At 62.7% G+C, this 54896-nt stretch carries 58 protein-coding genes, 1 other RNA gene and 1 pseudogene (2 of these 60 only partly in view); 33 read left to right on the top strand and 27 right to left on the bottom strand.

Annotated features, from left to right (window positions below; genetic code table 11):
* On the bottom strand, nucleotides 1-206 hold the 5' end (the start) of the coding sequence (locus ACTJKM_RS04845; RefSeq protein ID WP_113514386.1) for a cation transporter. The gene continues 376 nt to the left of window position 1, outside the view; 206 of the gene's 582 nt are visible here — the first part of the coding sequence; its start codon is at nucleotides 204-206; its stop codon lies beyond the left edge, outside the window.
* A gap of 102 nt (nucleotides 207-308) precedes the next feature.
* Between ACTJKM_RS04845 and ACTJKM_RS04840 the strand changes: the two genes are divergently transcribed.
* Nucleotides 309-1121, top strand: coding sequence for a sulfite exporter TauE/SafE family protein (locus ACTJKM_RS04840; protein ID WP_113514384.1), 813 nt, complete (start codon nucleotides 309-311; stop codon nucleotides 1119-1121).
* A gap of 286 nt (nucleotides 1122-1407) precedes the next feature.
* Nucleotides 1408-2742 carry a pilus assembly protein TadG-related protein gene (locus ACTJKM_RS04835; RefSeq protein ID WP_113514382.1) on the top strand — a complete coding sequence of 445 codons (1335 nt, stop codon included), beginning with the start codon at nucleotides 1408-1410 and terminating at the stop codon, nucleotides 2740-2742.
* 114 nt (nucleotides 2743-2856) lie between these two features.
* Here ACTJKM_RS04835 and ACTJKM_RS04830 read toward each other — a convergent pair whose 3' ends face one another.
* The 5 genes from ACTJKM_RS04830 to ssrA form a co-directional block, all read right to left on the bottom strand.
* The gene (locus tag ACTJKM_RS04830) at nucleotides 2857-3645 is read right to left on the bottom strand and encodes a hypothetical protein (protein WP_057253556.1); all 789 of its coding nucleotides are present in this window, start codon (nucleotides 3643-3645) and stop codon (nucleotides 2857-2859) included.
* Between the two features lie 271 nt (nucleotides 3646-3916).
* Nucleotides 3917-4153, bottom strand: a complete 237-nt coding sequence (locus ACTJKM_RS04825) for a ribbon-helix-helix domain-containing protein (protein WP_057253558.1) — start codon at nucleotides 4151-4153, stop codon at nucleotides 3917-3919.
* A gap of 193 nt (nucleotides 4154-4346) precedes the next feature.
* A complete protein-coding gene (locus ACTJKM_RS04820; RefSeq protein ID WP_057253560.1) occupies nucleotides 4347-4559 on the bottom strand; it encodes a DUF4169 family protein in 213 nt (70 codons plus the stop codon).
* 124 nt (nucleotides 4560-4683) lie between these two features.
* The gene (locus ACTJKM_RS04815) at nucleotides 4684-5196 is read right to left on the bottom strand and encodes an SspB family protein (RefSeq protein ID WP_057253562.1); all 513 of its coding nucleotides are present in this window, start codon (nucleotides 5194-5196) and stop codon (nucleotides 4684-4686) included.
* 132 nt (nucleotides 5197-5328) lie between these two features.
* Nucleotides 5329-5688, bottom strand: a transfer-messenger RNA (tmRNA) gene (ssrA, locus tag ACTJKM_RS04810).
* A gap of 146 nt (nucleotides 5689-5834) precedes the next feature.
* Between ssrA and ACTJKM_RS04805 the strand changes: the two genes are divergently transcribed.
* From ACTJKM_RS04805 to ACTJKM_RS04750, 12 genes and pseudogenes are all read left to right on the top strand, one after another.
* The gene (locus ACTJKM_RS04805; protein ID WP_057253564.1) at nucleotides 5835-6143 is read left to right on the top strand and encodes a DUF2853 family protein; all 309 of its coding nucleotides are present in this window, start codon (nucleotides 5835-5837) and stop codon (nucleotides 6141-6143) included.
* 203 nt (nucleotides 6144-6346) lie between these two features.
* Nucleotides 6347-7141, top strand: coding sequence for a thymidylate synthase (locus ACTJKM_RS04800; RefSeq protein ID WP_113514380.1), 795 nt, complete (start codon nucleotides 6347-6349; stop codon nucleotides 7139-7141).
* Nucleotides 7142-7302: 161 nt separating this feature from the next.
* Nucleotides 7303-7908: a glutathione S-transferase gene (locus tag ACTJKM_RS04795; protein ID WP_057254388.1), complete on the top strand. Its 606-nt coding sequence runs from the start codon at nucleotides 7303-7305 to the stop codon at nucleotides 7906-7908.
* Complete coding sequence (locus ACTJKM_RS04790) at nucleotides 7901-8437, top strand: dihydrofolate reductase (RefSeq protein ID WP_113514378.1); 537 nt, start codon at nucleotides 7901-7903, stop codon at nucleotides 8435-8437. Before ACTJKM_RS04795 ends, ACTJKM_RS04790 begins: the two co-directional genes overlap by 8 nt.
* A gap of 41 nt (nucleotides 8438-8478) precedes the next feature.
* Nucleotides 8479-9014 (top strand): annotated as a pseudogene (locus ACTJKM_RS04785) (dihydrofolate reductase).
* A gap of 155 nt (nucleotides 9015-9169) precedes the next feature.
* Nucleotides 9170-10279 (top strand): FtsH protease activity modulator HflK, encoded by a 1110-nt coding sequence (gene hflK, locus ACTJKM_RS04780; protein ID WP_093233684.1) that lies wholly within the window; start codon nucleotides 9170-9172, stop codon nucleotides 10277-10279.
* The gene (hflC, locus tag ACTJKM_RS04775) at nucleotides 10276-11199 is read left to right on the top strand and encodes a protease modulator HflC (protein ID WP_057253572.1); all 924 of its coding nucleotides are present in this window, start codon (nucleotides 10276-10278) and stop codon (nucleotides 11197-11199) included. The genes hflK and hflC overlap by 4 nt, the downstream gene beginning before the upstream one ends.
* 7 nt (nucleotides 11200-11206) lie before the next feature.
* Nucleotides 11207-11392 (top strand): DUF2065 domain-containing protein, encoded by a 186-nt coding sequence (locus ACTJKM_RS04770; protein ID WP_057253574.1) that lies wholly within the window; start codon nucleotides 11207-11209, stop codon nucleotides 11390-11392.
* Nucleotides 11393-11398: 6 nt separating this feature from the next.
* Complete coding sequence (locus tag ACTJKM_RS04765) at nucleotides 11399-11785, top strand: ACT domain-containing protein (protein ID WP_057253576.1); 387 nt, start codon at nucleotides 11399-11401, stop codon at nucleotides 11783-11785.
* A gap of 305 nt (nucleotides 11786-12090) precedes the next feature.
* Nucleotides 12091-13617 carry a DegQ family serine endoprotease gene (locus ACTJKM_RS04760; protein ID WP_440659959.1) on the top strand — a complete coding sequence of 509 codons (1527 nt, stop codon included), beginning with the start codon at nucleotides 12091-12093 and terminating at the stop codon, nucleotides 13615-13617.
* Nucleotides 13618-13952: 335 nt separating this feature from the next.
* Complete coding sequence (locus ACTJKM_RS04755; protein ID WP_113514376.1) at nucleotides 13953-14732, top strand: RDD family protein; 780 nt, start codon at nucleotides 13953-13955, stop codon at nucleotides 14730-14732.
* A 214-nt stretch (nucleotides 14733-14946) separates the two neighbouring features.
* Nucleotides 14947-15849 (top strand): LysR substrate-binding domain-containing protein, encoded by a 903-nt coding sequence (locus tag ACTJKM_RS04750; RefSeq protein WP_440659957.1) that lies wholly within the window; start codon nucleotides 14947-14949, stop codon nucleotides 15847-15849.
* A gap of 79 nt (nucleotides 15850-15928) precedes the next feature.
* On the opposite strand, the gene ACTJKM_RS04745 is transcribed toward ACTJKM_RS04750, so the two are convergent.
* Both ACTJKM_RS04745 and serB read right to left on the bottom strand, forming a co-directional pair.
* Nucleotides 15929-16495, bottom strand: a complete 567-nt coding sequence (locus tag ACTJKM_RS04745; RefSeq protein WP_113514372.1) for a GNAT family N-acetyltransferase — start codon at nucleotides 16493-16495, stop codon at nucleotides 15929-15931.
* Entirely contained in the window at nucleotides 16492-17379 is an 888-nt protein-coding gene (serB, locus tag ACTJKM_RS04740; RefSeq protein ID WP_440659955.1) for a phosphoserine phosphatase SerB, read from the bottom strand. Before serB ends, ACTJKM_RS04745 begins: the two co-directional genes overlap by 4 nt.
* On the opposite strand from serB, the gene miaA reads away from it, so the two are divergent.
* Nucleotides 17378-18316 (top strand): tRNA (adenosine(37)-N6)-dimethylallyltransferase MiaA, encoded by a 939-nt coding sequence (gene miaA, locus ACTJKM_RS04735; protein ID WP_113514368.1) that lies wholly within the window; start codon nucleotides 17378-17380, stop codon nucleotides 18314-18316. The genes serB and miaA overlap by 2 nt on opposite strands.
* A 311-nt stretch (nucleotides 18317-18627) precedes the next feature.
* Here miaA and ACTJKM_RS04730 read toward each other — a convergent pair whose 3' ends face one another.
* Nucleotides 18628-19029, bottom strand: coding sequence for a VOC family protein (locus ACTJKM_RS04730; protein ID WP_113514366.1), 402 nt, complete (start codon nucleotides 19027-19029; stop codon nucleotides 18628-18630).
* Nucleotides 19030-19265: 236 nt separating this feature from the next.
* On the bottom strand, nucleotides 19266-21341 hold the full coding sequence (locus ACTJKM_RS04725; RefSeq protein WP_440659954.1) for an ATP-binding protein: 2076 nt from the start codon (nucleotides 21339-21341) through the stop codon (nucleotides 19266-19268).
* 282 nt (nucleotides 21342-21623) lie between these two features.
* Here ACTJKM_RS04725 and cax point away from each other — a divergent pair, with 282 nt between their 5' ends.
* Together cax and ACTJKM_RS04715 are read left to right on the top strand one after the other, a co-directional pair.
* Nucleotides 21624-22721, top strand: coding sequence for a calcium/proton exchanger (gene cax / locus ACTJKM_RS04720; protein ID WP_057253595.1), 1098 nt, complete (start codon nucleotides 21624-21626; stop codon nucleotides 22719-22721).
* Between the two features lie 378 nt (nucleotides 22722-23099).
* Nucleotides 23100-23468 carry a hypothetical protein gene (locus ACTJKM_RS04715; protein ID WP_440659952.1) on the top strand — a complete coding sequence of 123 codons (369 nt, stop codon included), beginning with the start codon at nucleotides 23100-23102 and terminating at the stop codon, nucleotides 23466-23468.
* 48 nt (nucleotides 23469-23516) lie between these two features.
* Here ACTJKM_RS04715 and ACTJKM_RS04710 read toward each other — a convergent pair whose 3' ends face one another.
* Together ACTJKM_RS04710 and ACTJKM_RS04705 are read right to left on the bottom strand one after the other, a co-directional pair.
* Nucleotides 23517-25250, bottom strand: coding sequence for an adenylate/guanylate cyclase domain-containing protein (locus ACTJKM_RS04710; RefSeq protein ID WP_113514360.1), 1734 nt, complete (start codon nucleotides 25248-25250; stop codon nucleotides 23517-23519).
* 168 nt (nucleotides 25251-25418) lie between these two features.
* Nucleotides 25419-26297: a LysR family transcriptional regulator gene (locus tag ACTJKM_RS04705; protein ID WP_113514358.1), complete on the bottom strand. Its 879-nt coding sequence runs from the start codon at nucleotides 26295-26297 to the stop codon at nucleotides 25419-25421.
* A 109-nt stretch (nucleotides 26298-26406) separates the two neighbouring features.
* On the opposite strand from ACTJKM_RS04705, the gene ACTJKM_RS04700 reads away from it, so the two are divergent.
* Nucleotides 26407-27474: an alkene reductase gene (locus ACTJKM_RS04700; protein WP_113514356.1), complete on the top strand. Its 1068-nt coding sequence runs from the start codon at nucleotides 26407-26409 to the stop codon at nucleotides 27472-27474.
* Nucleotides 27475-27552: 78 nt separating this feature from the next.
* Here the strand turns inward: ACTJKM_RS04700 and ACTJKM_RS04695 are convergent, their stop codons facing one another.
* The 3 genes from ACTJKM_RS04695 to ACTJKM_RS04685 form a co-directional block, all read right to left on the bottom strand.
* Nucleotides 27553-27693, bottom strand: a complete 141-nt coding sequence (locus ACTJKM_RS04695) for a hypothetical protein (protein WP_162764781.1) — start codon at nucleotides 27691-27693, stop codon at nucleotides 27553-27555.
* Between the two features lie 228 nt (nucleotides 27694-27921).
* Nucleotides 27922-28134 (bottom strand): hypothetical protein, encoded by a 213-nt coding sequence (locus tag ACTJKM_RS04690; protein ID WP_058321281.1) that lies wholly within the window; start codon nucleotides 28132-28134, stop codon nucleotides 27922-27924.
* A complete protein-coding gene (locus ACTJKM_RS04685) occupies nucleotides 28131-28940 on the bottom strand; it encodes a DUF2092 domain-containing protein (RefSeq protein ID WP_113514354.1) in 810 nt (269 codons plus the stop codon). Before ACTJKM_RS04685 ends, ACTJKM_RS04690 begins: the two co-directional genes overlap by 4 nt.
* Before the next feature lie 583 nt (nucleotides 28941-29523).
* Here ACTJKM_RS04685 and ACTJKM_RS04680 point away from each other — a divergent pair.
* The 3 genes from ACTJKM_RS04680 (at nucleotide 29524) to ACTJKM_RS04670 (ending at nucleotide 33359) form a co-directional block, all read left to right on the top strand.
* Entirely contained in the window at nucleotides 29524-31302 is a 1779-nt protein-coding gene (locus ACTJKM_RS04680) for an acetolactate synthase 3 large subunit (RefSeq protein WP_113514352.1), read from the top strand.
* A 23-nt stretch (nucleotides 31303-31325) separates the two neighbouring features.
* Nucleotides 31326-31898 carry an acetolactate synthase small subunit gene (gene ilvN, locus ACTJKM_RS04675; RefSeq protein WP_065374914.1) on the top strand — a complete coding sequence of 191 codons (573 nt, stop codon included), beginning with the start codon at nucleotides 31326-31328 and terminating at the stop codon, nucleotides 31896-31898.
* Nucleotides 31899-32330: 432 nt separating this feature from the next.
* Nucleotides 32331-33359 carry an NADP-dependent oxidoreductase gene (locus ACTJKM_RS04670; RefSeq protein WP_440659950.1) on the top strand — a complete coding sequence of 343 codons (1029 nt, stop codon included), beginning with the start codon at nucleotides 32331-32333 and terminating at the stop codon, nucleotides 33357-33359.
* 275 nt (nucleotides 33360-33634) lie between these two features.
* Here the strand turns inward: ACTJKM_RS04670 and ACTJKM_RS04665 are convergent, their stop codons facing one another.
* Complete coding sequence (locus tag ACTJKM_RS04665) at nucleotides 33635-33979, bottom strand: metalloregulator ArsR/SmtB family transcription factor (RefSeq protein WP_057253609.1); 345 nt, start codon at nucleotides 33977-33979, stop codon at nucleotides 33635-33637.
* A 179-nt stretch (nucleotides 33980-34158) separates the two neighbouring features.
* Here ACTJKM_RS04665 and ACTJKM_RS04660 point away from each other — a divergent pair, with 179 nt between their 5' ends.
* Entirely contained in the window at nucleotides 34159-35121 is a 963-nt protein-coding gene (locus tag ACTJKM_RS04660; protein ID WP_440659948.1) for an acyl-CoA desaturase, read from the top strand.
* Between the two features lie 20 nt (nucleotides 35122-35141).
* Here ACTJKM_RS04660 and ACTJKM_RS04655 read toward each other — a convergent pair whose 3' ends face one another.
* Nucleotides 35142-35987, bottom strand: coding sequence for an aldo/keto reductase (locus ACTJKM_RS04655; protein WP_113514348.1), 846 nt, complete (start codon nucleotides 35985-35987; stop codon nucleotides 35142-35144).
* A gap of 237 nt (nucleotides 35988-36224) precedes the next feature.
* Here ACTJKM_RS04655 and ACTJKM_RS04650 point away from each other — a divergent pair, with 237 nt between their 5' ends.
* Nucleotides 36225-36818, top strand: a complete 594-nt coding sequence (locus ACTJKM_RS04650; RefSeq protein ID WP_113514346.1) for a LysE family translocator — start codon at nucleotides 36225-36227, stop codon at nucleotides 36816-36818.
* On the opposite strand, the gene ACTJKM_RS04645 is transcribed toward ACTJKM_RS04650, so the two are convergent.
* Both ACTJKM_RS04645 and ACTJKM_RS04640 read right to left on the bottom strand, forming a co-directional pair.
* A complete protein-coding gene (locus tag ACTJKM_RS04645) occupies nucleotides 36810-37286 on the bottom strand; it encodes a DUF2269 family protein (RefSeq protein ID WP_058321317.1) in 477 nt (158 codons plus the stop codon). The two genes, ACTJKM_RS04650 and ACTJKM_RS04645, sit on opposite strands and share 9 nt — an antisense overlap.
* Before the next feature lie 2 nt (nucleotides 37287-37288).
* The gene (locus tag ACTJKM_RS04640) at nucleotides 37289-38584 is read right to left on the bottom strand and encodes an SDR family oxidoreductase (protein WP_113514344.1); all 1296 of its coding nucleotides are present in this window, start codon (nucleotides 38582-38584) and stop codon (nucleotides 37289-37291) included.
* A 209-nt stretch (nucleotides 38585-38793) separates the two neighbouring features.
* Here ACTJKM_RS04640 and nthA point away from each other — a divergent pair, with 209 nt between their 5' ends.
* From nthA to ACTJKM_RS04615, 5 genes are all read left to right on the top strand, one after another.
* Nucleotides 38794-39432 (top strand): nitrile hydratase subunit alpha, encoded by a 639-nt coding sequence (gene nthA / locus ACTJKM_RS04635; RefSeq protein WP_113514342.1) that lies wholly within the window; start codon nucleotides 38794-38796, stop codon nucleotides 39430-39432.
* Nucleotides 39429-40088, top strand: coding sequence for a nitrile hydratase subunit beta (gene nthB / locus ACTJKM_RS04630; protein WP_440659946.1), 660 nt, complete (start codon nucleotides 39429-39431; stop codon nucleotides 40086-40088). Before nthA ends, nthB begins: the two co-directional genes overlap by 4 nt.
* Nucleotides 40075-40449, top strand: coding sequence for a nitrile hydratase accessory protein (locus tag ACTJKM_RS04625; protein ID WP_440659945.1), 375 nt, complete (start codon nucleotides 40075-40077; stop codon nucleotides 40447-40449). Before nthB ends, ACTJKM_RS04625 begins: the two co-directional genes overlap by 14 nt.
* Before the next feature lie 233 nt (nucleotides 40450-40682).
* A complete protein-coding gene (locus tag ACTJKM_RS04620; protein WP_440659944.1) occupies nucleotides 40683-41585 on the top strand; it encodes a glycosyltransferase family 2 protein in 903 nt (300 codons plus the stop codon).
* 30 nt (nucleotides 41586-41615) lie between these two features.
* Nucleotides 41616-42461, top strand: a complete 846-nt coding sequence (locus ACTJKM_RS04615) for a glycosyltransferase family 2 protein (RefSeq protein WP_113514336.1) — start codon at nucleotides 41616-41618, stop codon at nucleotides 42459-42461.
* Between the two features lie 21 nt (nucleotides 42462-42482).
* Here ACTJKM_RS04615 and ACTJKM_RS04610 read toward each other — a convergent pair whose 3' ends face one another.
* The 4 genes from ACTJKM_RS04610 to ACTJKM_RS04595 form a co-directional block, all read right to left on the bottom strand.
* Nucleotides 42483-43316: an anti-sigma factor family protein gene (locus ACTJKM_RS04610; RefSeq protein ID WP_113514334.1), complete on the bottom strand. Its 834-nt coding sequence runs from the start codon at nucleotides 43314-43316 to the stop codon at nucleotides 42483-42485.
* Nucleotides 43313-43867, bottom strand: coding sequence for an RNA polymerase sigma factor (locus tag ACTJKM_RS04605; RefSeq protein WP_057253630.1), 555 nt, complete (start codon nucleotides 43865-43867; stop codon nucleotides 43313-43315). Before ACTJKM_RS04605 ends, ACTJKM_RS04610 begins: the two co-directional genes overlap by 4 nt.
* Nucleotides 43851-44225, bottom strand: coding sequence for a COG4315 family predicted lipoprotein (locus ACTJKM_RS04600; protein ID WP_058321292.1), 375 nt, complete (start codon nucleotides 44223-44225; stop codon nucleotides 43851-43853). The genes ACTJKM_RS04605 and ACTJKM_RS04600 overlap by 17 nt, the downstream gene beginning before the upstream one ends.
* 255 nt (nucleotides 44226-44480) lie before the next feature.
* A complete protein-coding gene (locus ACTJKM_RS04595) occupies nucleotides 44481-45464 on the bottom strand; it encodes a quinone oxidoreductase family protein (protein ID WP_113514332.1) in 984 nt (327 codons plus the stop codon).
* A gap of 94 nt (nucleotides 45465-45558) precedes the next feature.
* Between ACTJKM_RS04595 and ACTJKM_RS04590 the strand changes: the two genes are divergently transcribed.
* Complete coding sequence (locus ACTJKM_RS04590; protein WP_110878486.1) at nucleotides 45559-46443, top strand: LysR family transcriptional regulator; 885 nt, start codon at nucleotides 45559-45561, stop codon at nucleotides 46441-46443.
* A 12-nt stretch (nucleotides 46444-46455) separates the two neighbouring features.
* On the opposite strand, the gene ACTJKM_RS04585 is transcribed toward ACTJKM_RS04590, so the two are convergent.
* Nucleotides 46456-47544 carry an AbrB family transcriptional regulator gene (locus ACTJKM_RS04585; protein ID WP_440659941.1) on the bottom strand — a complete coding sequence of 363 codons (1089 nt, stop codon included), beginning with the start codon at nucleotides 47542-47544 and terminating at the stop codon, nucleotides 46456-46458.
* A gap of 437 nt (nucleotides 47545-47981) precedes the next feature.
* Here ACTJKM_RS04585 and ACTJKM_RS04580 point away from each other — a divergent pair, with 437 nt between their 5' ends.
* Together ACTJKM_RS04580 and ACTJKM_RS04575 are read left to right on the top strand one after the other, a co-directional pair.
* The gene (locus ACTJKM_RS04580; RefSeq protein WP_057253637.1) at nucleotides 47982-49109 is read left to right on the top strand and encodes an ATP-dependent DNA helicase; all 1128 of its coding nucleotides are present in this window, start codon (nucleotides 47982-47984) and stop codon (nucleotides 49107-49109) included.
* A 25-nt stretch (nucleotides 49110-49134) separates the two neighbouring features.
* Nucleotides 49135-49641, top strand: a complete 507-nt coding sequence (locus ACTJKM_RS04575; protein ID WP_162764780.1) for a hypothetical protein — start codon at nucleotides 49135-49137, stop codon at nucleotides 49639-49641.
* 189 nt (nucleotides 49642-49830) lie between these two features.
* Here the strand turns inward: ACTJKM_RS04575 and ACTJKM_RS04570 are convergent, their stop codons facing one another.
* From ACTJKM_RS04570 to ACTJKM_RS04560, 3 genes are all read right to left on the bottom strand, one after another.
* Nucleotides 49831-50505, bottom strand: a complete 675-nt coding sequence (locus ACTJKM_RS04570; protein WP_057253641.1) for an MnmC family methyltransferase — start codon at nucleotides 50503-50505, stop codon at nucleotides 49831-49833.
* A 197-nt stretch (nucleotides 50506-50702) separates the two neighbouring features.
* Nucleotides 50703-51380: a MerR family transcriptional regulator gene (locus tag ACTJKM_RS04565; protein WP_057253643.1), complete on the bottom strand. Its 678-nt coding sequence runs from the start codon at nucleotides 51378-51380 to the stop codon at nucleotides 50703-50705.
* 582 nt (nucleotides 51381-51962) lie between these two features.
* The gene (locus ACTJKM_RS04560; RefSeq protein WP_440659940.1) at nucleotides 51963-53075 is read right to left on the bottom strand and encodes a hypothetical protein; all 1113 of its coding nucleotides are present in this window, start codon (nucleotides 53073-53075) and stop codon (nucleotides 51963-51965) included.
* Nucleotides 53076-53524: 449 nt separating this feature from the next.
* Here ACTJKM_RS04560 and ACTJKM_RS04555 point away from each other — a divergent pair, with 449 nt between their 5' ends.
* Together ACTJKM_RS04555 and ACTJKM_RS04550 are read left to right on the top strand one after the other, a co-directional pair.
* A complete protein-coding gene (locus tag ACTJKM_RS04555) occupies nucleotides 53525-54277 on the top strand; it encodes a pyridoxine 5'-phosphate synthase (RefSeq protein ID WP_113514324.1) in 753 nt (250 codons plus the stop codon).
* A gap of 61 nt (nucleotides 54278-54338) precedes the next feature.
* On the top strand, nucleotides 54339-54896 hold the 5' portion of the coding sequence (locus tag ACTJKM_RS04550) for a histidine phosphatase family protein (RefSeq protein ID WP_113514322.1). Its footprint extends 66 nt past the window's final position; 558 of the gene's 624 nt are visible here — the first part of the coding sequence; its start codon is at nucleotides 54339-54341; its stop codon lies off the right edge, out of view.

Raw genomic sequence — 54896 nt, 5'->3', positions numbered from 1 at the left:
GCCATGCCGACCCGAGCGCGGCTCCGCGCCGTCCATGCCAGCGCAAAGAAAATCAGAAGGTTCACGGACGCATCTTCGAGAAAGTCAACGCTGTCGGCCAGGAGGGACACCGAGCCGATGGCCAACGCAACGACGAATTCAACCGCAAAGTAGCCCAGGTTCAACAAGGCGACGAAGAACACGACGCGACGGAGATTGTTATCCACTGAAGGGTTCCTTCGCTGACGAGATAGACCATCGGCAATTTGACACACTTGCTGGCATCAGATTGCTATCCATAGCGTTGCGTTTCGACATATCTATCGTTCATGGAAAATTCTGCACATACGTCCCCGGCTGCCCGCAATACGCCGGCTGCATTTTTTGGAGGCGCAACTATCGGCGCACTCGGTGGCTTGATCGGCCTTGGGGGCGCCGAGTTCCGATTGCCGCTGCTCATTGGGATGTTCAACTATGCCGCTCTGGAAGCCGTCATCCTCAACAAGGCGATGAGCCTGGTCGTCGTTGCGACGGCGCTTCCGTTTCGAACGGCAACTGTCCCGTTTGGCGCGATCACGGAAAATTGGGGCATTGTGGCCAACCTGCTCGCTGGCAGCCTAATGGGCGCATGGTACGGGGCGGGATGGGCCACACGTCTCAAATCCGAAACCCTCTACAAGGTCATCGCCGCTTTGCTCGTTGCGATCGCGGTCGTTCTGGTCATGGGGCATGACGCGACGACGACGGGGCAGCCAGCCTTGGCTGGATCCGCACAGCTCATCGCAGGTGTGGTGGCCGGCTTCGCCATTGGAATTGTCGCGTCGCTCCTTGGTGTGGCGGGTGGCGAGTTGCTTATTCCTACGCTGGTGCTCCTATTTGGTGCGGACATTAAACTTGCCGGAAGTCTCTCACTCGTCGTGAGCCTGCCGACGATGCTTGTCGGGTTTACCCGCTACAGTCGCGATCAAAGCTTCGCCGTTCTTGGAAAGAACAAGCGCTTTCTGCTGGTCATGGCGTCGGGCTCAGTTCTGGGTACATTCATTGGCGGATTGCTCTTAGGCGTCGTGCCCAATGCGGTCCTGCTGCCTGCGCTCGCCGTGATTTTGGTGATCTCTGCCGTGAAGGTCTGGCGACATACCTAGTCAGACTTGCCACGTTTCCGCAGATGCGCTCGCCGCCGGATAGTGGCAATGCTTCCGTTTTCCGCTGGGGATTACCTCCGCGCAGTACCGATTTCGACAAAGTTTAACAATTTCTGAAGTCATTTCTCCACGATTGATAACTAAATTAGCAATCTGTTTTGGAGCGCAGGGAGGGGCGCGGCCAGCTGGCCGCATCTAGCTCCAACTCATTGAATCGATGACGTCCTTTGCTTTGGGGCCACCTGGCTCCGAAGTCGTCGTGATCTGCCGAGGGGGCAACAAACAGATGCCAAGCGATCTGAAGAACAAGCTCGTCCGCTTCCTTAAGGACGAAAACGGCAACTTTGCCGTCATGACTGCTCTGGTGATGCTACCGTTGTTCACGGGTGCTTCCATCGCCATCAATCTCGCCCGCATCAATCTCGAATCCGCCAAGATGCAGGCCGCGCTCGATGCGGCCGCCTTTTCCGCGGTCAAGTCCTATGGCGAAGGGGAGGATGAAGCCAAAGCGAAAGATCTGGCGAACACCACCTTCTTCGCCAATTTCGGTCTGCCGGAGATCGTCGACGAAATCGGATCGGGGAGTTCGACGCCGGTGGCGACCCAGGCGATCAAGGTTGTTTTCGGCGCTCTTGGCGTCGAAAGCACGGCGACGACCACCTATGCGCTCAAATACGCTCCGCTGTTCTGGGGCCTTCAACCCTATACGATCACTCGCGAAAGTGTCGCCGCGCGCATGCCGGGTAGGGAAGCGTGCATTCTGGCACTGCACCCGACCGCATCCCGGGCGTTCGAAGTGAGCGGCAGTGCCACTGTCGATACGTCGGGCTGTACAATCACGTCGGATTCGAGCGATGCGCAGTCGATCTATCTCAGCGGTTCGGCCACGCTGAAGGCCGAATGTCTTTATGCAACGGGCAAGGTCTCGGCGACGCTTGCCCATCTCGAACTCGCCTGCGGCAAGGCAGTGGAAGATGTTCCGCCAATCCCGGACCCCTTCTGGTCCAAGAAAATGCCGACGACGGGAAGCTGGGTGAACCTATCCGGATGTGGACAGAACTTCGTGGCCGGCGGTGGCGGCAATGGCGACTGCAACGGCACGAGCAAGACACCGAACAACGCGCCTGCCGGCTATACCGTCGAACTGAAGCCCGGCACCTATGGCGGCTTGGAGATCAAGGGCAAGGTTCTTTTGCGGCCGGGCTCCTACATCATCGATGGAGGCACCTTGAAACTCGCCAGCCAGTCGGTGCTCACGGGTGAGGGCGTCACCTTCTTCCTGCTGAACGGTGCCCAGCTCGATATTCACGGCGGCGCGACCTTCAACGTCACGCCATTCCTGACGGGTGACTGGGCAGGCTTCTCGATCGTTGCCGCCAGGAACAATACGGCGACGGCGACGATCAACGGCAACAGCGCCTCGTCGCTTGCGGGCATCATCTACATGCCGGCCTCGCGTGAGATCCAGTACGCCGGCAATGGCTCCACTGGCGGCGAATGCGTGCGCATCGTCGCGCAGGAGATCACCATGATCGGCAACAGCAGCTTCAAGCTGGATTGCAAGGCGGCGCTTGCAAACAACACCATCAACAATCCGGGTGCAATTCGCCTGGTCAGATAGTCTGCGTGCGACGTCTGCTACGGCGGTCGGGAGACGCGCGGACAAACGTGACGGTTGGGTCACCACCTCTTAAACCCGGTTGCATGGCAACCGGGTTCTTTCCCATGCGAATGCTCAGAAGCGTATGGAAACGCCGAGGATCGGGCCCTGCTGCACCGTATCGAAGATGAAGCCGTCGTTGTCGTAATCGACGCCGACCGCACGATAGCCGGCGACAGCCGAGATGGTGTCGCTGAAGCGGTAGCCGAGGCCGAGCCCTACATCCCAATCGATATCGGCGCCGCCAGCACCGACGATCCCCCAGCCGGTCAGGTAGATTTCCGGCGTCATGTAGTAGGCTCCCCGCAAGCCCACCATGCCGTCGACCCAGGTTTCGCCGTCTTCACGGCTGACGCCGTCGAGCGGCCCGCCCTGGAAGGAGATGGTGGTATCGACCGACCAGACCTTGGCGCCGCCGACAACGTCAAGGTGCGATTGCTGATCCTCGAACACCGTATAGCCGACGGCGAAGAGGCCGGCGAAGGTTTCGGACTTCACGTCCACCGTGTCGGTGAAGATGCCACGCGCCTTACCGTCGCCGGAAAGCTTGGAATAGATCAAGTCGGAGAAGATGCTGAAGCGGTCCTTGCGGGCTTCAATTATGCCCATGGCCGCAAAATCCAGATTGTCCCAGATGTCGCCGAAGTCAGAGTCGATATGGACGGTGGGAAGACCGAATTGCGCCGTGTCGCCGGAAATGCCTGCGATCCAGAAATAGGGGGCGACGGTAAACTGCCAGCCGCTCTCGGTTTCTTCCACCGGCGCCGTCGGCGCCATCAGCGGCGTGATATCGGCCGCATTGGCCGAAAGGCAGGACACCAAGCTCAAGCAGGCCGTAAGGCCGATACGCGTAGAGATTCTCATGATACGCCTCCCGCAGTGGTGGCGACTCAGACTTGCCACCCTCGATACGCACATCTTTATATAAGTTGCTGCGAAAACAACCGAATTCGGCGGCGAACGGGAACGAATGCGGGCAAAACCGGTGCTGCTGTTGCAAGGGCCACACAGTGGCGAACTGCATGTCTCCTTGAATCGACCTCGATTTAAGGACAAAGACATGCAGCAAATCAAAGTGCTACAGCGCCGNCGGCGCTGTAGGTGATTTCTTGTTGTTGGCGCAATGGGTTGCGCGTCAGTTCGCGTCAGGCGACGGCAGCGCAAGTTTCGATTTCAGCCATTCCAGCACGTAGACCCGTAGCGCCGAGGAAAGGTTGCTATCGGGCGTGCGCTGGTCGTCGATTTCGGCGATGAGTTGCGCGAGCGGCATCGCCCTTGTCTCGGCGATCGCCTTCAGTTCCTGCCAGAACGCGTCTTCGAGCGAGAAGCTGGTGCGGTGGCCGTGCAGGGTCGCGGAGTGCTTACGGATCATTGTCCGGTCTCTGGATCAAAATGACTTTGGGGCGGATCGCCCCGTAAACGGGATCGATTGTAATAAGTTGGAGCGTGCTGCGGCGGAAAGTTGCCGCACGCGGGCTGCGGGATCGATTCAACTGCTTGGCAATTCGATTCGAAAAGCGGTCGCAAGTCCTTGCTCCGGAAGCCTTTTCTTCGGGAAGGGCGGCTCAGTCCTTGCTGTCGCCGCCTTCGTCCTTGGCCGGCCGCTCGATGCGGCCCTGGTCAAGGCGGGTCTCCGCCTTGTCGTTCAGCGCCTTTGTCAGGGATTTTTCAGCCTTGGTGCGGCCGAAGGAGATGCGGTTCTGTTCGGCCTGTTTTTCCTTTTCCGTGCGCTGCTGGCGCTTGCGGAACTGGCGCAGATTGACGACGTCGCCGGTCATGATCCGATGCTCCTTCAGCGCTGCGCGTCTTCAATGCGCAAAGGTCGCTGTAGCACTTCGCGTGGCTGCATGATCCCGGTCCCCCGATCGGCTGCGACCAGGGGGAGCTTGCAGCCGGTGGTGATCAGTTCTTTTTGCGGAAGGAATCGAGCGAAACGACGGAGCCGCCGCCGTTCTTCGGTTCGGTCGGCTTGTCTTCCTTGGCCGTGGCTTCGCCGTTTTCTTCCGGGACCGGATAGGCGGTGATTTCGGCCGATTCCACTTCTTCCTCCTCGCCGGCGGCGACATCGAACTCCAGCTCGAAATTGACCGAGGGGTCGTAGAAGCCGCGGATGGCGTTGAACGGGATTACCAGGCGTTCCGGCGTGTCGGAGAAGGAAAGCCCGATCTCGAAGCCGACGTCAGTGACCTTCAGTTCCCAGAACTGGTGCTGGACGACGATGGTCATCTGCTCGGGATACTTCGCCTTGAGGTGCTGCGAGATGCGCACGCCCGGCGCGCCGGTCAGGAAGGTGATGAAAAAGTGGTGTTCGCCGGGAAGATGGCCTGTCGTGGCGACTTCGGTCAGGACCTTGCGGATGACGCTGCGGAGCGCGTCCTGTGCCAGAATGTCGTAGCGGATGTGGTCCTGGCCCATGAGTGTCCCGTCTTTCCTCGAACTCAATCTTACTGCTTGCTGCCGGCTAGCCGCCGTCACGCTTCATTGCCCATCCACAAGGGACGAGTCAATTATTTGAGCATCTATAGACCATTTCGAGGCGGGGGAGAAGGTGAAGGCTTCTGTTGCCAGGTGCCTTCGGACCCCGCCTTACGGTGCTACCCGGAAGGACTTGATTTGAAGTGTCGCACCGCGATTAAGCAGCGAGACGTGCTTCAGCATAGTTGTCGTTTGCAACTATAAGTTTAGCCCGATAACGGTGGTACAATGCCGAGCAAAAAGTCGATCTTTACGCCCTTGTCGATCCTATTTCGCCCCCATCAAAAGCCGACCCTCAGGAGATCGGTTTTTGGTGGAGGCGCCGGGTACCGCCCCCGGGTCCAATGGGTTTATTTCATCGCCCGTTTATTGCCATAGCCGCCCGAAGACGGCACCGTTCATATAGGTCTTTCCTGTCTCCAAGAAAAGGGGGATGTGTCGGATATATGACTTTGTCCCGGACTGTGCCGGCCCCGAACCGCCTTGACTTGACCGGCATCCATGAAAAACTCCCGCTGCTGCATGCGGCAGGCATTGTCCGGCCGCAGTTTCGAGAAGCAAAGCAACCTGGAGGCCTCATGACGGACTACCTCGCAGATGTGCAGAAATACGACAGCGGCGCCGACGAGGCGATCGTGAACAAGATCGTGCGTCACCTTGGGATTGCGCTTCGCAACAAGGATTCTTCGCTCGTGTCGGCGACCGATCCGAAGGAGCTCGAGCGGGTCAAGGAGAAATGGTGCGAGAAGAAGCTCGGCATCAGCGGCGGCGATGCGGATACGGCGATCGCCGCCACGGTCAAGGAGATGTCTGCCGATCGCTCCAAGTCGCGCGTTACCTTCTATTACCTGGTGGCGAAGAACCTCGGGAAGCTGCAAGCGCTGTAGATCACGATGGTTTTGGGTCGATTGACCCAAAACCATAAACGTGATCGCCTCTCATAGTTAGAGCGGGATGAGGAAAAGCGCGTGCACTTTTCCTCATCCCGCTCTAGGGCAGCCGAATTATCCGGGATAATCGTCCCTTGGTCATTGGTTCGCCGCCGGCTTCGTCCTAAATTTAGGGCAATACGAATCGGTGGCGCCAGACCATGCAGCAATATCTCGACCTTCTCGACCATGTGATGACCAACGGAACCGATCGGGGCGACCGGACGGGTACGGGCACGCGCTCGGTCTTCGGTCACCAGATGCGCTTCGACCTCGCCGAAGGTTTCCCGGTTCTGACGACCAAGAAGCTGCACCTGCGCTCGATCATCCATGAACTGCTCTGGTTCCTGAAGGGCGATACCAACATTGCCTACCTCAAGGAAAACGGCGTCACCATCTGGGACGAATGGGCCGACGAAAACGGCGATCTCGGCCCGGTCTACGGCTATCAGTGGCGCTCCTGGCCGGCGCCGGATGGGCGTCACATCGACCAGATCGAAGGCCTCGTCGAAAGCCTCAAGACCAACCCGAATTCGCGCCGCCACATCGTTTCGGCCTGGAACCCGGCGCTGGTGGACGAAATGGCGCTACCGCCCTGCCACTGCCTGTTCCAGTTCTACGTGGCGGACGGCAAGCTCTCCTGCCAGCTCTATCAGCGCTCCGCCGACATCTTCCTCGGCGTGCCGTTCAACATCGCGTCCTACGCGCTTTTGACGATGATGGTGGCGCAGGTGACCGGCCTGAAGCTCGGCGATTTCGTGCACACGCTCGGCGATGCGCATATCTACCACAACCATTTCGAACAGGCCCGGCTGCAGCTGACCCGCACGCCGAAGGCGTTGCCGCGGATGGAAATCAATCCTGACGTGAAGGACCTGTTTTCTTTCTGCTTCGAAGACTTTACGCTCGTCGGCTACGAAGCTGATTCAACGATCAAGGCGCCGATCGCGGTCTAAGGCACCTGGGCGGGGCGGACCCGCCTGCGCGCCAGCGGCGACCCGGCGTGTGCGGGTGGGCCTCGCTGCCATGCATGACAATACGGGCGTGGCCATGGAGCCGATTGGCGAGGGCTGCAGCGGAGAGTGGCCGGGGAGGGCTGGCCCTCAAGGGAGGTATGATGCTCACACTGATCCATGCGCCCCTGTCGCGGTCGTCGCGCATCGTCTGGCTGCTTGAGGAACTGGGTGCCGAATACGAGATCCGCTACGTCTCGATCCGCCGCTGGGATGGCTCCGGCGCGCCGGACGATAACAATCCGCATCCGCACAAGCAGGTGCCGGCGCTCATTCACAACGGCGCAGTGATCTGGGAATCGGCGGCGGTCGTGCAATATCTGACCGACCTCCATCCCGATTGCAGCCTCGGTCGGCCGCCCGGTCACAAGGAGCGCGGCGCCTATCTCTCCTGGCTCGCCTATTATGCCGGGGTGATCGAGCCGACGGCGCTCGCCCATATCTCCGGTGCGACCATCAACAATCCGGCGCAGGCGCGGCTCTACAACGAAATGTGCGCTCATGTGATCGACGTGCTCACCCGCCGGACCTATCTGCTCGGCGAAACGATGAGTGCGGCCGACCTGCTGCTCGCAAGCGCGCTGCAATGGATGCGCAAGATCCTGCCGGAAAGCACGGTGGTCGACCGCTACATCCGCGTGGTGACGGACCGGGCGGCCTACGACCGGGCAAGGGAAATCGACAGCAAACCGAACGGGTTCCATGACTGAAACGAAGAGCATCCATCCGAAGATATCGATCGTCGTCGCCGTTGCCGCCAACGGCGTCATCGGGCGAGACGGCGATCTGCCCTGGCGGCTTTCGACCGACCTCAAGCGCTTCAAGGCGCTGACGATCGGCAAGCCGGTGATCATGGGGCGCAAGACCTGGGCTTCGCTGAACCGTCCGCTGCCTGGCCGTGCCAATATCGTCATCACCCGCAACACGGATTTTGTCGCCGAAGGCGCTGATGTCGTGCCATCGCTCGATGCCGCGATCGCGGTCGCGAACCGCGAGGCTCAGGCGGCGGGCGTCGATGAGATCTGCGTGATCGGCGGCGGCGAGATCTATCGCCAGTCGATCGGCATGGCGGATATCCTGCATGTGACCGAGGTCCAGGCCGACGTCGACGGTGACACGCGCTTCCCTGATATCGACGCGCAAGTGTTCGAGAAGGTGTTCGAAGAGGACCTGCCGCAGGGCGAAAAGGACAGTCACGCCATGCATTTCGTTACCTGGAAGCGGCGTGCGACAGCCTGACGCGCCGGATCGTCAACTATTTTGCTGACCGCAAGGGCTTCATGACTGAGACGAAGAACCTCGATCCGAAGATATCGATCGTCGTCGCTGTTGCCGCCAACGGCGTCATCGGCCGCGAGGGGGATTTGCCCTGGCGGCTTTCCACCGACCTCAAGCGCGTTAAGGCCCTGACGATCGGCAAGCCGGTGATCATGGGGCGCAAGACTTGGGCTTCGCTGAACCGTCCGCTGCCTGGCCGTGCCAATATCGTCATCACCCGCAACGCGGATTTTGTCGCCGAAGGCGCTGATGTCGTGCCATCGCTCGATGCCGCGATCGCGGTCGCGAACCGCGAGGCTCAGGCGGCGGGCGTCGATGAGATTTGCGTCATCGGCGGCGGCGAGATCTATCGCCAGTCGATCGCGCTTGCCAATATCCTGCATGTGACCGAGGTACAGGCCGAGGTCGACGGTGACACGCGCTTTCCTGATATCGACGCGCAAGTCTTCGAGAAGGTGTTCGAAGAGGACCTGCCGCAGGGCAAAAGGACAGTCATGCCATGCATTTCGTTACCTGGAAGCGGCGTGCGACAGCCTGACGCGCCGGATCGTCAACTATTTTGAACCATTTACGGTGAACTCGGGCCTATCGCGTTGAAAGCGGTGCGGGTGATACCTATAACGGTTTCACATCGTAAACGACCGCGCGGTGGCGCGGCCGTTTGGCGTGGGAAGTTTCAATAGAGAGGTTTTGATGCCCTGGAGCAATCAGAATGGCGGCGGCGGCCCATGGGGCGGCGGCGGCGGCGGCAATCAGGGCCCATGGGGCCAGGGGCCCAATCGGCCGCGTGGCGGCAAGGGTGGCCCGCCGGATCTGGAAGAGATCATTCGCCGTGGTCAGGACCAGCTTAAGAATGTCGTTCCCGGCGGTTTCAACGGCGGTGTCTTCGCCATCGTCGGCCTGCTGATCGTCGGCTTCATCCTGATCAATTCGATCTACACGGTGCAGCCAGACGAGCGCGGCGTCGAAATGCGCTTCGGCAAGCCGAAGGAAGAAATTTCGATGCCGGGCCTGCACTATCACTTCTGGCCGCTCGAAACCGTCGAGATCGTCAAGGTGACGGAGCAGCAGCAAAACATTGGCGGGCGCACTGGTGGTCAGTCCAATTCGGGCCTGATGCTCTCCGGCGACCAGAACATCGTCAACGTGCAGTTCTCGGTGCTCTACTCAGTCACCGACCCGAAGGCCTATCTGTTCAACGTCGAGAACCCGGCCGACACGCTGCAGCGGGTCGCAGAAAGCGCCATGCGCGAAGTCGTCGGCCGCCGTCCGGCCCAGGACATCTTCCGCGACAACCGTCAGGCAATCGCCGCCGACGTGAAGAGCACGATCCAGGCGACGATGGACACCTATGGTGCCGGCGTCTCCGTCAACACCGTCGCGATCGAGGATGCGGCGCCGCCGCGCGAAGTGGCCGACGCCTTCGACGAAGTGCAGCGTGCCGAACAGGACGAAGACCGCTTCGTCGAAGAAGCCAACCAGTACGCCAACCAGGTGCTCGGCAAGGCCCGCGGTCAGGGCGCGCAGATCCGTGAAGAGGCGGCCGCCTACAAGGACCGCGTCGTCAAGGAATCACAGGGTGAGGCGCAACGCTTCATCTCCGTCTATGACGAATATTCCAAGGCGCCCGAAGTCACCCGCAAACGTCTCTATCTCGAAACGATGCAGGGCGTTCTCGGCAAGTCGAAGAAGGTCATCATCGACGAGAAGAACGGGCAGGGCGTTCTGCCCTATCTGCCGCTGAATGAAATTGGCCGGCCTGCCCAGTCGGGTGCAGCAGCAGCAGCGGGAGCAGCACAGTGATCAACAATCGTACCTCAGTCATCCTGATCCTGCTCGCCGTCGTCTTCGTCGGTCTCTATTCGTCGATCTTCGTGGTCAACGAACGCCAGCAGGCGATCGTCGTGCGCTTCGGTCAGATCCAGGACGTCAAGGCCGAGCCGGGCCTCTACTTCAAGCTGCCCTTCGCCTTCATGGATGCCGACCGCGTGCAATATGTCGAAGACCAGGCGCTGCGCTTCGACCTCGACAACATCCGCGTCCAGGTCTCGGGCGGCAAGTTCTATGAAGTCGATGCCTTCGTCGTCTACAAGATCGCCGATCCCCGCCGCTTCCGCGAAACCGTTTCGGGCGACCGCGATTCGGCCGAGGCACGCCTGCGCACCCGTCTCGACGCATCGCTGCGCCGCGTCTACGGTCTGCGTGGCTTCGAAGCGGCACTGTCGGACGAGCGTGCATCGATGATGCGCGAAGTTCGCGCCGACCTCAAAACCGATGCCGAATCGCTCGGCCTCAACATCGAGGACGTTCGCATCCGTCGCACCGACCTGACGCAGGAAGTCTCGCAGCAGACCTTCGACCGCATGAAGGCCGAGCGCCTGGCCGAAGCCGAACTGATCCGCGCCCGCGGTAACGAAGCCGGCCAGCGTCGTCGCGCCATCGCCGACCGTCAGGTCGTCGAGATCGTCGCCGAGGCGCAGCGCGATTCGGAAATTCTGCGCGGTGAGGGCGAAGCCGAACGGACGAGGACCTTTGCCGACGCCTTTGCGCGCGATCCGAAGTTCTTCGAATTCTACCGCTCGATGGCGGCCTATACCCAGTCGATCGGTAGCCCGGACACGACGCTTGTGCTTTCGCCGCATTCGGAATTCTTCCGTTACTTCAACGACTCCGAAGGCACTGCACCGGCTGCCGCGGCGCCGCCAGCAACCACCGGGAACTAAGCGGGCGATGTCAGATTTCCTGACGGGAATCGCTTTCTTCCTGATCATCGAGGGGCTGGTGTACGCACTGGCCCCTTTGGTTTTGGTGGAAATGGCGAAGCGTTTGCCGTATGTCCCCGAACATCAGCTTCGACTGGCGGGGCTCTTTTCCGTGGCTGCCGGGGTCGGACTTGTATGGTTGCTTCGAGGATAATGCGAAATGCCACATAAACTGCTGATCCGGCTGGTCGATGCCGAATACGCGATCACCCGCCTCACTATCGGCTCCAGCATACCGGAATGGTTGCCGGGGCCGGGCTTCTGGACGGTGTCGAGCTCCCGCGAGGAGATGACGCTGGTCTGCCGAGCCGCCCGCGTGCCTTCCAGCGTCCAGAGCTCGCTCGGCTGGCGCTGCTTCCGCGTCGAACAGCACTTTGCCTTTGACGTTCCCGGCGTGCTCTCGTCCGTGCTCAGGCCGCTTTCGGCCGCCGGCGTCGGCGTCTTCGCCAATTCGACCTTCAGCACCGACTATGTCTTCGTCGCCGGTTCCGATCTCGACAAGGCGGTGCAGGCCCTGAAAGACCACGGGCACGACCTGACGACCTGACACGTCGCGCCTCCTTCCAAGAAGACGCAGCCGGTACCTTCCAGCCTTTCGCAGTCCTCTGCGCGGGGATCAGGAAATCGTGTGTGGACGCTTCCGAATTCCGCCTTATCTTCAGGTGAAAATCGAAAGTCGCGCGGTTTGCGGATTGCGTCGACGGTTCCTACCGCATAGGCGCTCTTGCCGGTTCCGGTCGACGCAAAATTGTGCGAAGAATCAAAGTGCTATGGCGCTCGGCGCCGTAAGCAGGAGAGGTGGCGGCCAAGAGAAGCGGTCGACCATCGAACAGCCAGAGGAGCTTAAGCGACTTGTCCACGCGAACGAAATTCCGAGCTCACTCGCTTGGCGCCACCCTGGGCGTTCTGGCGCTCGCAAGCGCGCTTGCCTTCAGCAGTACTGCGCTCGCCCAGAACACGGCCATTCGCCCGCCGACCAACGGTCCCGCTTCCGTTGCCGATCTCGCCGCCGGGCTGTTGGACGCGGTCGTCAACATCGCGACCTCCCAGAAGGTCAAGAACGATGACGATGCGCCGGCACCGCAGGTGCCGGAGGGCTCGCCCTACCAGCCCTATTTCGACGAGTTCTTCAAAGGGCAGGGTGGCCAGGGCGGCAACCGTCAGCGCACGGTCGATTCGCTCGGCTCCGGCTTCGTCATCGATCCCACCGGCTTCATCGTCACCAACAACCACGTGATCGAAGGTGCCGACGACATCGAGATCAACTTCGCCAATGGCAGCAAGCTGAAGGCCAAGCTCGTCGGCAAGGACACCAAGACCGATCTCGCGGTCTTGAAGGTGGAGCCGAAGACGCCGCTGAAGGCGGTGCCTTTCGGCGATTCCCGCAAGATGCGCATCGGTGACTGGGTGATGGCGATCGGCAATCCGTTCGGCCTCGGCGGCTCGGTTTCCGTCGGCATCATCTCGGCGCGCGGCCGCAACATCAATGCCGGTCCCTACGACAACTTCATCCAGACGGACGCGGCGATCAACCGCGGCAACTCCGGCGGGCCGCTCTTCAACATGGCCGGCGAAGTGATCGGCATCAACACCGCGATCATCTCGCCGTCGGGTGGCTCGATCGGCATCGGCTTCTCGGTACCGACGGAGCTTGCCGCCAACGTCGTGCTGCAGCTCAAGGATTTCGGCGAGACCCGGCGCGGCTGGCTCGGCGTCCGTATCCAGCCGGTGACCGACGATATCGCCGAGAGCCTGAAGATGGCGACGCCGCATGGCGCGCTCGTCTCCGGCATCATCGAGGGCGGGCCGATTGCCCATGGCGAGATCAAGGCCGGCGACGTCATCGTCAAGTTCGACGGCCGTGACGTCACGGAGATGCGCGATCTGCCGCGTGCCGTTGCCGAAAGCCCTGTCGGCAAGGCGGTCGACGTGGTGGTCGTCCGTGACGGCAAGGAGCAGACGGTCAAGGTGACGCTCGGTCGCCTCGAAGATGGCGATGATGTCGCTGCCGCGCCGGCGGCGACAACCAACGACGAGACGCAAAAGCCGGACAAGCCCGAAGCAGCCCCGCTGCCCGCGACCGATGTCGTGCTCGGCATGAAGCTTGCGACGCTGAACGAGGAGACGCGGAAGAAATACGGCATTGCCGAAGACGTGGACGGCGTTGTCATCACCGAGGTCTCGCCGAATTCGGCGGCGGCGGAACGCCGTGTCGAGCCAGGCGACGTGATCGTCGAGGTCGGCCAGGAGGCGATGGATACGCCCGGCGACGTTGCCGATCGCGTCGAGGAGCTGAAGTCGAACGGCCGCCGCAACGCGCTCCTGATGCTCTCCAGCAAGACCGGCGAACTGCGCTTCGTCACGGTGCGGGTGGAGTAGGCGAGCCCGCCACGATGGCCAGCCGCCGCCGCGTGTTTTGCTGCGGTCATGCCGCCGATTGTCGAGTCTTTTCAGTGCGATCGGCGGACAGGCTTGAAGATAGAATCCACCTGTTCAGTTTTTGATTCAGATCTCTTCAGTGGTTTGCGGCCGCCCCTCATCCTGCGTCCGCGACCAGAAAAGGGCGTGCGGTTGTCCGCGTTTCTTTCGGAGTTGGATGCGATTGTGGCGACGAGCGGCTGGCGCGGGTAGGGCAGGTATTGATTTCCCCGCAAGGTTGTCTTTACACCTAGCGAACTGGGGTCGAACAGATCCCATTTCGCCGGGGGAATCTGATGACGGACAGCGTTGAGAATGTCGTATCGCGCGCAGGCTTCTGGCGACGAGCCATAGCATTCCTCATAGACTTTATGCTTGTCGCCCTGCCGATGCAGGCTGTGGTCGTCGTTCTGTTCATGCTAACCGGCGGAGCCGTGCAGGCCAGTTTTGGTTTCCATAGTACGGTTTGCGAAGATATCGGTGATCTTCCGATAGCGCCTACGCCACCGCCACCAGCCGATTACAATAGCGTCGTTGAATGCCGGGTTACGTTGGCTGGGTTCGACCTGAAAAGAACTTTGACGGTCAGCAAGATTACCGTTGAAGCTGGGACCACGACCCGGATTTCGCAAACCTATTATCTGGGAGCAGACGGGAAACAACGCGACGTCTGGCCCGTCGATTTCTTCGGCATTATCGTATTCCTGGCGTATCTCGTGGTGCTGGAAAGCCGCCGCGGCGCGACGCTCGGTAAGCAGTTGCTTTCGATCAGAACGGCGAGCCATCGGGATGCCTTCGCCGTTGGCGTACCTGTACGTTCGGCTTTGCTGCGTTACGCCGTGATGTTTGCTGCGGTCGTTCCCGGCATGCTGGTGACGTTGGGATTTGAACTCGCTGTGGCACGTGGGGCCTGGGACCCGTTTGTTCTGCTCACCCACCCTTTCTTCGTCGGCGCCAACATTCTCGCAGGGCTCATATTCGTCGGATGGTTTGCTTGGATTACCGTGAGTGTCATCCGAAAGCGGGACCCCGTTTACGATCGTGCTGCCGGAACCTCGGTCTGGGTGCGGAGTTGAAGCGCCGCAGACTAACAGTCGCCACTCTCTACCGCTCGAGGGTGCATGCAGGACTTCCTGCGGGCCGGCTGGAAGGTCATCAGCCGCAGGGCTTCGAACAGGATGTCGATGATCGCGAGCATGGCCGCACCTCCTTTCTGACCTTTATTTCACCGCACTTGCCCCTGTCCCTCAAACGAGTTTACTGTCGGCTTCGGATAACTTGAGGTTATGCATGAAGCGCGGACGATTGCCCCTGACGGCGCTGCGGAGTTTCGAGGCGGCGGGACGACTGGAGAGCTTCACGCTGGCCGCCGCCGAGCTTTTCGTCTCGCAGGCGGCGATCAGCCGTCAGGTGCGCGAGCTCGAGGACCTGATCGGCCGGCCGCTGTTCGAGCGGCATCATCGCAGCGTCCGGCTGACCGCCGATGGCCGCGTGCTGCTTGGCGTGCTGACGTCGGCATTCGACATGGTCGGAGAGAGCCTCGATATGCTTTCGGGGCGGCGGCTCTCGCAGACGCTGAAGGTCAGCGCCGAGCCTTCCTTTGCCGGGTGCTGGCTGGTGCCGCATCTGCAGGAGTTTCAGGAGGCGCACCCGGAGATCGACCTGGTGATCGATGCCGATCCGCGGCTTTCCGAGTTTCGCAGCGGCGAGGCCGACATTGCCATCCGCCACAGCCTTGCGACCGATCGCTGGCCGCGGGTCGAGTCGCGGCTGCTGGCGCGCGTGCAGATGATCCCGGTGATCGCACCGGCGCTGGCCGCCTCGGGGCGGCCGCTCGATCGCCCCGACGACCTGCTGCAGCACGCGCTTCTGCATGAGGACAACCGGCAGCTCTGGGAACAATGGTTCGCGACCGCCGGTGCCGCGCCGGTGAAGCTCGAGCGCGGCGCCATCTTTGCCGATGGTTCGATGGTGTTGCAGGCGACGCTCCGTGGCAGCGGCGCGGGTCTGATCGACCGCGACCATGCGCGCGATGATGTGATCGCCGGGCGGTTGATCCAGTCTTTCGAGGTATCTGTGCCCTATGGCGCGTTCTTTCTCGTGGCGCGGCGCTTCGATGCGCTGTCGGATGCGGCAAAGGCTTTTGTCGCCTGGATCGAGCGGAGTTATCCGGGCGCCGGGCGGGAGACGTGAGACGCGCCAAGAGTGTTGTGATCGGCCACTCTCTGTCCGGCAGGATAGTGAGGGGCAATCCTGTCGAAAGAAGGCCTGGTTACTTCGCGCGCCGCTTCCGCCACTCGGCGGCGCTGATGGCGTAGAGCACGTGGGGGACGAGCGCCGGCTGATCGGCGGGGACGCGGGGGTGGTCGAAGTCGCGGGTGGCGTCGCGGTGCATGCCGAGCCGTTGCATGACCGCCGTCGAGCGGCTGTTGGCGGCGATCGCGAAGGAGACCACCTCGTCGAGCCCCTTTTCCTCGAAGGCGTAGCGCAGGAGTTCGGAGGCGGCTTCCGTGACAAAGCCCTTGCCCCAATAGGACGGCGCCAGTCGCCAGCCGATCTCGACCGTTCCCTTGGGCAGGTGCGGATCCAGGTCGGTCAAGGCGAGGCCGCAGAAGCCGATCGGCCGGTCGTCGGCCTTCAGCGCTATCGCGAAGAAACCCAGACCGGTCTCGGCGATGCCGCGGCCGACACGATCGAAGAGCGTGTCGGCTTCCGCGCGGTTGCGGCGGAAGGGGAAGAATTCCATGACCTTGGGGTCGCTGTTGATCGCGAAGAAGAGATCGCGGTCGCTTTCCTTCCAGGCTCGAATGCGCAGCCGCTCGGTCTCGGAGATGATCATCCGACGAAATCCGTCTTGCGATAGCCCTGGAGATAGAGAAGGGCGGTCAGGTCGCCGTGGTCGATGCGCACCTTGGCCTGTTCGGCGACCACAGGCTTGGCATGCAGCGCGACGCCGGTGCCGGCAAGCTGGATCATGCCGAGGTCGTTGGCGCCGTCACCGACGGCAAGGGCTTCGTCCGTCGAGATGCCGAGGCGGCCGGCAATGTCGATGAGGGCATCGACCTTGGCCTGCTTGCCGAGGATGGGGGAGGCGACCTCGCCGGTCAGCACGCCATCTTCGGCGATCAGCGTGTTGGCGCGGTTCTCGTCGAAGCCGAGCATCTCGGCGATCGGTCCGGTGAAGACGGTGAAGCCGCCGGAGACGAGCGCGGTGTAATGCCCCTTGCTCTTCATCGTCGCGATCAGGGTGCGTCCACCCGGCGTCAGAGTGATGCGTTTGGCGATCACCTCGTCGACGACGCTGAGTGGCAGGCCCTTCAAAAGCGCGACGCGCTCGATCAGCGCCGGCTCGAAGGCGATCTCGTCGTTCATGGCGCGGGCGGTGATGGCCGCCACCTTGTCCTTGAGGCCGACTTCGGCGGCCAGTTCGTCGATACATTCCTGGCCGATCATTGTCGAATCCATGTCGGCGATCAAAAGCCGCTTGCGGCGGCTCTCGGCGTCCTGCACGGCGACATCGATCGGCGCGCCGCCGATTGCATCGCGCAGCAGGGTTTCGGCCGCATCCGGGTCAGTGCCGTCGGCGAGCGCGATATCGCAGGCGACGCCATCGGCCAGCCAATAGAGGCCGGACGCCTTGACGGCATCGGCGGCGGTTTCCGCGAGTGCTGGCGTCAGAACAGGATTTGACGGATTGGCGATAAGCGTGGCAACGAGAGCCATGGACAATAACCTTGAAACCGAGAGCGACGCGATCCTGATAACCGGGCCGACCGCCAGCGGCAAGTCTGCGCTTGCGGTCGAACTGGCGCGCCGGCACGGCGGCGTGGTCGTCAATGCCGACAGCATGCAGGTCTATGACACGCTGCGATTGCTGACGGCGCGGCCCGACGAAGCGGATATGGGCGGCGTGGAGCACTGTCTCTATGGCCATGTGCCGGCCGCCGCAGCCTATTCCACCGGCGCCTGGGTGCGTGAGGCGCAGGCGCTGGTCGCGCGGCTCAAGCAGGAGGTGCGGATGCCGGTCTTCGTCGGCGGCACCGGGCTCTATTTCAAGGCGCTGACCGGCGGTCTCTCGGACATGCCCGAAATCCCGGCCGCGATCCGCGAGCGGCTGCGCGAACGGCTGAAGGCGGAAGGGCCCGAAGCCCTGCATCGCGTGCTCGAGGCCAAGGACCAGGAGACGGCGGCGACCTTGAACGTCGGCGACGGCCAGCGGATCGTCCGGGCGCTCGAAGTGGTGGAGGCGACCGGCAAGCCGATCCGCTTCTTCCAAAAGCAGAACGGCCCGATGATCGTCGATCCGGACCGGGCGGAGAAATACGTAGTGCTGCCGGAGCGCAAGCTCCTGCACGACCGCATCAATCGCCGTTTCGAGTTGATGCTTTCGGGCGGCGCGATCGACGAAGTGCGGACGCTGCTTTCGCTCGACCTGCCGCCGGAAATGCCCCTCATGAAGGCGATCGGCGTCAGCCAGATCGCCGCACTTCTGAGGGGCGAACTCGACGAGGCCGAGGTGATCGAGATGGGTGCTGCGGCAACGCGGCAATATGCCAAGCGCCAGATGACCTGGTTCCGCAACCAGCTCGACGAGAGCTGGCGGCGCATCGAGAGCGCCGAGGCCGTGTTGTCGAGCGGAGGGGCCAACTCCCGACCATGAAAAACGAGCAGAAATCACTTCCCGACAGCGCGGAAATCCGCCTTTCTCCCATGAAGCCCCGTACTTTTCGACCTCCTTTCCCGTTGGTGCGGGGAGAATGATGCTCCCACGCCGGGCGCGGAGTGCTTCGAAAGCGCCGCTGAATGCGCTGTGCTGCACGGGCTGCTTGCGGATCTGGAAAAGCAACTGGTCGCACCTTTTCGGGCAGACTACGCCGACGTCGTCAAAGAGGCCCGTCTCCGGCTTGAGGCATGGTGGGACTATGCCGATTTGAGGGGCTGACACGTCAGTCTCGCTCGGCAGAATTGCGCTCAGGCCGCCAAATTCAGTTGCCAGGAAACGCCGAAGCGGTCGCTGATCCAGGTGAAGCGCTGGCTGAAACCGTAGTTGTCGAGTGGCATCAGCACCGCGCCGTCCTCGGCCAGCATGGTCGCGAGCGTGATGATCTCGTCCTCGCTCTGGCATTCGACGAAGAAGGAGAAGGAGGGGGTAAAATCGAAGGCGTGTTTGACCGGGCTGTCGATGCACTTGACCCTCTGTGCGCCGAGCCGGAAGAGCGCAACCTTGATGCTGCCTTCAGGACCCTGCTCGCCCGGGCCATAGTGCTCGATCTCCAGCACCTCGGCATTCGGGAAGAGCGAGATGTAGAAGGCCATGGCTGCCTCCGCGACGCCATCCTGGAACATCAAGAAAGGGGTTACGCTTGCGACCATGGCGGCCTCCTGACGTCGTTTTCGTTGAGTGCTTGAAGATCCGCTGTCTGTTCGCGCTACAGGATTGCGCAGACCAACGACGGGGCGCTGCAAAGGTTCCGTGGCATTCCAGAAGCCTTGCGACCGCACCTTTGGATGAGCGCCCGGATCACGAGACAATCATGATCCGTATTCTATCGGAGGCCCAATTTCCCTGGCAAGGCCAGGGGTCGCGCAAGGAGCGACGGGAATTTGCGCTAGGTCTTGCGGATGATGCTGCCGAGCGGCCGCTTCAGCAGGCTTTCCCGGAGCGACCCTTCGCGCGGTCGATCGCCCGCGGTGGGCGGCGAATCGTGTGCTGTGGGCGGCGGCGCCGCGAAGCGAGGCGCGGGCTGCTCGGCCGCGGGCTTTTCGTTCAGAAGCTGTTGGCGGATCTGGTTGAAGCGCTCCAGCTCGGGATTGGGGGAAATGGTGCTGCGTGGAAGCATGTCCGGGCGGTAGGGCTCGGCAGAGAGGGCCTCGTCGGCGAAGCCATGCTCCGCCTCGCTTGCGGATGTGGCGCCGAGTTCGCTGTCCCAGCGCTGCTCTTCGCTGCCGGTCGTTGCCGCAATGTAGCTCTGCTGGAAGCCGGAAATATCCGGCCCGTTGATCGCCCGCATGCGGCTGACGATCGAGCGCAGGTCGACGGTCGGCGGTGCGTCTTCGTCGATCCGGTCGACGATGCCGTGGGCGCGCGGCAGGCGCTCTTCGGCTATCCGGTTGAAACGCATGCGCATCGGCACCGCGACGGCCTCGCCGAAGGCGATCGCTTCGCCGTTGCCGATCGAGGAGATGAAGCTGGTGGTCGAGGTCGAGGAGTTCGGGATGGCCGAACGGATGATCTCCTGGTCGCGGTCGTTGGCAAGCCGCATGGCAAAGACCGTCGAGCACTGGGAAAGGATCGTCGGGTCGAGCTCGCCGGGGCGCTGGGTGATGACGCCGAGCGAGACGCCGTATTTGCGGCCCTCCTTGGCGATGCGGGCAATCGCCTGGCGGGTCGGCAGGAAGCCGAGCGAGGGATCGGCCGGCACGTAGCGGTGCGCCTCTTCGCAGACGACAAGCATGTGAATGCCGCCATTGCTCCACAGGCCGATTTCGAAAGCCATGCGGCAGAGCACCGAAGCGACGGAATTGACGACTTCCGAGGGAATGCCGGCAAGTTCGAAGGTGGCGATCGGCTTTCCATCGCCGGGAATGCGGAAGATCTTGGCGATCGTGTCCTGGATCGTGTCGGTGATGGTGTTCGAGGAGAACATGAAATGGTAGCGCGGATCGTTGATCGCCGAGACGATCTTGACCTTCAGCGAGCGCAGATGCGGCTTGTCGTTGCGCCCCTCAAGCCGGCCGATGCGTTCGTCGATCAGCGCCAAGAGGTCTGCTATACGGTAGGGCACCGGCGTATCCGCGGTGATCGAGCTTTTCTCCGTCTGGCGCCGCATGAGGCCGGATTCGCCACCCCGGAAAGCCTTCTTCGCTTCGGGAATGATGTCGCGCAGCATGTCGAGCTCGTCCGGCGGCGCCGGGCGGCCGCGGAAGATCACCTCGGCGAATTCCTCGAGGCGGAAGAACCAGAAGGGCAGGTCGAGTGTGTCGGTGGCGATGACGACCGCAAGCTCCGGGAAGGCGGCGGCGAACTCGTTGTGCGGGTCGAGGATCAGCACGCGCAGCTTCGGATCCGAGGCGATCGCCTTGTTGAGCAGCAGCGTGACTGCGGTCGATTTGCCGACACCGGTCGTGCCGACGATGGCGAAGTGCTTGGCGAGCATCGAGGGAACGTGGATCGTCGCGTCGAGGCTCTCATCCTGAGTGAGCTTGCCGATGATGCAGCTGTCGTTGCGGCCGGAATCGTAGATGCGGGCAAGGTCGGCCGCGCGAATGCGGTGCACGATGGCGCCGAGATAGGGATATTGGCTGATGCCGGCGGAAAACGCCTCGCGCCCATCGGCCCCCTTGTGGACCTCGCCCATCAGTTCGACTTCGATGCGGAAGGTGTTGTTGGCTTCCTCGCCCCATTCGGCCGAGGCGGTCTGCATGGAATAGACCAGCGCCACGACGCGGTTTCTGCCGACGGAGATCGAGATCAGTCGCCCGACCGACCAGAGTTCGGTCAGCGACGTTTCGCCGTTTTCGGCGACGGCAGCGATCGTGGCGCGCGCGCCGCTGCACGCGACGACACGCCCCAGGAACCGGTTGCCGGGCTTCAGGCCGTCACGGCGATCCTGCTCTCCCGCGCGGATTGAGGAATGAAGATCATTGTTCAGCAACGCAAAAACCCCGGCATCACGGTCGCTCATGTTAGCCGGGGGGATTTAACAAGTGGTTTCGCGGATTTTGCGCGACGCTCAGCCCAGGAGGTGGCGCAGGATGCCGGCCGAGGCGACGCCGATCAGCACGGTCGGCAGCGCCTACTCGGCGATCTCGTGGCGCGGCGGGTCGACGGTAGGGCCGTGGCGCGTGCGACTTGATAAAAGTCAATGCGCCTTTGCCTGAAGCGGAATAATCCTATGCCCTGACCAACAGCATCCAGCCGGACATGGCATCCGGTTAGGCTTGCCGGTTGGCGTGGGGAGGCGGCCATGGGCAGTGCATTTGATTACGTGCGCCGGACACCCATTCTCTGGCTTCTCGTTTTCGTCCCCCTGGCGATCGCGGGCGAGCACATCTGGCCGGGGGCACACACTTTGCTGTTCCTCCTTTCGGTGGCTGCCATCGTGCCGCTTGCGGCCCTGCTCAGCCAGGCGACGGAGTCCGTCGCGGCACGAACCGGCGATACGATCGGCGCGTTGCTCAACGCGACGCTCGGCAACCTGACGGAACTCGTCATCGCGCTGATGGCGCTCGCCGCCGGTCAATACCTGCTGGTCAAGGCCTCGATCGCCGGCGCCATCGTCACCAATACGCTCTTCATGCTCGGAGGCTCGTTCCTCTTCGGCGGGCTGCGCTATCACCTGCAGGAGTTCAACCGGGTGAATGCGCGCTTCCTGGCGAGCCTTCTGTTCATGGCGACGGTCGCGGTTCTCGTGCCGTCGCTCATCGGCGCAGCCGACGGACAGCCGCAGACGCCCTTCACCCAGCAATTGAGCGCCGGCCTGTCTGTTGTCCTGATCGTCGTCTACGGGCTCTGGATGCTGTTTTCGCTCAGGACCCATCGCGAACTTTTCATCTCCGCCGGCTCCGGGCATGGCGGAGAGGAGGCGCATTGGCCGCTGGCGACCGGTATCGGCGTGCTTCTGGCGGTGACCGTGCTGGTGGCGCTCGTCAGCGAGGTTTTCGTCGGCTCGGTGCAGGTGGCGGCAGAAGAGCTTGGCATGACGCCGGCCTTCGTCGGCTTCGTCGTCGTCGCGCTCGTCGGGGCCGCGGCCGAGATGGCGACCGCCTTTTCCGCTGCGCGCAAGGACCGGCTCGACCTAAGCGTCGGCATCGCGCTCGGCAGCGCGGTGCAGATCGCTCTCTTTGTCGCGCCGCTGCTGGTGCTCTTGAGCTATGTGCTCGGGCCGCAGCCGATGGACCTGCAGTTCTGGCCGGGGGCCATCGTGATGATGCTGGTCGCGACCATGGCGGCGACGCTGCTGTCGAATGCCGGCCGTTCTGCCTGGTACATGGGCGTGCTGGCGCTGACGGTCTACGTGATCTTCGGCATGACCCTGTTCCTGCTGCCGCCACAACAGCCGTGAGACGCGGCTTCCGTCTGGTCGACGATATCAAGGGAGAGGGCGGGATGGCGGGGTCGAGGTGGCGCGCGGCTGCCGGCTATTTGGGGGAGTTCATGTCGAATACGACCCAGCGGAAGAACAGGTAGATCGCAGCAAAGCTGATGACGAGCGGCATCAGCACAGGGAGGTCAAGCATATCATTGCCCTTGGTTTGAAGCTGCATCATGCAGCAATGCGAATCTTCCACGGCAAGTGTTAATGCGAGGTGCACGAGATTTATCAGGCTTGACCTCAACTATAGTTGAGCTCCTACAAACCCTTCCATGACGACGCGCGGAGCGTCATTCCCGGTTCCAGCCCGGCCCGGGGAGCCAGACGACAAGCGACATGGAGGACGGCATGACTGAGCAGCTGCTTTTTCGGAACCTGATGAGGATCACCCCCGGCCATCTCGATCCGTTCCGCGAGGCGGTGCTGAGCGCGATCGCCTTCGTTGAAACGCACGCACCGCAGCTGATGGCGCAGACCTTCATCGACGAGAAGGCGATGCAGGCGGTAAGTATCCAGCTCTATCGTAATTCGCAGGACGTGCTCCGACACTGGCAGATGTCCGACGCGCATATCCAGGATGTGTCTGCCCATTGCACGGTGGAGCGGCTCGAGGTCTACGGCAATCCGAGCGAGGCGGTGGCCAAGGGGCTTGCGCCCTTCATCGGTGACGGGCGCGGTTTCATCATGCCGCCGCGCACGGGCTTTTCGCGGTTCTGAAACCAATTCCGGTGTGAAACGGTTCCATGATCGGGCCAGCCGATTGCGTCACGCCGGCAGTCCTGCCTTCAGCAGGCCCTGGCGGAACAGGTCGCGGTGTTCGTCCAGCTCAAGCAGGAGGCCGCGCCGGATGAAGTCTTCCGTCGAGAAGTCCGGGCGCACCTGCAGAAGGCGGGCCTTCGTCTCCTCGGCGGCGGCGCTGCTGCCGGCCTGCGCATGGCAGGCGACAAGGCGCGCGAGCGTGAAGGGGCCGGGATTGGGCAACTCCTTGAGCGCCGCGGCTGCCTCTTCATAGCGGCCGAGGATATAAAGGGCGTTGCCGAGTGCAGCGCTATACCAGGGTGGCGGAAATGGGTTCAACCGGAAGCCTTCGTTGATCCACTCCATTGCTTCATCAAGCTTGCCGCGTCGCGCAAAGAGGCCTCCCATCTGCACCAGCGCACTGGCATCATTGGGGTTCAGCAGATAGGCGCGCCGATAGTGTCGTTCGGCCAACTCGAATTCGCGGCGATTGACGTGAATGAGCGCCAGCAGCCGCTGGCAACCGCCTTCGGTCTCGTCGAGCGAGACCGCCTTGCGCGCCATGGCCAGGGCACTGTCGAGAACGTCCTGCGGGGCATTGGCGTAGCCTTGCGCGGCGGTGGTCGCGAGTGCCAGATGGGCGTAAGCCAAGGCAAAATGCGGGTCGCGGTCGACGGCCGCCTGGAACATGGCGCATGCCTGCCGGTTGTCTTCCGGCTCGTAGCCGCGAATATGCGCGAGCCCACGCAGGTAGAATTCATAGGCCGCAAGGCTCGTCGGCGGCTTGCGGAGCGCCTGCCGCATGCCGGCGCTCTCGATCTGCCCGACGAGGGTGGAGACGATCGTCCGGGTCACCTCATCCTGCACCGCGAAAATATCCGTCAGGCTTCGGTCGTAATGCTCCGACCAGAGGTGTGCGCCGCTCGCTGCCTCGACCAGCTGCGCGGTGACGCGGATCCGCTCGCCGGCGCGGCGGACGCTGCCCTCGACGAGGTAGGTGACGCCGAGCCGGCGGCCGATCTCCCTTCTATCGACATTTCGATCGCGGAAGCTGAAGGATGAACTGGCTGATGTGACGGAAAGCGAGCGGAACCGCGCGAGCCCGCCGATGACGTCCTCGCTGATGCCGTCGCTGAAGAAGGTCTGCTCCGTCGCGCCGCCGAGGTTCTCGAACGGCAGGACCGCGATCGACGTGTGCGCGCAGGCTTGCGAGGCCGCCGGCCCCATTGTCGGTGCGTCCGTCCAGTGCCAGACGCGGATGGGGCGCGTGATGTTCTTCAGCGCGATCTCGCCGCCGTCGAGGAAGGCCGATCGGTTCTTGGCGCTGAGTTGCCGATGGACGACATCGGCGATGCATATGCCACCGGGGGATGCCGAGGCCTGCAGGCGCGCGGCGACGTTGACGCCGTCGCCAAGGAGATCGTCTCCTTCAATGACGACGTCGGCGAGATTGATGCCGATCCTGACGAGGATGCGGTCGTCGGGAGGCTGCTCCAGCTGATCGGAAGCGAGCGCCTCCTGCAGCGATAGGGCGCAATCCACCGCGTTGACGGCGGAGTCGAAGGCGACCAGCGCGCCGTCACCCATCAGCTTGACGATCCGCCCGCCGCAGGCGGCGATGCTGGGAGCAAGGATGGACGTCTGCAGCCGCTTCATAGTGCCGAGCGTGCGAATTTCGTCGGCCTCCGTCAAACGGGAGTAGCCGACAATGTCGGTGGCCATGATGACCGCAAGTCGCCGCTCGACGCGCCCGTTTGCCATCCCGCTCTCCGCATGCTGTCTATATTTTAGCGTGTTCTCACTAGGGCCGGAAGATGAAGGCGTTCGCGGTCAAAGCGCGTTGCGATCTTTCAGATTCGCTCCTTGCGTTTCTTTCGATTTTTCGAATGTCATTTCGCAAAACCGCTGCCTACTTTTGCGCGACTTACTCTAGCTGCGTCCCATCTGTTGCTGGAGAAACTCGATAAAGCGTTGGGTCTTGGCCGGCAGTAGCCGTGTTTCGGTGATGGCGTGGATTGCGACGGAAGTGCCCTCCCAGGCGGGCAGCACACGCTTCAACCGACCCTCGGCGAAATCGTCACCGGCGATGCGTTCGGCCAGCAAGGCGATGCCCTGACCGTTGACGGCAAGTGCGCGCATCATGCCGACATTGTTGACCGTGAAGCGGCCGCCGACCGAAACCTCGATCTTGTGGTTGCGGCCATCATGCAGCGTCCAGTCCGTTGCCCTCGGCATAGAGATGCAGTCGTGACGGGCCAAATCCGCCGGAGCTTGCGGCTCTCCGAATGCGTCGAGATAGGCAGGGGAAGCGTAGAGATAGCGTGCGTGGCGGCCGAGCAGCCGCGCGATCAGGCGTGAATCCTGCAGTTCGCCCGCACGGATCACCACGTCGAAGGGCTCCGTCACCAGATCGACGCGCCGTGGTGTCAGGTCGAAATCGAAGGTGATGCCGGGATAGCGCCGGGCGAATTCCGCGATCAGCGGCGTCATGTAGATGGTCGCGAAATCGACCGGCATGGAGACGCGCAGGAGGCCGCTCGGCTGCTCCAGCATGGCGCCGAGCTGCTCGTGGGCGAGGCGCGCTTCGTCGACGATGCGCTTGCTGCGCTCGAAATAGAGTTGGCCCGCTTCGGTGAGTTCGATCTTTCGCGTCGTGCGGTGAAGCAACCGCAGCCCGATCGCCTTCTCCAGCTCGCTGATCCGCCGCGAAAGGGTGGAGTTGGGCATGCCGACGATTTCGGCGGCTTTGCGAAAGCTTCTGGCTTTCGCCACTTCGACGAACAGTGCCATGTCGTTCAAATGGGTCATCGCATTGCTCCATCAGTGGAACAGTAAATTCAGTATGGCTATATTTATCCCGGAAACGGAATAGTGGACAAGGACTCCAACTTAAGGACAAGCCTCGAAGGAGATCCTGATGAGCCTGCTATTCAACCCTGTCCGCATCGGTCGCTACACGCTTGCCAACCGGTTGGCCATGGCGCCCATGACCCGCAGCCGCGCCGAATTCGATGGTACGCCGGGCGCGCTTGCCGCCGAATATTACGCCCAGCGCGCCAGCGTCGGCCTGATCGTGACCGAAGGCACCCAGCCTTCTGACGACGGCCAGGGCTATCTCACCACACCCGGCATCCATACCGATGCGCATGTCGCCGGCTGGAAGAAGATCACTGCTGCCGTGCACGAGAGGGGCGGTCATATCTTCGTCCAGCTCATGCATGCCGGGCGCATGTCGCACCCCGACAACACGCCGCATCACCGCCAGGGCGTTGCGCCGTCGGCGATCGCGCCGGGGAGTGGCATGTTCACGGCAACGGGCATGCAGGACATCCCGACGCCGCGGGCGCTGACGACCGAAGAAGTGCGCCGGACCGTTGCCGACTTCCGCCATGCGGCCCGTCGCGCGGTAGAGGCCGGTGCCGATGGCGTCGAGATCCATGGCGCCAATGCCTATCTGGTCCATCAGTTCCTGGCGCCGAGCGCCAACACCCGCACCGACGAATATGGCGGATCGATCGAGAACCGCGCGCGCTTCGCGATCGAGGTAGCCGCGGCCATCGCCGAGGAGATCGGCGCGGATCGCACCGCCATCCGGCTTTCTCCCGGCCTTGCGATGTGGGGCATCGACGAGGGTGCCGAAGGGCCTGATCTTTATCGTTATCTGGTTGCCGAACTCGACAGGCTGGGCCTTGCCTATCTGCACATCATGCATGCGGGCGACGAGCCATTGCTCGCTTCGCTCCGCAAGCTCTGGACGCAGCCCTTGATCCTGAACAGGCCGGGCCGCGGACGCGACGAGATCGGTTCCGATCTCGCATCCGGGCTCGCCGATCTGGAGGCCTACGGCCAGATGGTGCTGGCCAATCCGGATTTCGTTCACCGGCTGAAGGCCGAGGCGCCGATGAACGACGCCGACCGCATGACCTATTTCGGCGGCACCGCGAAGGGCTACGTCGACTACCCGGCGCTCGCCGCTACCGCCTGAAGTGGGAGCCCAGCAGAGCCGCGTTGTGAAGCCGATCGCCTCCGACATTGGGGGCGATCGTGCGTTTTTTGAGAGCGACTAATCCGCAACGCCACGCGGTCGCGATGTCTGCCAGAGGACGAGCATCGCGACGACGAGCAGCAGTGCCTCCGCTGTCGGTGTGGCGAACCAGATGCCCGGCTCGCCGAGGCTCCAGGCGTAAGCGACAACCAGCGGCATGGTGAAGGCATAGGGCTTCGAGAGGCTGAGAACCGCCGCCCGGCCGGCATCGCCTGTTGGCGGCGTGACCTACAGCGCCGCGCGTCTTATTAGACGCGCAAGGGTCGCTGGCACTTTGAATTGCTGCATGTTTTTGTCCTTTAACCGGCTACGATTAAAGGAAACATGCAGTAGCTGCACGTCTTGATCACCCGACCATAGGAGCGCATTGAGCTTCTCGGCTGCGATTTAGCAGTAGTAGACGCCAACTGCGCAGCGGCGCACGGTGCGCCGCGCCACTCCGGCCACGCTGACCGGCGTAAGTGGACGCCCGACCCTGGCCTCGGCTATCGAGACGAAACTGTACGAACTCAACGCTGGAATGCGCTCCGCCGCTTGCAGTCCTGGAAAGCCGACGATGCCGGCGAGCAGCACAATTCTCAATTTCTTTGACACGGTCATTGGCCGCCTCCTATGGCCAGATGGCCGGGCAGTTCATCAATATCGATGAGTTCCTTCGGATCGACCTTCTTTGCGTTGGTCTCGTTCTTGAAGCCGAAATTGTCAGCAGCAACTTCACTGCCGGTCTTCCAGTCCCTGGTCTGGACGCTGTATTGCGGTGCTTGGTCAAGCTGATTGCTGGTGATGACATACCGGCAGGGATAGGGGCGCTCGCCCTGAGCGATCCAGATCTGCCAATCGATCTCCTTGGTGCGAAATGCCAGATGATCGCATTCGGTGCCGCCGATTACGCCGCTGCCGAGGTCCTTTACGTCAACAACGTCGGTCATCAGCACATCGTAGACATTCGACAGAAGCAGATCGGCGCCGGGCATGGGCTTCTGGAGCTTTTCCCGCAACTCGTCGACGAGCTGGTCCAGCGTGCCGGTCTTCTCGACCTCGGTATAGAGATTGGCGTCCTTGCCGAGAACCGTGAGAGTCTTGCCGTCGAAGATCATCTCGACATTGGCGAAGCCGCCAGTGCGCGTCGCACGAATCTTGTCGGGCCGGGTGAGATCGATCGTTCCAGAACTCGCCAATTGGAGCTTCTGGTGATCCTTGGTAACAACCTCGAGATTAGTATCATAACCAAAAGATATGGTCTTCTGCGCCGCCAAATAGTCGGACATGGCCTTGAGCAGGCTCTTGGCCTCAGCATCCCCGGCCTTCGCGCCTGAAGGTGTTCCCATGCCAACGATTAATGCCAATACCGCAGCCGACACCGTCGCGGTGGAACGCACCACCGCTTTCTGCACAAGCTTCACCATCTGATTGTTCTCCCTCTATGCCGCACTTGGCTTACATGAGGTCGCCTCCCGGCAGCGAGCGCTCCGAGGGTGGCGATCAATGGCAGACAAATGATCGCACGGAAATCCACCTCGCGCGCTTGAGATGGATACCGCGCGCCGAAACGTACGCTTGCAATCGGAAGTCACGGATACTAGCAGGTTAATCAAATAGTGTCGACGCGATTGCAAGGCCGCTGCGCCGGCGTTCTGATCGGCGCGCGACAGGCTGACATGATCTGGTGCCGGAATGAGCCGCTTCGGCACCTTGCCGCCTGGTTTTCTCAACCGGCCACGGGTCGGGCGCCCCGGCTTGCGCAACAATGTTCCGCGCGGAAGCCCGATCGTGTAACTAAAAGCCGTTGACGCCTTGGGCTTTTGTGGTTATCAACTCGGCCCATGAAAAATTTCGCGGTTATTCTTGTGGTGGGACGGCGCATGGGCAGGATGGTGTAACCATCCGGCGGTAGCCACCCATGCGCTGAACGAGGCTCCTGACGGGGCCTTTTTTTATGCCTTCAAACAAGCTAAGCACCCAACTGGGAAAAGGGACGGAAGCAAGTCAATGAGCGGTACAGAAAACCAGATGACAGGCGCGGAGATCGTTCTCCAGGCACTGAGAGACAACGGCGTCGAGCATATCTTCGGCTATCCGGGCGGCGCCGTGCTTCCGATCTACGACGAAATCCACCAGCAGGACGATATCCAGCACATCCTCGTTCGCCACGAGCAGGGCGCCGGCCACATGGCCGAAGGCTATGCCCGCTCCACCGGCAAGGTCGGCGTCATGCTGGTCACCTCCGGCCCGGGCGCCACCAATGCGGTGACGCCGCTGCAGGACGCGCTGATGGATTCCATCCCGCTCGTCTGCATCTCCGGCCAGGTTCCGACCTCGCTGATCGGCTCCGACGCCTTCCAGGAATGCGACACCGTCGGCATCACCCGGCCGTGCACCAAGCACAACTGGCTGGTCAAGGACGTCAACGATCTCGCCCGCATCATCCATGAGGCCTTCCGCGTTGCCCAGTCCGGCCGCCCGGGCCCGGTCGTCGTCGATATCCCGAAGGACATCCAGTTTGCGACCGGCACCTATACGCCTCCATCAGCCGTTCCGACCCAGAAGAGCTACCAGCCGAAGAAGCAAGGCGATCTGAAGAAGATCGAGGAAGCGGTCGAACTGATGCGCAATGCGCGCCAGCCGATCATCTATTCCGGCGGCGGCGTCATCAATTCCGGTCCGGAAGCCTCGCATCTGCTGCGCGAGCTGGTCGAACTGACCGGCTTCCCGATAACCTCGACGCTGATGGGCCTCGGCGCCTATCCGGCCTCCGGCAAGGCCTGGCTCGGCATGCTCGGCATGCACGGCACCTACGAAGCCAACATGGCGATGCATGACTGCGACGTCATGATCTGCATCGGCGCCCGCTTCGACGACCGTATCACCGGCCGCCTCAACGCGTTTTCGCCGAACTCGAAGAAGATCCACATCGACATCGACCCGTCGTCGATCAACAAGAACGTGCGCGTCGACGTGCCGATCCTCGGCGATGTCGGCACGGTTCTGGAAGACATGGTTCGCCTGTGGCGCGCCGCTTCCAAGAGCGCCGACAAGGCCCGTCTCTCCGACTGGTGGGAGACGATCACCAAGTGGCGCGCCCGCAACTCGCTCGCCTATGCGCCGAACGACGACGTCATCATGCCGCAATACGCGATCCAGCGGCTCTTTGAGCTGAGCAAGGGCCGCGACACCTACATCACGACGGAAGTCGGCCAGCACCAGATGTGGGCGGCCCAGTTCTTCGGCTTCGAACAGCCGAACCGCTGGATGACCTCGGGTGGTCTCGGCACCATGGGCTATGGCTTCCCGGCTGCCATCGGCGTCCAGGTCGCGCATCCGAACAGCCTCGTCGTCGACATCGCCGGCGACGCGTCGATCCAGATGTGCATCCAGGAAATGTCCTGCGCGGTCCAGTACGGCCTGCCGGTCAAGATCTTCATCCTCAACAACCAGTACATGGGCATGGTGCGGCAATGGCAGCAGCTCTTGCACGGCAACCGCCTGTCGCACTCCTACACCGAGGCGATGCCTGACTTCGTCAAGCTGGCGGAAGCCTATGGCGGCGTCGGCATCCGCTGCGACAAGCCGAGCGAGCTCGACGCTGCGATCCGCCAGATGATCGACACGCCGGCACCGGTCATCTTCGATTGCCGCGTTGCCAATCTCGCCAACTGCTTCCCGATGATCCCCTCGGGCAAGGCTCACAACGAGATGCTGTTGCCCGACGAAGCCACGGACGAAGCGGTCGCCAATGCGATCGACGCCAAGGGCCGTCAGCTCGTCTGAGATAGGTAGAGGAACCAACTGACATGAACGCACACCTTCAACCGACCGGCTCCGCCTATTTCATCGCCAAGGAGACCGAGCTCGCCGAAACCCACACGCTTTCGGTCCTCGTCGACAACGAGCCGGGCGTCCTTGCCCGCGTCATCGGCCTGTTCTCCGGCCGCGGCTACAACATCGAAAGCCTCACGGTTTCGGAAACGGAACACGAGGCGCACCTGTCGCGCATCACCATCGTGACGCGCGGCACGCCGCATGTGCTCGACCAGATCAAGAACCAGCTCGAACGGCTGGTGCCGGTCCACCGCGTCGTCGACCTGACGGTGCGCGCCGCAAGCCTCGGCCACGACCGGCCGATCGAGCGGGAACTGGCACTCGTCAAGGTGCACGGCTCGGGCGACCACCGGGTCGAGGCCCTGCGTCTCGCCGACGCCTTCCGTGCCTCAGTCATCGACGCCAACATCGATCACTTCGTCTTCGAGATCACCGGCAAGCCGTCGAAGATCGAGCAGTTCATCGCCATCATGAAGCCACTCGGCCTCATCGAAGTCTGCCGCACGGGTATTGCGGCCATGAACCGCGGCCCGCAGGGCATGTGATAGTCGCAGCGGGCGAGGGGCTCACCCGGCCCTGCGCCCGTTTCTGGCTCGCACACGCCAAGCTAGGGCGGGCCCCATGTTTCGCGCCGGGGCTGCCCTCAGGCTCCTTGCTGAGATTATCCCTCACCCTTCGCCGGGACTGCCCCTCACCCTAGCCCTCTCCCCGCAGGCGGGGAGAGGGGACTGTCGCCGCGCGTGCCGAACGTTTTTTGATCTCCAAAAGCCATAGTTGCAGGTAGCGTCGGGTGTTTTTACGCAGGGCGTCGCCGCGCGTGTCCTTCGCCCCGCAGGCGGGGAGAAGGTGGCCGGCAGGCCGGATGAGGGGCAGGCGGAGCCTCGATGGAAGCCGCCGGAAGCCACGCGCTGTTGACTTCGCCGGTATTTCTCGCCGACTAATCGCCGACAAAACAAGCAATATCAGGCGGCGGGGTCATGTTCATGCAGATGCGGGCGTTTGTTCTGACGCGATACGGCGGTCCTGATGCTGCCGAGCTGCGTGACGTGCCGCGTCCGCGACCGGCGCGCGGCGAGGTGCTTGTCCGGGTGCATGCCGCAGGACTTAATCCTGTCGACTACAAGACGCGCGAAGGGATGCTCAAAGTCGTCCAGCGCTATCCGTTGCCTGTTGTCATGGGCAACGAACTTGCCGGCGTCGTCGAGGCGCTGGGAGAAGACGTCACGTCCTTCACGCCGGGAGATCGTGTCTTTGCGCGTATGCCCAAGGAGGCCATGGGCGGCTTGGCCGAGTATGCGGTCGTGCCTGAACAGTTTCTGGCAAAGATGCCCGCATCGATCGATTTCAACACGGCAGCCGGCGTGCCGCTTGCCGGCCTCACGGCCTTACAGGCGCTGCGCGACGAGCTTCATGTGGACCAAGGCAGCCGGATCTTCATACCCGGCGGCGCCGGCGGCGTCGGCACCTTCGCGATCCAGCTGGCGACATGGCTGGGGGCGGAGGTGACGACCACGGCGTCGCCGCGTGGCCGTGCACTTGTCGAAGAGCTCGGCGCGCACGTGGTGATCGACTACACGACAGAACGGTTCGAGGAGCAGTTGCGCGACATGGACGGCGCCTTCGATCTGGTTGGCGGCGAAACGCTCATGAAGTCGTTCGGCGTGGTCAAGCGCGGCGGCAAAGTGGTTTCCATCGCCGGCATGCCCGAGCCTGAAACCGCGCGCAAGGATCTCGGCCGTGGCCTGTTCCTGAGGTCGCTTTTCTGGCTTGCATCCTACCGGATCCGCGCCGTCGCCAGGAAACATGGCGTCTCCTACCGTTATCTTTTCATGCATCCGAGCGGTGCCGAACTTGCCGAGCTCGCCGATCTCATCGAGACCAAGGCGATCAGGCCCGTCATCGACCGCGTGTTTCCGCTCAAGGATGTAGCGCAAGCCTTTGCCTATCTGGAATCCGGCCACGCCAAGGGCAAGGTGGTGGTGGAGATCGGGAGTCGCTCCGGCTGACCCAAGTCTGCCGCAACGGCATCGCCGCCATGAACCGCGGCCCGTAGGGACTATGATTTCCAGCGTGGGTTACGCGGGCTGCCGCCCCCTGACAGCCCCTCACCCTAGCCCTCTCCCCGCAGGCGGGGAGAGGGGACGCGGTTGTGCGCTGACCGCCCGGAGTTCTTTCAGGGACGAGCAGGACGCCAACGGTTTTGTTGGGGCGAGCGGGCGCGGCGATTTCCTTCTCCCCGCAGGCGGGGAGAAGGTGGCCGTCAGGCCGGATGAGGGCTGTCCTACTTTGACTTCGCCTTGGCTTCGCTCTCCCGCTTGAGGGGCCGGCTGACGGGGCAGACCTCCTGAGCAAAACCATTCAGCGTGTTGATCAGATTGTTGGTCACGATCGTGTAGTGAACGAACTGGCCGCGCTTTTCCTTGGCGATCAGGCCGGCGTTCTCCAGCACCGTCAGATGTTGCGACACCGAGGGCTTGCTCATGTTGAAGCGCTCGGCGATCTCGCCCGCCGTCAGGCTGGAGGCCGAGAGATAGGCCAGTATCTTGCGCCGGTGCAGCGACGACAAGGCGTTGAACACACGTTGCGCCGATCCGCCTGCATCAGGGTTGAGCGTGTCGTCGTTCACAAGATCTCCTTTGTCGCCGGCAGGTCGGCCAATAGGTAATTAGGATATTGCCTAAATACCTATTGGTAGGTAAATATGTAATTAGTTTATTTCCTAAATAACTTCTGCGCCGGTTGTTTTCAACCGGGTCCTTCAGTGTTGCCTGAAAAACTGGTCGTGACTTCGCTACGGAGGGTGCCATGGATGTCGTGTCGACTGGCAGAATGATCGCGCAACCCGGCAGCGACCCGGTGAATGGCCGGGTCGTCTGGGTTCCGGGCAAGTCGCTCTGGATCTCCGGAATGACGCTCGTGGCCGTCATCGGTGCGCCAATGACGTTTTCGGTGGACGCCCTTGTGGTCTTCATCGTTCTGACGGCCCTTACCATCTGCCTCGGCCATTCGGTTGGCATGCACCGGCTGCTGATCCACCGCTCCTTTGAAGCGCCGCTCTGGCTCGAGCGCATCCTCGTCACCTTCGGTGTGCTTGTCGGCATGGCCGGGCCGTTCGGCATGATCTACGCCCATGACATTCGCGATTGGGCGCAGCGCCAGCAGGCCTGCCACGATCTCTTCGCGCACCGCCGACCTTTCCTTCAGGACGCCTTCTGGCAGATGCATTGCGTGGTCGCGCTCGATCATCCGCCGCGATTTATCATTGAAGACCGTGTCGCGCAGGATCGGTTCTATCGCTTCCTTGAAGTGACATGGATGCTGCAGCAGGCGCCGTTGGCGCTGGTGCTTTTCGTCTTCGGTGGCATTTCCTGGGTGATCTGGGGTGTGGCGGTCCGTGTTTCCGTCTCGCTCATAGGGCATTGGCTGGTCGGTCACTTCGCCCATCGCGGCGGCGAGCAGGGGTGGCGCGTCGATGGCGTCGCGGTGCAGGGCTACAACCTGCCGCGTTTCGGTCTGGTGACCTTCGGTGAAGCCTATCACGGCAACCACCACGCCTTTCCGGAATCCGCCAGGCTCGGGATCGAGGACGGGCAGATCGATCTGGGCTGGTGGTTCATCCGCCTGCTTTCGCGCCTGGGGCTGGCTTCGGCGATCAAGCTGCCGTCCAATACGCGACGACGCGCCGGTCTCAGACGCATCGTTGCAAGTCTGGAAGGACTGACCGGCCAGAGAAAGGCCTGTCCGGTCCTGCGCGCGTTGCTGCGGTAATGCTTAAGCTGGCGGCTGGTTTAGATCATCTCCAATGATCGCTTGCGCTTCGGCGGCGGGAAGGCGCGGTCGAGGTCGCCGAGGTCTTCCGCCGTCAGGTGAATGTCCATCGCGTCGCGGTTTTCTCGGGCGCGGTCCGCCGAACCGGTCTTGGGGATCGAGATCACGCCGGGACGGGTTTTGAGGAAGGCAAGCGCGATCTGCGATGGCGTCGCCTGATGCGCCTTGGCGATGTGGATGAGATCCGGATGGCGGAGCAGCCGGCCTTCGTCGAGCGGCGAATAGGCCATGATCGCGATGCCACGCTTTTGACACCAGGGCAAAAGATCGAACTCGATGCCGCGGCGCGAGAGATTGTAGAGCACCTGGTTGACCGCGACGTTCTTTCCGTCCGGCACCGACAACAGTTCCTCCATGTCGTCGACGTCGAAATTCGACACGCCCCAGGCGCTGATCTTGCCGGCCTTTTTCAGCGCCTCGAAGGCGGCGACGGTTTCGGCGAGTGGATAGCCGCCGCGCCAGTGCAGGAGATAGAGGTCGATATGGTCGATGCCGAGATGCTTCAGGCTGCGTTCGCAGGCGGCTTCGGTGCCGTTCCGGCTGGCATTCGACGGCAGCACCTTGCTGACGACGAAGGCCTCGTTGCGGCGCCCGCTGACCGCTTCGCCGACGATGCGCTCCGAGGCGCCATTGCCGTACATCTCCGCGGTGTCGATCAGCGTCATGCCGAGATCGAGGCCAAGCTGCAGGCTCTTCACTTCATCGTTCTTGCGCGACGGCGCGTCGCCCATGCGCCACGTGCCTTGCCCAAGCACGGGGATCTGGCGGCCATCGGATAGCGTGGTTGTCGGGATCGGGTCGTGCATCGGGCTCTCCTCGCAGGCGTATAGGTGGACCGGCGGTTGTTCTGTCCGATCGGCAATCTAGCGCAAAGCATCGCGCTTTCGAGCCCACGCCCTCGGGCAAAGCAGTATCGCGCTGCAGGCGGCTAATTTCGCGCAAGGTCGATGAGATGGCCGTCGTCAATTTGTCACCATGACAAGTTCGCGACTGGTGCCGGTCAATAGGTCAATTATGTTGACCCAATTGAGCCGGAGGAAACCATGCAGGCCGATACGCTTCTGGCGTTGTTTTTGTTTGCGTTCACCACATCGATCACGCCGGGACCGAACAACATGATGCTGTTCGCATCGGGCGTGAATTTCGGCTTCGTGCGTACCGTTCCGCATATGCTGGGCATCGGTGCCGGCTTCTTCCTGCTCCTGATCGCCGTCGGCTTCGGTCTCGGCGCGCTGCTCCACTCCGTGCCGCTGCTCTACACGGCATTGAAATTCGCAGGCGGCGCCTATCTCGTCTGGATCGCCTGGAAGATCGGCACCTCGCGTTCGCTCGGCGAAGGCAAGGCCGGCGCCAATCCGATGACCTTCCTGCAGGCCGCCGCCTTCCAATGGGTCAACCCCAAGGCCTGGGTCATGGCGGTCTCGGCCATGGCGACCTATACCAGCAGCGACAGCTACCTGTTCAGCGTGCTGGTCGTCGGTCTGGTCTTCGCGCTGGTCAATGTGCCGAGCGTTTCCACCTGGGCAGGCTTCGGCTCGGCGCTCCGCCAATGGCTGTCGGAGCCGTCGCGGCTCAAGTGGTTCAACATCACCATGGCGGTACTGCTCGTCGTCAGCCTCTGGCCGATGCTAAAATAGTGCGAATTGCGGCTTGGTGAGCATCAGCCAGAAGATGCCGGTCACGGCCAGGAAGGCCGGGAAACCGCAGGCAAACCAGATGGCGTAGAGCCGGTCGAATTCCTGTGGCAGCGACGCACCGTTTGCCGTTGCAAGACGGGCAAGATCGCGCAGCCGCAACTGGATCCAGACGACCGGGAGCCAGAAGAGACCGGTGACCACATAGAGGATCAGCGACAACACGATCCAGCCTTCCGTCAGCGACCAGCCGATGCTCGTCGCCAGCAGATAGCCGGTGATTGGCTGTATCAGCACGGCCGTGGCGGTGAAGACCGTATCGGCGATGACCACCGTTCCGGCGACATGGGCGATCAATCGTGCATCGCGGGTGCGCCGGGCCATCAGCATGAAGAAGGCGATGCCTGCGCCGGTGCCGAAGAGCACGGCGGCGCCGATCACATGGGCAAGGCGCAGCACATCTTCGAGCAGCATCAGCGTTCATCCAGAATGGCAAGCGTCGCAAGTGTGGCGAGGATCGAAGGCAGGACCTTGACGAGCGGTCCGAGCGGTTCGGCCCAGAGTGCGGGTTCGACGAGGCTTGCTGTGGCGAGATAACCGAAAATCAGCGCGAGCATGCCCAGCAGCGCACGCTTCGCCAAGGGGCGGACGAGGACGGAAATGCCAAGGGCGATATCGGCAAGGCAGGTTGCAAGCGTCATCGCCGTGGCCGGGCCATCGGTGAGAAACCGCAGGAAATGCTGCCGAGCAGCGTCGAAGGCAAAAAGCGGTATCAGTCCGGACAGCAGCCAGAAGAGCGAAAGCCCGACGACCATCAGCGGCTTCAGCAGGTAGAGCCGGGCGAACCAGAGATCCTGAACGCCCGATGGATTGGCTGAAAGGCTCTGGCGGGCGGACAGGAACGGGCCGGGGGCTCGGGGCCAACCCGCGGCAGAAACGCCGCCGGCCATCACCGAAATTGCTGTCGAGCGCAGCGGCGAACGCCAGCCAAGCCTGCCGGCGATATCGGCAAGGAAACCGACGGGTGCTGCAAGTGCTGCGGGCAACGAGACGGTTCTGGCGGCGGGCAGGCCAAGCCACTCACGGTGCAGTGCCACGAGTTCGCCAAGCGTCGGCGGTGTCTCGTCGCCAAGCACGAGATCGCTTCCTTCGGGCATCAGCCCGGCAACAGCCGCGCTGACGGCCTCTGCAACATCGCTCATGGCGACCGTTTCGACGCGTGACCCCACATGCACGAGCGGGATGGCGAAGGGCAGGGCGGCAAGGGCACGCAGCAGGGCCGAACCGCCATGGGCGTTGCGGCCAAGCACCAGCGCCGGGCGAAGGATGACATGCGCGATGCCGCTTGCCGCGAGCGCCGTGTCGGCACGGAACTTGGTGGCCAGGAAGGCGCTGTCGCTGCCGGCGCCGCCCAATGACGCTGAGATCTGGGGTGCGGAGATCTGGACGATCCGCACCGGCGATGCCTTCGCAGCCGCATAAAGCGCCAGCATCGCCGTCTCCTGGGTCGCACCGACATCATCGGCCAAACCATCCTGCAACGCGCCGGCGCAGTTGACGATGACGTCATGGGCCTCGACCAACCCTCGCCAGTTGCTGGCAGCGCGCATGTCGGCGAGGTCGGCCGTGAACCATTGCGCCTGCGGCCGTTTCAGCCGCGCGCTCGCGACATGGCGGCCGAGGCCGGTTACCATGTGTCCGTCGCTGACAAGACGATCGAGTAGGGTCGAGCCGATGAAGCCGGTGGCGCCGAGAATCAGAACCTTCATGCGGCTAGAACAGCGGAGGCGGTTGCGCGCGAAAGCATCATGTATCGTCAAAGTTTAGTCGCGGCCGGACTTGTTACGGTGACAATTCTGGTCGCCGGTCGCTGATGAATTCGATTTCGAATCCGGATCTCATCAGCTACCACTATCGCGCGAGTGAGGAGGCAGCGCCGTCTGCGCCCGAGGGGTGCGCCGTTGCGAGGAGCCAGGCAATGTCCGAACACCATCATGGTCACGATCACGACCATCATCACCATGACAACCATTTCACCGACATGGAAGCGCGGGTGAAGGCGCTGGAAACGGTGCTGACCGAGAAGGGGCTGATCGATCCGGCGGCGATCGACGCGATCGTCGAGACCTATGAGACGAAGATCGGCCCGCGCAACGGTGCCCGCGTGGTGGCCAAGGCCTGGGTCGATCCCGATTTTGCCGAGTGGCTGAAGCGCGATGCGACCGAAGCGATCGCCAGCCTCGGCTATACCGGCCGGCAGGGCGAGCATATGCGCGCCGTGTTCAATACGGCCGAGACCCATAACCTCGTCGTCTGCACGCTCTGCTCCTGTTATCCCTGGTCCGTGCTCGGCCTGCCGCCGGTCTGGTACAAGGCGCCGCCCTATCGCTCGCGCGCGGTCATCGATCCGCGCGGGGTGCTCCAGGAGTTCGGTCTGATCTTGCCGGAGACAACGCGCATCCGCGTCTGGGACTCGACGGCGGAGCTGCGCTATCTGGTGATCCCAGAGCGTCCGGCCGATACCGACGGTTTCAGCGAGGAGGAACTCGCGGGGCTGGTGACGCGCGATGCCATGATCGGCACGGGGCTCGGGCTTTCCGGGGAGACGCTTCGATGAACGGTCCGCACGATCTCGGCGGCGCGCACGGCCTCGGCCCCGTGGCGCCGGAAAAGGACGAGCCCTATTTCCACGGCGAATGGGAGAAGCGGGCGCTGGGGGTCACGCTCTCCTGCGGCGCGTTCGGCGCCTGGACGATCGACGAAAGCCGGCATGCGCGCGAAAGCCTGCCGCCGGCGACCTATCTTTCGGCGAGCTACTACGAGATCTGGACCCGCGCGCTGGAGACCCTGCTCAAACGCCATGGTTTTGTAAGTCAGGCCGAGCTCGATGGCGGCCACAGGCTGGAGCCGGGTGCGAGCCCGAAGCGGGTGCTGAAGGCCGACATGGTGGCTGCCGTTCTGGCCAAGGGCGGGCCTTGCGACCGCCCGGTCGAAGGATTGCCGCGCTTTGCTGCCGGCGACCCGGTGAAGACGAAGAATTTCAATCCGGAGACCCACACGCGGCTGCCGCGCTACGCCCGCGCCAAGCTCGGCCGGGTGGAGACGGTGCAGGGCTTCTTCGTTTTCCCTGATGACAACGCCCATGGTCGCGGCGAAAATCCGCAATGGGTCTATACCGTCGTCTTCGATGGGCCCGAGATCTGGGGCGAGGGCGCCGACCCGACGCTGACGGTCTCGATCGATGCCTGGGAGAGCTACCTTGAACACGTGTAAGGTGGTCTCGCCGCTCATAGCCTCGGCCGAACTGCCGAAATCGCCGGAGGGCGATCCGGTCTTCGCCGAGCCCTGGCAGGCGAATGCGTTTGCTATGACCGTGCGCCTGCACGAAAGGGGCGTGTTCTCCTGGCCGGAATGGGCCGAGGCGCTTTCGGCCGAGCTTTACAAGCCTGGCCGCAAGGCGGATGCCAGCGACTACTACGATTGCTGGGTAGCCGCGCTCTCGCGCCTCGTCACCGAGCTCTCGATCGCGTCTGGCCGTGAGCTGGAGCACCTGACGCTGAGCTGGCAGCGGGCGGCGGAAGCGACGCCGCACGGGCAGCCGATCCTGCTCGCCAACGATCCTGAGCGGCCCTGATTTCGAAGGCTCCGATCGGCAGGATTTTCGCAAGTTGATCGCAGACGGTTTTTCACGTAGAGGCTGCTAATCTAAACGATCTGGAGCTTGCCGTGGGCGAAACGCGATATCCTTTTTCCTCCATGGAGGCGGCGGCGGAGATGTTCAGAAGAACGCCGCTCGAGCGCCTCAGCACATGGCTGGAAACGAAAAGGATGGCCCGGCGGGAGAGGAAAAAGAGACGCCGGCACGCGTTGACGTGCCTGAGCGCACGGGGGCCGGCGACCCTGTCGCCCGACGATATCCCGTTGATGTTCATCACCCACAACGACCTCAAGCTGATGCCGTCGTTCCTGGCGCATTACCGCAAGCTCGGGGTGACACGCTTCATCTGCATCGACGACGTCTCGTCCGACGGCACGCGCGAGTATCTGGTGGCACAACCGGACGTCGACGTCTGGTCGTCCATCGTCCGCTTCAAGGAGGCGCGGCGCGGGCGCGAATGGCGGGAAACGCTGTTCGAGCGCTATGGCACCGGCCGATGGTACGTCAATGTCGATTCCGACGAGTATCTCGTCTATGACGGCTATGAGGAACGCGGACTGAAGTGGCTCATTCCGGCGCTGGAGCGCATGGGCGCCCGCCGCATGCTCGCCCCCATGCTCGACATGTATCCGGTCGATCTCGAGCGCGCCGACGTTGAGAAGCTGGAGCAACAGGCCCCCTGGGAGATTGCCGATCATTTCGATGCCACCGGCTACGTCATGCATGCGATGAAGCGGGCCTTCAGCGTCAAGGGTGGGCCGCGCTATCGCAAGTTCGGAACCGACCTGGAGATGGTCAAGTATCCGCTGTTGTTCTGGGACGGCGAGTGCTGCTTCGGGCCCAGCATCCATCAGCCCTTGCCCTATGACCGGAATTTTCCGGCCGCCATGGGCGTACTGCTGCATTTCAAGTTCTTTGCCGATTATGCCGAGGTCGTCGATGCGGCCGCGGCAGGCGGGCAGTATTTCGATGCCTCCGCCGTCTATGTGAAGATCAAGGAGAACATAACAAACGCCGGCGGTCTGCAATTGACCTCGGATGTTTCGGTGCGCTTCACCGGATCGAGGCAACTGCTGGATCTCGGATTTATAACGCGGCTTGAGCGCGCCTGAAGCGCGGCTCGGCGAATGTCTGGAGTGAGAATGGAGAAGGCGAAACTCGTCGTTCTGTTTCCGGTCTTCAATGGTGCGAAGACCTTGGAAAAGTGCCTGCAGTGCATTGCGGATCAGGATTTCAGGGATTTTCGCGCCATCATCGTCGAGAACAGGTCGACCGATGGTTCGCTGGAGATCGCCAAGGCTTTCGCGGCCAAGGATCCCCGTTTCGAGGTTCTCGAAAACGAGGTCCATCTCAACGCTGACGAAAACTTCCTCAAGTGCTTCCACCTCGGCACTGAGCTTGGCGAATATTTCTGCCTCAGGGCCTGCGACGACTTTTCGACGCTCGACTACCTGTCGCGCCTCGTCGCCGCCCTGGACGCGGATAAGACCAAGTTGCTCGGGGTTTCGGACGTCAGGCGCATCAACAACGGCAAGGGACGCCTTGCCAGCCCCAACCGCGACGTCTTCAATTTTGCCCAGCGCGTGCGCGACGGCAACATCCCGCGCAATCTGAGCTATCCGTCCGAATGGGTCTACGGCATCTATCGGTCGCAAGGCAGCCTGGAGATCCTGCTCCGGCGCTATGCCGAGTTCAGCTATCCCTGGACCGGCGCCTCCTACATCGTCACGGAGTTCGTGGTGCGCGATCTCGTCGCCTATGTGGAGGGGCCCGAGTTCCATTTCATCGAGGGTTCGGGATCGGTTCAGCGCTATGGCGCCAAGACCTTCCGGCAGAAGTTTGCCCAGCGCTGGGAGTACACCGTCGGCTGCTACCGGCTGAAGGACAAGCTGCCGCCGATGTCGCCGTGGACAAAGTTCCTGCTGTTCCGGATGTTCTGGAACGACGCGCGTCGCAAGACCCGCTACAAGCTGCTCGGCTTTTTCTGATCGGGCGGAGGCNCCGCGACCTTAACTTCCCGTCGCCTCGCTCTTGTCGAACTGGCGGTAGCATTCGTCGGCCACCTGCTGCAGCAGGCTGCGCGGCACCTCGCCGGTGACGGCGTAGCCGATCGGGCCGTCGATCCAGTAGAAGGTCTCGACGCCGTCGACGCTGTCGATACGGAAACTGGTCTCGCGGTTGTCGTCGTTCCGGCCGAGAAGCACGGTGAGCCTGCGTCCGGTGCCGTCCTCATACATGAACATCGCACCCGCCTTGCCATTGACCGGCAGCAACCGGCCGCCGACCAGCGAGAAGCCGAGCGAGGAGAGATCGGGGATCGACAGCGGATGTTCGAGGCGTTTTCCGAGCCAGGTGGCGAGATGGCTCTGCTCGTCGGCGCCCACTTCGACGGCGTGGCGCACTTCGCTGGCATAGACCAGGAAGGCTGATTGCGCCTGCCGCGGCAAGCTGTCGGCGGTCTCGATCGATTGGTTGCCGCCATCGGCAGAAATCAGAGATGGCGCGTAGAGGCCGGTCAGCGCGCCCGCGGCAAACAGGGCGAGACCGGCGGCGATGGCGCGCAGACGGCCGGTGGCGGATCGCTTGCCCTTGTCCGGGTCCGATTGCGGAAGATCGTTGCGGCTTTTCGATAGCAGGGCGCGGTCGTTTGTGTCGCTGTGGGCGTAGCCGGCGAAGAGCGCACGAAGGTCCACCGCCTGCGCCTGCCATTGCCGGACTTCTTCGGCGCGGGCGGGGTTGCTCTCCAGCCATTGCTCGATCCGTTCGCGTTCCCGTGGGGTCACGAAACCGTCGACATAGGCGTGCAGGTCGTCTTCGGAGACGGTGTTGAGATCTTCCGTCATTTCGGTCTCCGCATGCTGATCACATTGTCGTCCTTCATGGCTTCGGCAAGCTGGCGCCGGGCGCGTGAGAGCCGCGACATCACGGTGCCGATTGGAATGGCCATCATCTCGGCCACGTCCTGGTAGCGGTATCCCTCGATCACCACGAGCATCAGCACCGAGCGGTTTTCCGAGGAAAGGCCGTTCAGCGCCCGTTCGAGCTTGGAGCGTTCGAGCGGGTCGCTTTCGCGGTTCTCCGCCTCGAGCCCCAGATCCTCCTCCAGCGCCACCTGCGGGTGCATGGAGAGGTAGCGGTGCCGGTTGCGGCCGAGATTGGTCATGATGGTGAAGGCCCAGGCGCGCAGGTTGACGCCGCGCCATTGCGCGCGGCGCGAAAGCACCTTCTCCACGCAATCCTGCAACAGGTCCTCGCCATCCGGATCCGAGCGCACGAGGCTGCGGGCATAGCGCCTCAGCGCTGGCACCAGAGCCAGCACGTCCTCTTCGAACCGGTCGGATGCGGGGTTTTCGGCCCCCGCATCCGCATTGCCGCCATTACGGCTTTGCGACATCCCATTCGCCCTTCACGCCATCACCGGTAATGTCACCCATCTTCTTGTCCTTGACGAAGAAATAGAGCGGCATGCCATCTTTGGCCCACTGTTTCTTGCCGTCCTTGCGCTCGACGACCGTATAGGCGCCTTCGGCCTTGGCGCTGGCTTCCGCCAGGAAGGGCGGCCAGTTCTTGGCGCAATTGTCGTAGCAGCTGGACACGCCGCCATGGTCGTCCTTGTAGGTATAGAGCGTCATACCGTTTTCCCCGGCCAGTACCTTGCCCTTGGCCGATTCGACTTCCTTGACCGGCGGCGCGGCGAAGGCCGTGGCGCTGGCGGCAAGGAGCATGGCGATCGTCAATGGAAACGTTCTCATGGCACTTGTCCTTCCTCAAGATGGTTTTCGTATCCGGAAACGGGCGGATGCCTCCTCGTCCCGTTCCGCAAGAGCCGCAAGCTTGCAGATCCAACCGTGAGACACGGTGCGCGGGGGATTTATTCCCGGAAAACTGGTGGCTGTTTCGGTTCCTCCATTTCGCTGCCGGAACCGACGCAAACGAAGCGACCGGCCGCGCGATTGGCAATCGCGCAGCCGGCAAAAGGACGGTGATTTGCTGGAAGCAGCCCCTGTTCAGGGCAGCAGAACCACGGACCCGGTCGTGCGCCGGGCCTCCAGGTCCTCGTGCGCCTTGCGCGCTTCAGACAGCGGATAGGTGGTGATGGCGGAGGCGCGAACGATCCCTGCCTCAATCGCGCCAAACAGGTCTCGCGCCGCCGTCTCGTATTCCCTTCGGTCTGCGGTGTAATGCGCGATCGAAGGGCGGGTAACATAGAGCGAACCCTTGGCCGCAAGTAAGGAGACGTCAAGCGGCGGCACCGGGCCGGAGGAGGCGCCGAACGAAACCAGCGTGCCGCGCGGGCGCAGGCAATCGAGCGATTCGGCGAAGGTTTCGGCGCCGACGGAATCATAAACAACATCGACGCCCTGGCCGCCGGTGATCTCGGCGACACGCGCCCGAAAATCCTCCTCGGTATAGAGGATCACATGATCGCAGCCGTTGGCGCGGGCGATCTCGGCCTTTTCGGCGGAGCTGACCGTGCCGATGGTGGTTGCTCCGAGGTGCTTCAGCCACTGGCAGGCGATCGAGCCGACGCCGCCGGCCGCCGCATGAAACAGCACCGTGTCGCCGCGTTTCACCGGAAAACAGCGGCGGATCAGATACTCGACCGTCAGCCCCTTGAAGACGAGTGCTGCGACCTCAAGGCTGTCGAGCGCGTCGGGCAGCGCCAGCGCCCGTGCGGCGGGCAGGTTGCGGTGGGTGGCATAGGCACCGGGCGGACCGCCGACATAGGCGATACGTTGGTCGACAGCAAAGCCCACCACCTCTTCACCAAGTGCCGTGACGACGCCGACGCCTTCGACGCCGAGGCCGCTTGGCAGCGGGAGGGGGGCGGTGCCGCGGCGATGATAGATGTCGATGTAATTGACGCCGATCGCGAGGTGGCGGATCTGGATCTCGCCGGGCGCGGGGTCGGCCAGCGTCTCGGCTTTGAAAGCGAGCACCTCTGGCGCGCCAAATTCGGAAAATTGGAAGGCTTCAGTCTCGATCGCCATGCTGCTCTCCAAGGGATTTCGCGGAATCTGCTTGATTTTTCAGCGTCGGTCGAGAAACCTTTGCGCAAACCGATTTTCCAAAAATGGAAAGCAAATGGACTGGAATGATCTGAAGTTCTTTCTGGCCGTCGCCAATGCGCGGTCGTTGAGTGCCGCGTCGGCCAGGCTCGGTGTGAGCGCATCGACCGTGTCGCGCCGGATCGAGGCACTGGAAGCGGCGTTGCAGGTTAAGCTCTTCCGGCCCCATCGCGACGGTTATGACCTGACGCCCGCCGGCGAAGACTTGGTGGCGCCGGCTGAGCGCGCCGAGGCGCAGATGCGCGTCTTCGAGCGCACCGCGCGCGAGAAGGACAGCGATCTCGCCGGGCCGGTCCGTATCGACGTGCCGGAACTGCTCGGGCAGGAGGTGTTGTTGCCCGAGCTGGCGGGGCTCTTGCAAAGCCATCCGGAAATCCGCCTTGAGATGCATTCGAGCGTCCGGCCGGTGCGCCTGATCGGAGAGGAGGCGGATATCGTGCTGCGCCTCGTCCGGCCGCAGCAGGGCAATTATCGTCAGCGCAAGATCGGCTCTCTCGCCTTCGGCCTCTATGCAGCACCCAGCTACCTTGAACGCCACGGTACGCCAGGTACGCCGGCTGACCTCTACCGCCACCGGGTGATCGGCTGGAGCGAGGAGTTGAGTTACCTGATCATGGTGGCCTGGGTCGAAAGGCTCTGCCCCGGTCTCCAGCCGTCGATGTGTCTCACCTCCCTCGGTGCGCAGATGGCGGCGGTGAAAAACGGGCTCGGGCTCGCCGTGTTGCCTGCCTTTGCGGTCCAGTCGGCAGGGTTCGTGCCTCTGCTGCCGGAGGTGCCGCCCTTGGCCCCGGATCTCTGGATGCTGGTCCATGAACAGGCGGCGGAACTGCCGCGCGTGCGGTTGGTGAAGGAAGCGGTCATCACAGCGCTGGCGCGCTTCAAGGTGCGGCCGGGCGTGTAGATCCCGAGTGGCTCAAGCCCGGTCGGCGACGAAGCGGGCGAGGGCTGGACCGATCATGGTGATGATCAGAAGGCGGGCGGTCTGCAGCGCCATGACGAAGGAAAGGTCGACATTGCTCGAGGCGGCAATGACCGCGATCGAATCGAGCCCGCCGGGGCTGGTGGCGAGATAGGCGGTCAGCGGATCGATGCCGACGACCTTGATCAGGAGCACCGCGAGCAGACCCGAGAAGGAGATCAGCACGATAATCGAGATGACCGTCGGCACCAGCGCGCGGCGCGCGTGGATGAGGATCTGGCGGGTGAAGCCCAGGCCGATGTTCCAGCCGAGAGCCGCAAAACAGAGCGCCAGCAGCCATTGCGGCAGCACCGTGGTCGTGACTCCGGTGACGTTCAGCACGGCCCCGACGAGGAAGGGCAGCAGGAAGGCGCCGGCGGGCACGCGCAGGAAGCGACCGGTAAGGGCTGCGGCAAGTCCGAAGGCGATCGTCTCCAGGAAGAGCAAGCCGTCGATCGGCGCGAACCAGTGCGTGGTCTGCTCGGCTTCGGCACCAGTAACCCACATATGCGCCACGACCGTTGCTGTGCTGGCGACGAAGATCACGCGCAGATATTGCATGAAGGCGACGAGGCGGGCATCGGCGCCATAGGCATCGGCCATCAAAAGCATAGTCGAGGCGGCACCGGCCGACGAGCCCCAGATTGCCGTCGTGCCCGGCAGGATGCGCATGCGGGTGATCACCCAGCCGCACAGCGTGCTGACGGCGATGACCGAAAGGATGACGGCGAGGAACAGCGGCCAGTTACCGGAGAAGGTCACGAGCATGCCCGGCGTCATGGCGCCGGCGATCATCATCGCCAGGATGAACTGCACGCAGAAGAAGAGCTGGCGGGGCAGGCGGATCGTCCCGCCGTTCATGCCGACGAGAACGGCGCCGAGCATCGGGCCCATCAGCAGGCCTGCCGGAAGGCCGATGAATTCGAAGAACGAGGCGAGCACGACCGAGATTGCCGAAAGCAGGCACCATTGCAGCCACGGCGCCAGCCGTCCGATGCCGACCTTTTCCGGAGAGGACGCGGCTTTGGGCTTGTCGGTCGTCACGGGCATTCTCCGGCATGACCCCGAAAAGGCGGAACAGCCGTTCGTGGCCTGCCTCGACGGGCTTCGAGCGATGGTCGTCACCAGCAGGATCGCGGCGCCATCAATGTCCCGCTCGTTAGCAACAATGCGGCGTTGCATTCAAGGGGCACGGCAAGAAAGTGCCACAGCTGCCGTCGGCCGGAAACAAGGGGAGCGATGTCGCCATACTTGCCGGGAAGGCTCGCAGCTGTGTGACGAACGCGAGTTGTGAGAAAAAAACGTGAACAAAAGGTCCCTGGCCCGGGTAGCTCGACAGATGGGTTCAGCCGAAAAGATATTGATTTTGCATGGCAATTTCGTGAATTGTCGCGGAGTGCCCGCCAACCTTCCGTCACAGGGGCCGCGCAGCCCATAAATCCGGGCTTGCGTGTGCCGCCCGAATCCTGACACTCAGCCCCATGCAGTTCGCACCGCAACAGGATGAGGCCCTCAAGGCCGTTTCGCAGTGGCTGAAAGAGGGCCGCTCGCCGCTCTTCCGGCTGTTCGGCTATGCCGGCACCGGCAAGACGACGCTGGCCCGGCACTTTGCCGAACATGTCGATGGCGACGTGCTGTTTGCCGCCTTCACCGGCAAGGCCGCGCAGGTGCTGCGCTCCAAGGGTGCCAGCAACGCCAAGACCATCCACTCGCTGATCTATCGTCCGCGCGGCGAGGAGGAGGTTTCCGATGAGGAAACCGGCAAGACCTCGATCGCGCCGATGTTTGCGATCAACCGCCAGAGCCCGGTCGCCAAGGCCGCGCTGATCATCGTCGACGAATGCTCGATGGTGGACGAGGCGCTCGGCAAGGACCTGATGAGCTTCGGCACGCCGATCCTGGTGCTCGGCGATCCCGGCCAGCTGCCGCCGGTCTCCGGTGGCGGCTACTTCACCAACCAGGAGCCGGATTATCTGCTGACCGACATCCATCGTCAGGCGCGCGACAATCCGATCATCCAGCTCGCCATGCAGGTGCGCGAAGGCAACGAGATCATGCATGGCGACTACGGCACCACGCAGGTGATCGGTCGCGGGCAGGTGAACCAGGAGCTGGTGCTGGAAGCGGATCAGGTGCTTGTCGGCACCAACAAGACCCGCCGGCGCTACAATCAGCGCCTGCGCGAACTCAAGGGCTTCACCAGCGACTATCCGCAGTCCGGCGACAAGCTCGTCTGCCTCAGGAACGATCCGGCCAAAGGCCTGCTCAACGGTTCGCTGTGGCAGGTGATGAGCTCGTCGAAGGAAACGGTGAAGCCGGGCATCAACCTGATGATCCGGCCCGAAGACGACGACATGGATCGCGGTGCCGCCAAGATCAAGCTGTTGAAGGCGGCCTTCGAGGATGTCGAGGGCGAGATCCCCTGGACGACGCGCAAGCGCTACGACGAGTTCGACTACGGCTATGCGCTGACGGTGCATAAGGCGCAGGGCTCGCAGTGGAACAACGTCGTTTTGTTCGACGAGAGCTGGGCCTTCCGCGATACGCGGGAACGCTGGCTCTACACCGCGATTACCCGCGCGGCGGAGCGACTGACGATCGTTCGCTAAGGGCGGCTACGGAAGGGGTGCGACGTTGCCGATCAACAGGATCATCGTGTCGAGGCCTTTTGTCAGCATAGTGGACGCGATTTCGGCTGGCGGATACAACCCGTTTCTCTGCCAAGCGACACGTGGATTCCGCACCGCCCTGTTTGCTGCTAATATCATAGCTTCACCACCGGTTGTGGAGGGCAAAATGTCTCGGGCTCGCTTCCTTTCCGTCGCCGCATTCTCAATAGGCTTTGCAACGACGATCCACGCAGCGCCTATCAACATGACAAACAGTCCGTCCTGGACCAGCCCCACCGCTGCAAATCCATCGGACCTGGTTCTGGTGGCAGAGACCAAGAAGCCGCTGGTGAAATCGCCGTCGGTCAAGGCTGGAGCAACCGGCCCACAGACCACGGTCGGCTCTGCTGAACTGACTGCCCAGGAATGTGAGCGCGTTGGCGGTGTCGTGACGGGCAACGGTGACCCTAACTGCAAATCGAACCAGCGGTGCAAGACGACGCTGAGCAACGGCGACATCCGCTCGGTATGAATCGACGAAGCAAATTAGGCTCACCAGTCCGGGCTTTTGACCTACTGCATGTCTTTGTCCTTAAATCGAGCTCGATTTAAGGACAAAGACATGCAGAAAATCAAAGTGCTACAGCGACCTTTGCGCGTCTGATAAGACGCGCGGCGCTGTAGGCGGCAAGCTGGATAAGGCCGGCCGCATAACGGACGATTATCGCTTGGTCGCCATCCACAGCACGTGGCGCGCACCGCCACGCTTGCCATTGGCGCGCACATTGACCTCGTCGGTGGCAAAGCCGACCTCACGCAATCGCCGCGTAAAAGCGCTGTCCGGCGCCGAGGACCAGACGGCAAGCACGCCGCTGGGCCGCAGCGCCGCCTGGGCGGCGCGAAGCCCGGTATGGCTGTAAAGGCTGTCGTTGGAGGGGCGCGTCAATCCGTCCGGGCCATTGTCGACATCGAGCAGGATGGCATCGTAAGCGGCCTTCTTCGAGCGGATCAGCGCGCCGACATCGCCGACATGGATATCGACGCGGGGATCGTCGAGCGTGCCCTTGTGGAGGTCCGCCATCGGCCCGCGCGCCCAGTCGACGACGGCCGGCACGAGCTCTGCGACGACGACGCTGGCATCGTCCGGCAGCACGGCGAGGGCCGCCCGCAATGTGAACCCCATGCCGAGACCGCCGATCAGCATGCTGATGTTCTTGCCGCCGGCGATGCGCTCGTAGGCGAGCGTCGCCAGCGCCTCTTCCGAGCCGCTCAGCCGGCTGTTCATTAGTTCGGTCGAGCCGAGCATGATGGAAAATTCTTGGCCGCGCTGCTTCAGGCGCAACTCGTCGCCGTCTCCGGGAATGGTGGCGCGGTCTAGCTGGATCCAGGGAAGCATCGGGATATCTCACTCATGTCGTTTCAGCGCCTCGTAACATGAGCGCGGCGTCGAAGACATCCCATTGTCGACGATCCCGGGAGAATCGCCGGCAAACCGGCGGTATGGCCGGCTACCGGACAGGCTTTGGCCGTGCCGCCTCCAGACGCGCTGACACGTCTCCAGGCGAAGACGAAAACCGCCGTAAGGTGCTTCGGTTACTCCGCCGAGATCATTCCGGCGAGTACGGCCTTGGCGATTGCCTGGAAGCGGTTGTTGGCGCCGAACTTGCGGATGATGCCGGCTTCGAGCGTGAGCGCCGCGGCGACGTCCATCTCCATCAGGCCGGCGATGCGCGGGGCCGGATAACCGTCGGCCATGAAGGTCAGACACTCGCTCTCGATCGGGGAAAGGTGGACATGGTCATCTTCATCGGTCGCGGTACCGCTGCCATCGCTGCTTTCGAGCAGCTCGGTGATGCGCTGCATCTGGCGGCGCAGGTTCGCCTGCTGGGCGGCAAGTTCCCGGCGCCGCGCCAGTAGCGCCTCGCGAAACAACTGGTCGGCGTCTGCCTGTTCTTCGGTGCCGGCAAGGCCGGTCAAAAGCTCCAGGATGGCGGCGATCGGCATGTCGATCTCGCGGCAGGCGTTGATGACAGCCATGCGGCGGATGTGTTCTTCGTTGTAAACCCGCATCGGCCCCATGCGCGCGGCGGTCAGAAGGCCTTTCTCCTCGTAGAAATGCAGGGTGCGGTGGGTGACGCCGAAGGCATCGGCCATGTCGGCGATCGCCAGCGGGGCCGTCGGATCATGATGGGGAAGGGGAAGGATGGGCAGGAAGCCGACGCGTTCGGGCGCGGCGAGCATGCCTTCGTATTTCCAGTGGTCTCGCGGCATATCGATTGTCCCCGGTCTACAGGCCGCGCCTATCCGGCGCGTTGTCTCTGTAACGTTTGATTTTCCGCATATTTGACCTGAATCGAGGCCGACCCAGGGTGTAACAGTCCGCGTCCGGAAGCGGCGGCGATCACCGGGTCTCATAGGTGCGGACCGCGTCCGCGTGCTGAGGCACTCGTTGATCGACAACGACAATGCCTGCTGCTCGGCTGGGGCATCCCGCGTGGACCACGCGGTTCTACTCAGGACTTCGATGCTTGCCTGACGAGCAACCAGGCATCCATTCCCAACGCATGCGTGCACCGTATACGCGAATCAAATATATGACCAGTCCTTAATATTGGTAGGCTGACGCCCGTTTTCCCCGACTGGAGGGGCCGCTGCCACTGCATGGTTTCCTACTGCCTGTCTCCTTGAATCGACCTCGATTTAAGGACCAAGACATGCAGAAAATCAAAGGGCTACAGCGACCTTTGCGCGTCTGATAAGACGCGCGGCGCTGTGGGCCGATCCAGGAAAACATGCAGTGATTCAAAGCGTTACGGTGAGCTTGCCGCGTCCTCGAAGATGCGGCGCACGCGGTCAGTGGCCGATGACCTTGAGCGGGCTGTTGGAGCTCAGGATGAACAGCGGTTCGTCCCCGCGCAACGGCGACAGCTTCTGCTGGCAGGACCAGGCTTCCTCGAAGGCACCCCGGGTCAGGTGCTTGCGATAGCGCTGGGTAGCGGCCATGCAGCCCATGAGGGGGCTTTCGATCTGCTCCTGGCGGGCGTGTTCGTAGATCTCGCCGTCGAGCGAAAACAGTTCCGACGCCAGCGACATGCTCTCGTAAAGCAGGTCCGGCTCGGACGCGAGCCGCTTCCAGGTGATGAAGTCCTGGCGCAGGGGCACGTTCTCGCCATCATGGGAGAGAGTGACGCGGATGCCCTGCGCCGGCGCATCGTACCAGGTCACCTGCACGGTGAAGGACAGGGCGGAATTGCGCGAAACGGGGCGACCGGTGTCGCCGTCAGTGGCGCGGGCCAGCGTCTTGTGGCGCTGGGCCGCAAGGCGAAGCGCCGTGGCAAACGCTTTTGCATCGTCGTTTTCGGCGCCCGCCATCTTCACCTGAACCGAGGGCAGTACCCGTTCGGTCGCGTGGCGCGCGTTGAAGAGTTTTGCCTGCGCGTCGATGTCCAGCGTCATTTCCTGCGAGGGCATCGGCGCGAAAAGGAGCAGCGGCAGCACGGTCAGCACCGAGAGTGGCGACGAGAAGGGCGCCGGCGGCCAGGCGGGCCGGTGCCCGGCAAAGCGCCGCTTCGTCAGTTTCGGCTGGCGGGGCGAGCTTGCGGCCTGATGCTCTTCCTCGTTGCGGGCGCGCTGGTACTCCGGAACATAGGTTCCCTTGGGAATGGCGATCCGCCATTCCTCGTCGGCACCGTCGCCCTCGTAGAAAGCCTTGAGCAGCTTGCGCAATTTGCCGGCGTGCACCCGCACGAGCGGGTCGCTGTCGGCGTTGAAAGCCTGGGGCCGGTCGAAGACGTCGATCGCGATCGAGTAGCCCTTGAGCTGATGGCCTTCGCCGGCCATCTCCTTCTCGACCACATAGGTGAGGAAGGCCCTGAGGCGCTCTGAACGCGCGAAAGCCTTGCTTTCGAGGATACGACGGAGGGCCCGTCGAATCGTCTCGTCGCAGGGTCTTTCGACCGTCGTCATCCGTTCTTGCTCCAGTGTCATGTGAACTAAAATCTATGAAATGCGATCGCGGCGCGGGCTGGGCCATTCGATCTGATTCGGAAAGTTAAGCCCTAAAAAGGTGGTTGTCAGGGTAGTAGACGCCAAATTTGAGTTTTTTCTGAAATAAACGTAAAAATTGCGCCGGTTCTCCCTGTGGCGGATGGTAGCGGAAGTCCAGTCGGCCATTTTCGCCGTTCGTGATTGAGTCTTCCCGCATATTAGAGACGCCGATTGTCAAGACTTGGTCAAGACAAGGCGGGCAAACGAACCGCGCGCAAACGTCGCATCGCTCCCCTGCGACCTCCTTGGAATTGCTGCATAATCGGACCTCAAACTGTTTTCGGTTTCAGCAATTATGCAGTAGAACATTGCAACCACATTGCCTGCGTCTGGGCCCGCCTTGGGCCCGCTTTCTGGAAAGTTCAGACATGCCTGCAAAACTGTCCGTGAATCTGAATGCCGTCGCAATGCTCCGCAACCGGCGCGATCTGCCGTGGCCCTCCGTCACCGCGCTTGGCCGCATCGCGCTCGAAACGGGGGCTGCCGGTCTCACCGTGCATCCGCGACCCGACCAGCGCCACGTCCGCTTCAGCGATCTGCAGCCGATCCGCGACCTGATCGACCAGGCGTTTCCGGAGACGGAATTCAACATGGAAGGCTATCCGAACGAGGAATTCCTCGGCCTCGTGGAGATGCATCGGCCGGAGCAGGTGACACTGGTGCCCGACGATCCGGCGCAGGCGACCTCGGACCACGGCTGGGATTTCCGCAAGAACCACAACCTGCTCGGCAATGTCGTCGGCCGGCTGAAGAAGAAGGGTTTTCGCGTTTCGCTGTTTGCCGATGGCGACGAGGATACGGAGGCCTTGCGGATTGCCAAGGAAACCGGCGCCGATCGCATCGAACTCTACACCGGCCCCTATGGCGGTTGCTATGACGACCCGGACAAGGCGGAGAAGATCGCCGCCGAACTTGGCCGCACGGCTGCGATTGCCGCAAGCCTCGGGCTCGACGTCAATGCCGGGCACGACCTGACGGTGGCCAACCTGCCGCTGCTCGCAAGGCACATCCCCAACCTTGCCGAAGTCTCGATCGGTCACGGCCTGACGGCCGATGCGCTGGAATACGGTATGGCCGAAACGGTGCGCCGCTTCCGCCGCGCCTGCGGGCAGGAGGTCTGAGGCGACATCTGCGCCTTAGTTCTTGCGCGGCAGGAGCGTCTTGCGAAACCCGAGCGATGCCATGAAGGATCTCTTCGTCGTCACCCACACGGAATCCGTCCATCACCTGGAAGGCAAGGTGGGTGGCTGGTACGACACGGATCTGACCACCCGCGGCAGAGAGGATGCGGAGTTAACGGCCGAACGGCTGGTGGCCTTGGTTGGCGGAAGGGACGTGGAAATCCATAGCTCCGATCTGCGCCGCGCCTCCCAGACGGCCGATGCGATAGCAAGGCGCTTCCAACGGCCGGTGATGGAAACTGCCGATCTCAGGGAAATCAGCTATGGCGTTGCGGGTGGCAGGCCCCAGGCGTGGCTCGATGCGCGCTATAGCCCGGCACCGGATGACAATCGGCTCGACCATGATTGCGGCATCGAGGGCACGGAAACCCGTCGCGACGTGGCGCTGCGCGTCGTCCCTTGCGTAAACGCCATCGTGGCGCGGCCCTGCCAAACGCAGATCATCGTCACCCATGGCTTCACGCTGACGCTGGTGCTTGCCGCCTGGATGAAGATCCCGATCGACGCCACGGGCTTCCTGAGTTTTCCGGCAAAATCCGGCAGCATCACGCATCTGCGC

Source organism: Ensifer sp. 22460 (assembly GCF_052044935.1).
Taxonomy (GTDB): Bacteria; Pseudomonadota; Alphaproteobacteria; order Rhizobiales; family Rhizobiaceae; genus Ensifer.
This window is presented reverse-complemented; position numbering and strand designations above follow the sequence as displayed.

Coding starts and splice junctions, on each gene's coding strand:
- ACTJKM_RS04805 (WP_057253564.1), top strand. CDS start 5,835: ATGACGGACTACCTCGCAGATGTGCAGAAATACGACAGCGGCGCCGAC.
- ACTJKM_RS04700 (WP_113514356.1), top strand. CDS start 26,407: ATGAGCCTGCTATTCAACCCTGTCCGCATCGGTCGCTACACGCTTGCC.
- ACTJKM_RS04690 (WP_058321281.1), bottom strand. CDS start 28,134: ATGACCGTGTCAAAGAAATTGAGAATTGTGCTGCTCGCCGGCATCGTC.
- ACTJKM_RS04795 (WP_057254388.1), top strand. CDS start 7,303: ATGCTCACACTGATCCATGCGCCCCTGTCGCGGTCGTCGCGCATCGTC.
- ACTJKM_RS04650 (WP_113514346.1), top strand. CDS start 36,225: ATGCAGGCCGATACGCTTCTGGCGTTGTTTTTGTTTGCGTTCACCACA.
- ACTJKM_RS04610 (WP_113514334.1), bottom strand. CDS start 43,316: ATGACGGAAGATCTCAACACCGTCTCCGAAGACGACCTGCACGCCTAT.
- ACTJKM_RS04605 (WP_057253630.1), bottom strand. CDS start 43,867: ATGTCGCAAAGCCGTAATGGCGGCAATGCGGATGCGGGGGCCGAAAAC.
- ACTJKM_RS04660 (WP_440659948.1), top strand. CDS start 34,159: ATGGATGTCGTGTCGACTGGCAGAATGATCGCGCAACCCGGCAGCGAC.
- ACTJKM_RS04725 (WP_440659954.1), bottom strand. CDS start 21,341: ATGAGCGACCGTGATGCCGGGGTTTTTGCGTTGCTGAACAATGATCTT.
- serB (WP_440659955.1), bottom strand. CDS start 17,379: ATGGCTCTCGTTGCCACGCTTATCGCCAATCCGTCAAATCCTGTTCTG.
- ACTJKM_RS04685 (WP_113514354.1), bottom strand. CDS start 28,940: ATGGTGAAGCTTGTGCAGAAAGCGGTGGTGCGTTCCACCGCGACGGTG.
- ACTJKM_RS04755 (WP_113514376.1), top strand. CDS start 13,953: ATGACGGACAGCGTTGAGAATGTCGTATCGCGCGCAGGCTTCTGGCGA.
- ACTJKM_RS04590 (WP_110878486.1), top strand. CDS start 45,559: ATGGACTGGAATGATCTGAAGTTCTTTCTGGCCGTCGCCAATGCGCGG.
- ACTJKM_RS04825 (WP_057253558.1), bottom strand. CDS start 4,153: ATGATCCGTAAGCACTCCGCGACCCTGCACGGCCACCGCACCAGCTTC.
- ACTJKM_RS04840 (WP_113514384.1), top strand. CDS start 309: ATGGAAAATTCTGCACATACGTCCCCGGCTGCCCGCAATACGCCGGCT.
- ACTJKM_RS04745 (WP_113514372.1), bottom strand. CDS start 16,495: ATGATCATCTCCGAGACCGAGCGGCTGCGCATTCGAGCCTGGAAGGAA.
- ACTJKM_RS04790 (WP_113514378.1), top strand. CDS start 7,901: ATGACTGAAACGAAGAGCATCCATCCGAAGATATCGATCGTCGTCGCC.
- ACTJKM_RS04565 (WP_057253643.1), bottom strand. CDS start 51,380: ATGCCGCGAGACCACTGGAAATACGAAGGCATGCTCGCCGCGCCCGAA.
- ilvN (WP_065374914.1), top strand. CDS start 31,326: ATGAACGCACACCTTCAACCGACCGGCTCCGCCTATTTCATCGCCAAG.
- ACTJKM_RS04680 (WP_113514352.1), top strand. CDS start 29,524: ATGAGCGGTACAGAAAACCAGATGACAGGCGCGGAGATCGTTCTCCAG.
- ACTJKM_RS04730 (WP_113514366.1), bottom strand. CDS start 19,029: ATGGTCGCAAGCGTAACCCCTTTCTTGATGTTCCAGGATGGCGTCGCG.
- ACTJKM_RS04595 (WP_113514332.1), bottom strand. CDS start 45,464: ATGGCGATCGAGACTGAAGCCTTCCAATTTTCCGAATTTGGCGCGCCA.
- ACTJKM_RS04695 (WP_162764781.1), bottom strand. CDS start 27,693: ATGCCGCTGGTTGTCGCTTACGCCTGGAGCCTCGGCGAGCCGGGCATC.
- cax (WP_057253595.1), top strand. CDS start 21,624: ATGGGCAGTGCATTTGATTACGTGCGCCGGACACCCATTCTCTGGCTT.
- ACTJKM_RS04580 (WP_057253637.1), top strand. CDS start 47,982: ATGCAGTTCGCACCGCAACAGGATGAGGCCCTCAAGGCCGTTTCGCAG.
- ACTJKM_RS04670 (WP_440659950.1), top strand. CDS start 32,331: ATGTTCATGCAGATGCGGGCGTTTGTTCTGACGCGATACGGCGGTCCT.
- nthB (WP_440659946.1), top strand. CDS start 39,429: ATGAACGGTCCGCACGATCTCGGCGGCGCGCACGGCCTCGGCCCCGTG.
- ACTJKM_RS04765 (WP_057253576.1), top strand. CDS start 11,399: ATGCCACATAAACTGCTGATCCGGCTGGTCGATGCCGAATACGCGATC.
- ACTJKM_RS04715 (WP_440659952.1), top strand. CDS start 23,100: ATGACTGAGCAGCTGCTTTTTCGGAACCTGATGAGGATCACCCCCGGC.
- ACTJKM_RS04600 (WP_058321292.1), bottom strand. CDS start 44,225: ATGAGAACGTTTCCATTGACGATCGCCATGCTCCTTGCCGCCAGCGCC.
- ACTJKM_RS04835 (WP_113514382.1), top strand. CDS start 1,408: ATGCCAAGCGATCTGAAGAACAAGCTCGTCCGCTTCCTTAAGGACGAA.
- miaA (WP_113514368.1), top strand. CDS start 17,378: ATGGACAATAACCTTGAAACCGAGAGCGACGCGATCCTGATAACCGGG.
- ACTJKM_RS04560 (WP_440659940.1), bottom strand. CDS start 53,075: ATGACGACGGTCGAAAGACCCTGCGACGAGACGATTCGACGGGCCCTC.
- ACTJKM_RS04800 (WP_113514380.1), top strand. CDS start 6,347: ATGCAGCAATATCTCGACCTTCTCGACCATGTGATGACCAACGGAACC.
- ACTJKM_RS04555 (WP_113514324.1), top strand. CDS start 53,525: ATGCCTGCAAAACTGTCCGTGAATCTGAATGCCGTCGCAATGCTCCGC.
- hflK (WP_093233684.1), top strand. CDS start 9,170: ATGCCCTGGAGCAATCAGAATGGCGGCGGCGGCCCATGGGGCGGCGGC.
- ACTJKM_RS04640 (WP_113514344.1), bottom strand. CDS start 38,584: ATGAAGGTTCTGATTCTCGGCGCCACCGGCTTCATCGGCTCGACCCTA.
- ACTJKM_RS04710 (WP_113514360.1), bottom strand. CDS start 25,250: ATGGCAAACGGGCGCGTCGAGCGGCGACTTGCGGTCATCATGGCCACC.
- ACTJKM_RS04770 (WP_057253574.1), top strand. CDS start 11,207: ATGTCAGATTTCCTGACGGGAATCGCTTTCTTCCTGATCATCGAGGGG.
- ACTJKM_RS04615 (WP_113514336.1), top strand. CDS start 41,616: ATGGAGAAGGCGAAACTCGTCGTTCTGTTTCCGGTCTTCAATGGTGCG.
- ACTJKM_RS04820 (WP_057253560.1), bottom strand. CDS start 4,559: ATGACCGGCGACGTCGTCAATCTGCGCCAGTTCCGCAAGCGCCAGCAG.
- ACTJKM_RS04815 (WP_057253562.1), bottom strand. CDS start 5,196: ATGGGCCAGGACCACATCCGCTACGACATTCTGGCACAGGACGCGCTC.
- ACTJKM_RS04750 (WP_440659957.1), top strand. CDS start 14,947: ATGAAGCGCGGACGATTGCCCCTGACGGCGCTGCGGAGTTTCGAGGCG.
- ACTJKM_RS04655 (WP_113514348.1), bottom strand. CDS start 35,987: ATGCACGACCCGATCCCGACAACCACGCTATCCGATGGCCGCCAGATC.
- ACTJKM_RS04705 (WP_113514358.1), bottom strand. CDS start 26,297: ATGACCCATTTGAACGACATGGCACTGTTCGTCGAAGTGGCGAAAGCC.
- ACTJKM_RS04830 (WP_057253556.1), bottom strand. CDS start 3,645: ATGAGAATCTCTACGCGTATCGGCCTTACGGCCTGCTTGAGCTTGGTG.
- ACTJKM_RS04570 (WP_057253641.1), bottom strand. CDS start 50,505: ATGCTTCCCTGGATCCAGCTAGACCGCGCCACCATTCCCGGAGACGGC.
- nthA (WP_113514342.1), top strand. CDS start 38,794: ATGTCCGAACACCATCATGGTCACGATCACGACCATCATCACCATGAC.